The sequence below is a fragment of the Aliidiomarina maris genome (assembly GCF_003987335.1).
In the GTDB taxonomy this organism is placed as follows: Bacteria; Pseudomonadota; Gammaproteobacteria; order Enterobacterales; family Alteromonadaceae; genus Aliidiomarina; species Aliidiomarina maris.
This window is the reverse complement of record NZ_PIPK01000016.1, coordinates 1-57,156: the sequence shown is the minus strand read 5'-3', so window position 1 is coordinate 57,156 and position 57,156 is coordinate 1. Positions and strand designations below refer to the sequence as shown.

Annotated in this window: 56 protein-coding genes and 1 pseudogene (1 of these 57 only partly in view); 37 read left to right on the top strand and 20 right to left on the bottom strand. The window is 50.6% G+C overall.

Going from position 1 to position 57,156, the window contains the following annotated elements; translation table 11 throughout:
- On the top strand, positions 1–901 hold the 3' portion of the coding sequence (locus CWE07_RS13020; RefSeq protein WP_126819015.1) for a methyltransferase. It extends 362 nt beyond the left edge of the window; the window shows 901 of its 1,263 coding nt (coding positions 363–1,263); its start codon lies beyond the left edge, outside the window; it ends in the stop codon at positions 899–901.
- 49 nt (positions 902–950) lie between these two features.
- Here CWE07_RS13020 and CWE07_RS13015 read toward each other — a convergent pair whose 3' ends face one another.
- Genes CWE07_RS13015 through lolB form a run of 3 tightly spaced genes read right to left on the bottom strand, consistent with a single transcriptional unit; the run spans position 951 to position 3,510 of the window.
- Positions 951–1,898 carry a ribose-phosphate pyrophosphokinase gene (locus tag CWE07_RS13015; RefSeq protein WP_111570339.1) on the bottom strand — a complete coding sequence of 316 codons (948 nt, stop codon included), beginning with the start codon at positions 1,896–1,898 and terminating at the stop codon, positions 951–953.
- A 39-nt stretch (positions 1,899–1,937) separates the two neighbouring features.
- Positions 1,938–2,786 (bottom strand): 4-(cytidine 5'-diphospho)-2-C-methyl-D-erythritol kinase, encoded by an 849-nt coding sequence (gene ispE, locus CWE07_RS13010; RefSeq protein WP_111570338.1) that lies wholly within the window; start codon positions 2,784–2,786, stop codon positions 1,938–1,940.
- A gap of 49 nt (positions 2,787–2,835) precedes the next feature.
- Positions 2,836–3,510: a lipoprotein insertase outer membrane protein LolB gene (lolB, locus tag CWE07_RS13005; protein ID WP_111570337.1), complete on the bottom strand. Its 675-nt coding sequence runs from the start codon at positions 3,508–3,510 to the stop codon at positions 2,836–2,838.
- Positions 3,511–3,640: 130 nt separating this feature from the next.
- Here lolB and hemA point away from each other — a divergent pair, with 130 nt between their 5' ends.
- The 8 genes from hemA to CWE07_RS12965 all read left to right on the top strand — a co-directional run bounded on the left by hemA (position 3,641) and on the right by CWE07_RS12965 (position 12,832).
- On the top strand, positions 3,641–4,888 hold the full coding sequence (gene hemA / locus CWE07_RS13000) for a glutamyl-tRNA reductase (protein ID WP_111570336.1): 1,248 nt from the start codon (positions 3,641–3,643) through the stop codon (positions 4,886–4,888).
- Between the two features lie 11 nt (positions 4,889–4,899).
- Positions 4,900–5,985, top strand: a complete 1,086-nt coding sequence (gene prfA / locus CWE07_RS12995; RefSeq protein WP_111570335.1) for a peptide chain release factor 1 — start codon at positions 4,900–4,902, stop codon at positions 5,983–5,985.
- 10 nt (positions 5,986–5,995) lie between these two features.
- Positions 5,996–6,847, top strand: coding sequence for a peptide chain release factor N(5)-glutamine methyltransferase (gene prmC, locus CWE07_RS12990; protein WP_111570334.1), 852 nt, complete (start codon positions 5,996–5,998; stop codon positions 6,845–6,847).
- Positions 6,848–6,898: 51 nt separating this feature from the next.
- Complete coding sequence (locus tag CWE07_RS12985; RefSeq protein WP_111570333.1) at positions 6,899–8,389, top strand: response regulator; 1,491 nt, start codon at positions 6,899–6,901, stop codon at positions 8,387–8,389.
- A gap of 25 nt (positions 8,390–8,414) precedes the next feature.
- The gene (locus CWE07_RS12980; protein ID WP_111570332.1) at positions 8,415–8,801 is read left to right on the top strand and encodes a SirB2 family protein; all 387 of its coding nucleotides are present in this window, start codon (positions 8,415–8,417) and stop codon (positions 8,799–8,801) included.
- A gap of 28 nt (positions 8,802–8,829) precedes the next feature.
- Complete coding sequence (gene kdsA / locus CWE07_RS12975; protein WP_111570331.1) at positions 8,830–9,696, top strand: 3-deoxy-8-phosphooctulonate synthase; 867 nt, start codon at positions 8,830–8,832, stop codon at positions 9,694–9,696.
- Positions 9,697–9,809: 113 nt separating this feature from the next.
- Positions 9,810–10,478, top strand: coding sequence for a TetR family transcriptional repressor PsrA (gene psrA, locus CWE07_RS12970; protein WP_111570330.1), 669 nt, complete (start codon positions 9,810–9,812; stop codon positions 10,476–10,478).
- Positions 10,479–10,522: 44 nt separating this feature from the next.
- A complete protein-coding gene (locus CWE07_RS12965; RefSeq protein WP_111570329.1) occupies positions 10,523–12,832 on the top strand; it encodes an acyl-CoA dehydrogenase in 2,310 nt (769 codons plus the stop codon).
- 84 nt (positions 12,833–12,916) lie between these two features.
- On the opposite strand, the gene CWE07_RS12960 is transcribed toward CWE07_RS12965, so the two are convergent.
- Entirely contained in the window at positions 12,917–14,299 is a 1,383-nt protein-coding gene (locus CWE07_RS12960; RefSeq protein ID WP_111570328.1) for a S41 family peptidase, read from the bottom strand.
- A 107-nt stretch (positions 14,300–14,406) separates the two neighbouring features.
- Here CWE07_RS12960 and nagZ point away from each other — a divergent pair, with 107 nt between their 5' ends.
- A complete protein-coding gene (gene nagZ / locus CWE07_RS12955; RefSeq protein ID WP_111570327.1) occupies positions 14,407–15,426 on the top strand; it encodes a beta-N-acetylhexosaminidase in 1,020 nt (339 codons plus the stop codon).
- On the opposite strand, the gene queC is transcribed toward nagZ, so the two are convergent.
- On the bottom strand, positions 15,392–16,075 hold the full coding sequence (gene queC / locus CWE07_RS12950) for a 7-cyano-7-deazaguanine synthase QueC (RefSeq protein WP_111570326.1): 684 nt from the start codon (positions 16,073–16,075) through the stop codon (positions 15,392–15,394). The genes nagZ and queC overlap by 35 nt on opposite strands.
- 65 nt (positions 16,076–16,140) lie before the next feature.
- On the opposite strand from queC, the gene queE reads away from it, so the two are divergent.
- From queE to CWE07_RS12890, 12 genes are all read left to right on the top strand, one after another.
- Positions 16,141–16,809: a 7-carboxy-7-deazaguanine synthase QueE gene (queE, locus tag CWE07_RS12945; protein WP_111570325.1), complete on the top strand. Its 669-nt coding sequence runs from the start codon at positions 16,141–16,143 to the stop codon at positions 16,807–16,809.
- Positions 16,810–16,946: 137 nt separating this feature from the next.
- Positions 16,947–17,207 carry a Flp family type IVb pilin gene (locus tag CWE07_RS12940; RefSeq protein ID WP_111570324.1) on the top strand — a complete coding sequence of 87 codons (261 nt, stop codon included), beginning with the start codon at positions 16,947–16,949 and terminating at the stop codon, positions 17,205–17,207.
- Positions 17,182–18,411, top strand: a complete 1,230-nt coding sequence (locus CWE07_RS12935; RefSeq protein WP_111570323.1) for a hypothetical protein — start codon at positions 17,182–17,184, stop codon at positions 18,409–18,411. Before CWE07_RS12940 ends, CWE07_RS12935 begins: the two co-directional genes overlap by 26 nt.
- Entirely contained in the window at positions 18,408–19,049 is a 642-nt protein-coding gene (locus CWE07_RS12930) for a hypothetical protein (RefSeq protein ID WP_111570322.1), read from the top strand. Before CWE07_RS12935 ends, CWE07_RS12930 begins: the two co-directional genes overlap by 4 nt.
- A gap of 31 nt (positions 19,050–19,080) precedes the next feature.
- Positions 19,081–19,776, top strand: coding sequence for a hypothetical protein (locus tag CWE07_RS12925; protein WP_111570321.1), 696 nt, complete (start codon positions 19,081–19,083; stop codon positions 19,774–19,776).
- Positions 19,773–20,576, top strand: a complete 804-nt coding sequence (gene cpaB, locus CWE07_RS12920; RefSeq protein WP_157983276.1) for a Flp pilus assembly protein CpaB — start codon at positions 19,773–19,775, stop codon at positions 20,574–20,576. Before CWE07_RS12925 ends, cpaB begins: the two co-directional genes overlap by 4 nt.
- The gene (locus tag CWE07_RS12915) at positions 20,573–21,736 is read left to right on the top strand and encodes a pilus assembly protein N-terminal domain-containing protein (protein WP_181452300.1); all 1,164 of its coding nucleotides are present in this window, start codon (positions 20,573–20,575) and stop codon (positions 21,734–21,736) included. Before cpaB ends, CWE07_RS12915 begins: the two co-directional genes overlap by 4 nt.
- Before the next feature lie 25 nt (positions 21,737–21,761).
- Positions 21,762–23,045: a TadA family conjugal transfer-associated ATPase gene (locus CWE07_RS12910; RefSeq protein WP_111570318.1), complete on the top strand. Its 1,284-nt coding sequence runs from the start codon at positions 21,762–21,764 to the stop codon at positions 23,043–23,045.
- Complete coding sequence (locus CWE07_RS12905) at positions 23,042–23,893, top strand: type II secretion system F family protein (RefSeq protein WP_111570317.1); 852 nt, start codon at positions 23,042–23,044, stop codon at positions 23,891–23,893. Before CWE07_RS12910 ends, CWE07_RS12905 begins: the two co-directional genes overlap by 4 nt.
- Complete coding sequence (locus tag CWE07_RS12900) at positions 23,890–24,681, top strand: type II secretion system F family protein (RefSeq protein ID WP_111570316.1); 792 nt, start codon at positions 23,890–23,892, stop codon at positions 24,679–24,681. The genes CWE07_RS12905 and CWE07_RS12900 overlap by 4 nt, the downstream gene beginning before the upstream one ends.
- Positions 24,678–25,115 (top strand): DUF192 domain-containing protein, encoded by a 438-nt coding sequence (locus CWE07_RS12895; protein WP_157983275.1) that lies wholly within the window; start codon positions 24,678–24,680, stop codon positions 25,113–25,115. The genes CWE07_RS12900 and CWE07_RS12895 overlap by 4 nt, the downstream gene beginning before the upstream one ends.
- Positions 25,116–25,142: 27 nt before the next feature.
- Positions 25,143–25,622: a tetratricopeptide repeat protein gene (locus CWE07_RS12890; protein ID WP_157983274.1), complete on the top strand. Its 480-nt coding sequence runs from the start codon at positions 25,143–25,145 to the stop codon at positions 25,620–25,622.
- A 2-nt stretch (positions 25,623–25,624) separates the two neighbouring features.
- Here the strand turns inward: CWE07_RS12890 and smpB are convergent, their stop codons facing one another.
- Positions 25,625–26,101: an SsrA-binding protein SmpB gene (gene smpB / locus CWE07_RS12885; RefSeq protein WP_111570313.1), complete on the bottom strand. Its 477-nt coding sequence runs from the start codon at positions 26,099–26,101 to the stop codon at positions 25,625–25,627.
- Positions 26,102–26,322: 221 nt separating this feature from the next.
- Between smpB and CWE07_RS12880 the strand changes: the two genes are divergently transcribed.
- The 3 genes from CWE07_RS12880 to sixA are packed head-to-tail and all read left to right on the top strand — an operon-like array spanning position 26,323 to position 27,622.
- Positions 26,323–26,754: a type II toxin-antitoxin system RatA family toxin gene (locus CWE07_RS12880; protein ID WP_111570312.1), complete on the top strand. Its 432-nt coding sequence runs from the start codon at positions 26,323–26,325 to the stop codon at positions 26,752–26,754.
- Positions 26,754–27,095 carry an RnfH family protein gene (locus CWE07_RS12875; RefSeq protein ID WP_111570311.1) on the top strand — a complete coding sequence of 114 codons (342 nt, stop codon included), beginning with the start codon at positions 26,754–26,756 and terminating at the stop codon, positions 27,093–27,095. Before CWE07_RS12880 ends, CWE07_RS12875 begins: the two co-directional genes overlap by 1 nt.
- Positions 27,096–27,106: 11 nt before the next feature.
- Complete coding sequence (sixA, locus tag CWE07_RS12870; RefSeq protein ID WP_111570310.1) at positions 27,107–27,622, top strand: phosphohistidine phosphatase SixA; 516 nt, start codon at positions 27,107–27,109, stop codon at positions 27,620–27,622.
- A 4-nt stretch (positions 27,623–27,626) separates the two neighbouring features.
- On the opposite strand, the gene smrB is transcribed toward sixA, so the two are convergent.
- Positions 27,627–28,220: an endonuclease SmrB gene (gene smrB, locus CWE07_RS12865; protein ID WP_111570309.1), complete on the bottom strand. Its 594-nt coding sequence runs from the start codon at positions 28,218–28,220 to the stop codon at positions 27,627–27,629.
- Positions 28,221–28,336: 116 nt separating this feature from the next.
- On the opposite strand from smrB, the gene prmB reads away from it, so the two are divergent.
- Genes prmB through CWE07_RS12835 form a run of 6 tightly spaced genes read left to right on the top strand, consistent with a single transcriptional unit; the run spans position 28,337 to position 36,184 of the window.
- A complete protein-coding gene (gene prmB, locus CWE07_RS12860; protein ID WP_111570308.1) occupies positions 28,337–29,263 on the top strand; it encodes a 50S ribosomal protein L3 N(5)-glutamine methyltransferase in 927 nt (308 codons plus the stop codon).
- Positions 29,263–30,345, top strand: a complete 1,083-nt coding sequence (gene aroC, locus CWE07_RS12855; protein ID WP_111570307.1) for a chorismate synthase — start codon at positions 29,263–29,265, stop codon at positions 30,343–30,345. The genes prmB and aroC overlap by 1 nt, the downstream gene beginning before the upstream one ends.
- A gap of 6 nt (positions 30,346–30,351) precedes the next feature.
- Complete coding sequence (locus tag CWE07_RS12850) at positions 30,352–31,557, top strand: MFS transporter (RefSeq protein WP_111570306.1); 1,206 nt, start codon at positions 30,352–30,354, stop codon at positions 31,555–31,557.
- 52 nt (positions 31,558–31,609) lie between these two features.
- Entirely contained in the window at positions 31,610–34,459 is a 2,850-nt protein-coding gene (locus CWE07_RS12845; protein WP_241974145.1) for a S9 family peptidase, read from the top strand.
- A gap of 23 nt (positions 34,460–34,482) precedes the next feature.
- Positions 34,483–35,055, top strand: a complete 573-nt coding sequence (locus tag CWE07_RS12840) for an elongation factor P hydroxylase (protein ID WP_241974144.1) — start codon at positions 34,483–34,485, stop codon at positions 35,053–35,055.
- The gene (locus tag CWE07_RS12835) at positions 35,048–36,184 is read left to right on the top strand and encodes an ATP-NAD kinase family protein (RefSeq protein ID WP_111570305.1); all 1,137 of its coding nucleotides are present in this window, start codon (positions 35,048–35,050) and stop codon (positions 36,182–36,184) included. Before CWE07_RS12840 ends, CWE07_RS12835 begins: the two co-directional genes overlap by 8 nt.
- A 26-nt stretch (positions 36,185–36,210) precedes the next feature.
- Here CWE07_RS12835 and CWE07_RS12830 read toward each other — a convergent pair whose 3' ends face one another.
- Positions 36,211–36,531: a 2Fe-2S iron-sulfur cluster-binding protein gene (locus CWE07_RS12830; protein ID WP_111570304.1), complete on the bottom strand. Its 321-nt coding sequence runs from the start codon at positions 36,529–36,531 to the stop codon at positions 36,211–36,213.
- 97 nt (positions 36,532–36,628) lie between these two features.
- Between CWE07_RS12830 and gpt the strand changes: the two genes are divergently transcribed.
- Together gpt and CWE07_RS12820 are read left to right on the top strand one after the other, a co-directional pair.
- Positions 36,629–37,114: a xanthine phosphoribosyltransferase gene (gpt, locus tag CWE07_RS12825; RefSeq protein WP_111570303.1), complete on the top strand. Its 486-nt coding sequence runs from the start codon at positions 36,629–36,631 to the stop codon at positions 37,112–37,114.
- 4 nt (positions 37,115–37,118) lie between these two features.
- The gene (locus CWE07_RS12820; protein WP_157983273.1) at positions 37,119–37,571 is read left to right on the top strand and encodes a thioredoxin family protein; all 453 of its coding nucleotides are present in this window, start codon (positions 37,119–37,121) and stop codon (positions 37,569–37,571) included.
- Positions 37,572–37,618: 47 nt separating this feature from the next.
- Here the strand turns inward: CWE07_RS12820 and CWE07_RS12815 are convergent, their stop codons facing one another.
- Together CWE07_RS12815 and tsaA are read right to left on the bottom strand one after the other, a co-directional pair.
- Entirely contained in the window at positions 37,619–39,331 is a 1,713-nt protein-coding gene (locus tag CWE07_RS12815) for a proline--tRNA ligase (protein ID WP_126819014.1), read from the bottom strand.
- A 77-nt stretch (positions 39,332–39,408) separates the two neighbouring features.
- A complete protein-coding gene (tsaA, locus tag CWE07_RS12810; RefSeq protein WP_241974143.1) occupies positions 39,409–40,116 on the bottom strand; it encodes a tRNA (N6-threonylcarbamoyladenosine(37)-N6)-methyltransferase TrmO in 708 nt (235 codons plus the stop codon).
- A gap of 260 nt (positions 40,117–40,376) precedes the next feature.
- Between tsaA and CWE07_RS12805 the strand changes: the two genes are divergently transcribed.
- Positions 40,377–41,036, top strand: a complete 660-nt coding sequence (locus CWE07_RS12805) for a hypothetical protein (protein WP_111570299.1) — start codon at positions 40,377–40,379, stop codon at positions 41,034–41,036.
- 51 nt (positions 41,037–41,087) lie between these two features.
- Here the strand turns inward: CWE07_RS12805 and CWE07_RS12800 are convergent, their stop codons facing one another.
- The 10 genes from CWE07_RS12800 to CWE07_RS12755 all read right to left on the bottom strand — a co-directional run bounded on the left by CWE07_RS12800 (position 41,088) and on the right by CWE07_RS12755 (position 55,024).
- On the bottom strand, positions 41,088–41,498 hold the full coding sequence (locus CWE07_RS12800) for an H-NS family histone-like protein (RefSeq protein ID WP_111570298.1): 411 nt from the start codon (positions 41,496–41,498) through the stop codon (positions 41,088–41,090).
- Between the two features lie 338 nt (positions 41,499–41,836).
- Complete coding sequence (locus CWE07_RS12795; protein WP_111570297.1) at positions 41,837–43,486, bottom strand: electron transfer flavoprotein-ubiquinone oxidoreductase; 1,650 nt, start codon at positions 43,484–43,486, stop codon at positions 41,837–41,839.
- Positions 43,487–43,513: 27 nt separating this feature from the next.
- On the bottom strand, positions 43,514–45,718 hold the full coding sequence (locus CWE07_RS12790; protein ID WP_111570296.1) for a putative bifunctional diguanylate cyclase/phosphodiesterase: 2,205 nt from the start codon (positions 45,716–45,718) through the stop codon (positions 43,514–43,516).
- A 212-nt stretch (positions 45,719–45,930) separates the two neighbouring features.
- Positions 45,931–47,895, bottom strand: coding sequence for an acetoacetate--CoA ligase (locus tag CWE07_RS12785; RefSeq protein ID WP_111570348.1), 1,965 nt, complete (start codon positions 47,893–47,895; stop codon positions 45,931–45,933).
- A gap of 62 nt (positions 47,896–47,957) precedes the next feature.
- Complete coding sequence (locus CWE07_RS12780; protein ID WP_111570347.1) at positions 47,958–48,860, bottom strand: hydroxymethylglutaryl-CoA lyase; 903 nt, start codon at positions 48,858–48,860, stop codon at positions 47,958–47,960.
- A gap of 66 nt (positions 48,861–48,926) precedes the next feature.
- A complete protein-coding gene (locus tag CWE07_RS12775; protein ID WP_111570295.1) occupies positions 48,927–50,948 on the bottom strand; it encodes an acetyl/propionyl/methylcrotonyl-CoA carboxylase subunit alpha in 2,022 nt (673 codons plus the stop codon).
- A 26-nt stretch (positions 50,949–50,974) separates the two neighbouring features.
- Complete coding sequence (locus CWE07_RS12770) at positions 50,975–51,769, bottom strand: enoyl-CoA hydratase-related protein (RefSeq protein WP_111570294.1); 795 nt, start codon at positions 51,767–51,769, stop codon at positions 50,975–50,977.
- 10 nt (positions 51,770–51,779) lie between these two features.
- The gene (locus tag CWE07_RS12765; RefSeq protein ID WP_111570293.1) at positions 51,780–53,387 is read right to left on the bottom strand and encodes a carboxyl transferase domain-containing protein; all 1,608 of its coding nucleotides are present in this window, start codon (positions 53,385–53,387) and stop codon (positions 51,780–51,782) included.
- Between the two features lie 11 nt (positions 53,388–53,398).
- Complete coding sequence (locus CWE07_RS12760; protein WP_111570292.1) at positions 53,399–54,568, bottom strand: isovaleryl-CoA dehydrogenase; 1,170 nt, start codon at positions 54,566–54,568, stop codon at positions 53,399–53,401.
- 27 nt (positions 54,569–54,595) lie between these two features.
- Complete coding sequence (locus CWE07_RS12755) at positions 54,596–55,024, bottom strand: MerR family transcriptional regulator (protein WP_111570291.1); 429 nt, start codon at positions 55,022–55,024, stop codon at positions 54,596–54,598.
- A gap of 219 nt (positions 55,025–55,243) precedes the next feature.
- On the opposite strand from CWE07_RS12755, the gene CWE07_RS12750 reads away from it, so the two are divergent.
- The 3 genes and pseudogenes from CWE07_RS12750 to CWE07_RS12740 form a co-directional block, all read left to right on the top strand.
- Positions 55,244–56,425 carry an acetyl-CoA C-acyltransferase gene (locus CWE07_RS12750; protein WP_111570290.1) on the top strand — a complete coding sequence of 394 codons (1,182 nt, stop codon included), beginning with the start codon at positions 55,244–55,246 and terminating at the stop codon, positions 56,423–56,425.
- A complete protein-coding gene (locus tag CWE07_RS12745) occupies positions 56,377–56,838 on the top strand; it encodes an ATP-binding protein (RefSeq protein WP_198679925.1) in 462 nt (153 codons plus the stop codon). Before CWE07_RS12750 ends, CWE07_RS12745 begins: the two co-directional genes overlap by 49 nt.
- 25 nt (positions 56,839–56,863) lie before the next feature.
- Positions 56,864–57,156 (top strand): annotated as a pseudogene (locus CWE07_RS12740) (transposase); the annotation flags it as partial.

Genomic DNA, 57,156 nt, shown 5'->3' with positions numbered 1-57,156 from the left:
TGAGCAGATACGTCACTTTATCGCCGCGTTGCCGACGCCAGCTCGCTCAAGTTTGGAGTGGTGCGCAGGGAAGGGGCATTTGGGTCGCTTGCTTGCATTTCATAACGCCCAGCAGAACGTGGTCACATCGGTGGTGAGCGCGGAGTTGCAGGCTGAACTGTGCACAGCGGGAATGGCATTGGCTAAGCGCCACGACGTCAATCAGCGCTTCGTGCAACAAGATGTATTGGCTGACGACGCACATAGGTTACTACAAGGCGTGCAACAGGGTTTAGCGCTGCATGCGTGCGGTGGTTTACACCAGCGTTTGATCACTCTGGCGGCACAACAAGGTACAGCTGAATTACATATTGCGCCATGCTGTTATCATTTACATAATGCGGCGTGCTATCAACCGATGTCCGCTATGGTGCGAGCTGAAAGCTTGATGCAACTGACCCGAGCTGATTTGAAACTGGCGGTGCAAGGTCAAGTTACTGGCGGTCAACGGGTTGGGCGATTGCGGCGCCAAGAGGTTACATGGCGCTTAGCCTGGCAGCTTTGGCACGAACAGAGTAATCAAACGACTGAGTATCAGCCACTACCTGCGCTGCCAAAGCAGTTGCTTAGCGCCGATTTTAGCGCGTTTTGTGTTTGGGCTGAGCAACTCAAGCCAACCCCGCGCTTGAGCGATAGCCCGACGGCTCAAGTTGAAATGCTTGAACAAGCTGAGCAATTGTACCTAGAGATCAAGCGTGCTGATTTGCTACGCCATGCGTATCGGCGGATGCTTGAACTCTGGTTAGTGCTAGACCGCGCGCTTTATTTGACCGAGCAGGGATATGAAGCGCACATCTCAAGCTTTTGTCACTATCAACTCACCCCGCGCAATATATTGATTAGTGCTCATTTAAAAACGTAAAAGCCAGGCGAGCCTGGCTTTATATCAGTGCGTAAAGGAATACGACTGACTAGTACTCAAACATCGCTGAAATGGACTCTTCGTTACTGACGCGGCGTAATGCTTCAGACAACATGCCGCTCAAGGTTAACTGAGTCACAATGCCGGTTTCGAGCATGCGCGGGTCCAGTGGAATTGAGTCGGTAACCACAACTTCATCAATATCACAGTTACTTAGGTTTTCCACCGCGTTACCCGAAAATACAGGGTGCGTGGCGTACGCGAACACACGTTTTGCGCCATGTTTCTTCAGTGCTTCTGCGGCTTTACACAAGGTGCCACCGGTATCAATCATGTCGTCGACCATGATGCAATCACGCCCAGCGACATCACCAATAATATGCATAACCTGAGACTCATTGGCTTTTGGACGGCGCTTGTCGATAATGGCTAAGTCGGCATCGTTCATCAGCTTCGCCATTGCACGTGCCCGCACCACACCACCAATATCTGGCGATACCATTACCGGGTTGTCGAATTGCTGTTGTTTCATATGCTCAAGCAATACAGGGCTGCCAAATACATTATCTACAGGCACATCGAAGAAACCTTGAATTTGCTCTGCGTGCAAGTCTACGGTCAACACTCTGTCGACACCGACACTGGATAAGAAGTCAGCGACTACTTTAGCCGTAATCGGTACACGCGCTGAGCGCACACGGCGGTCTTGACGCGCATAACCAAAGTACGGCATGACAGCGGTGATACGGCCTGCAGACGCGCGGCGCAGGGCATCGACCATGACTATCAATTCCATGAGGTTATCGTTAGTGGGGTTACAAGTAGATTGGATAATGAAAACGTCGGCACCGCGAACATTTTCGTTGATTTGGACACTTATTTCGCCGTCGCTGAAGCGGCCTACATCCGCCTCCCCTAATTTAATATAGAGTCTGTCGGCGATTTTTCGGGCTAGCTCTGGTGTGGCATTACCAGCAAAAAGCTTCATGTCAGGCACGCATTACCTCGACCAAATTGTAGTGGGTTAATATGACTTTCACAGTCCTTGCCACGCAGGAGAGGTGTTCAACCCTTGCGCGACAAATCCGCTGAATGCACTTGGCATTGCAGCTAGAGCTTTTTGTGCAGCCGCTTGACTGTCAAAACAGCCAAACACACAAGCCCCAGTTCCTGTCATTCGGGTCGGCGCGTATTCTACCAACCAGTCGATTGCTTTGGCAACCGGCGGATACAAAGAAGCCACTAGTGACTGGCAGTCATTACGGTGAGATGCCCATTCGCTGAGTTCGGTGGTAATCGGTGCGCTGTTGCGTGGCAAATCCGGATGCTGAAATACACTCGCGGTGCTGACGTGAACTTGTGGATGCACCACGAGATACCACGCAGGCGCTGGCTCGACGGCCACAAGCTGCTCACCGACACCACGGGCGAATGCGGCTTGACCGAAAATAAATACCGGTACATCGGCCCCCAGTTGGATCCCAAGGTCGGCAAGTTGGCGACGGTCTAAACCAAGGCCCCATAACTGGTTTAGGCCAATTAACGTGCTTGCTGCATTCGATGAACCACCACCGAGACCGCCGCCCATGGGAATTCGCTTGTGTAAACTTATTTGCGCACCTTGTTGTGCATCTTTGCGCAGAGGCATTAGCAGCATGGCTGCGCGATACACCAAATTATCTTCGTGGCTGACATCTTGCAACGGGGTTAATAGATCAATGCGCCCATCCGTCGTAGCGCTAATGTGTAAGTCGTCACATAAATCGATAAATTGGAACAGGGTTTCGAGTTCGTGGTAACCATCATTGCGTTGTGCGGTGATATGCAAAAATAAATTAAGTTTTGCGGGGCAGTGGATAGTGATGTCTTGTGGTAATGCATGCATAGTTAAAGTCTCGATGGCATAGCGTGGTTCAGGTATCTAAGTTCCAAGATTACAGAATGCTCCAGCGGCTAATGCTTAAGCGGATATCATAGTCATCTGAGCGAAGTTGAAGTTCGTGTGGCAGTTGCACAACCGCATCTTGGCTGTGTGTCTGAGCGTCAGTCTCGACGCTACTGTAGCGGCCTAAGGTCACTTGCCAGGTTTGCGCAGGGCGCTGGGACCATGCGGCAAAGGGGTGTTCAATATCAACCTCATAGCTCGCGAGGGTGCCATCGGCGTAATAATTTGGATTAATAATCGTAGTTTCAGGGATACGCCCGAGTAAGGCGGCGTGAATTAAGTCAATCGGTAAAAATACATTGAGGTGGGTCATCAGCAGTGATTCAATATCTCGTGCGCGGTAAGTTTGCCCTTGATTATCAGTCAGGCTGGCACCTTCCGAGGTTTCTTCAATTCTGGCTAATGTGCCGCGCAATGGATGTGAGATGCGCAAGGCGCGTTCATTGTCACTGTGGTACCAGCGTAAACTTGCCGCTTGGCGGTCGTTGGCTTGACGGTCAACAAACGCCATCCGGGATTGAAATTCCCAGGCATCAACGCGTTGTAAGCTTTGCTGGTGTGAGGCGATAGCGTCAGCATCCACCTCTTGCTCTGGTGCGCTCAGTGGTGTGCCAGCGCAGGCTGTCAGCAATACGAGAATTAGGGAAACAATAATCTGACGCATGAGGTTCCTTACCTAAAGTCGGGCAATAAGTTGAGCATGAAAGCTAGCTTGCTTTCAATAGTTGGGGGTTTGCAATACAATACAGCCCTTAAATTTTTTAATGAAAAAGAGTGTCAGTGATCCTTCATCTATGACCATTTTAGCACTGGGTGTGAATCATAAAACAGCTTCTGTCGAAGTTCGTGAGAAAGTTGCTTTCGCAGCTGACAAACTAGAACTGGCGCTGCAGTCGTTAACGCAACTTGGACATGTGTCCGAGAGCGTGATTGTGTCTACCTGTAATCGCACCGAATTATATTGCCACCTGGAACAAGCTGACCTTGAGCCTGTCGTGCAATGGCTCGCAGATTTTCATCAAGTGCCCGCAGCAGAGTTGCAACAATATTTGTATCAATTGGCAGATACCGAAGCGGTCGACCATTTAATGGCGGTCGCATCTGGTTTGGATTCACTGGTGTTGGGTGAACCGCAAATACTTGGCCAAGTGAAACAAGCGTATCAGCAAGCAAAAGAAGCTGGTACGGTAGGCACCATTTTCGAGCGTTTGTTCCAATCCACGTTTGCTATTGCTAAAGACGTAAGAACGCACACTGAAGTTGGCCAGAACGCAGTATCGGTGGCATTTGCCGCAGTCAATTTGGCCAAGCATATTTTTTCCAGTCTTAAAGATGCCACCGTACTACTGGTGGGGGCCGGGGAAACTGCAGAATTGGCTGCGCGGCACTTAAGCGAGCAAGGGGTCAAGCGGATGCTGATCGCCAACCGTACGCGCGCGCGCGGGGAAGCGCTGGCACAATTAGTCGGTGGTGAAGCACACTCATTAAGTGACTTGCAGTATTTATTGCCGCAAGCAGATATCGTGATTTCATCCACCGCTAGTCCATTGCCTATTATCGGTAAAGGCTTGGTTGAGAGTGCGGTAAAAAAGCGTCGCCACCAACCGATGTTGCTGATTGACCTTGCTGTACCAAGAGATGTCGAAGAACAGGTGGGTGACTTAGACGACGTATTTTTGTATACCGTTGACGATCTACAATCGATTGTCAGCGCGAACCGAAAGCAGCGTGAGAACGAAGCCGAAGCTGCGCGAGCGATGATTGCATCCCAAGCAGAGGCATTTAATGCCTGGATGCGTAGTTTGAATAGTGTGGATTTGCTCAAGCGTTACCGTGAAACGCATCAACAGCTGGCTGAGCAAGCGCTACAGCGAGCATTACAAGGCCTAAACTCAGGCAAAGATCCGCAAGACCTATTGATTGAACTCACGAACCGCTTAAGCAATACCTTGATGCACACACCGACAAGGGCGATTCAGGAAGCGGGTCGGCGTGGCGATCTGACGGCGCTTGCCGCTTATCAAAAACTTATTAAAGAATAGCAGGAAGGGGCATGAAAGAATCCATCGTTCGTAAGCTCGAGGGGCTCGTAGAGCGTTACGAAGAAGTTCAGGTATTACTTGGCGACGCCAGCATTATTGCCGATCAAGATAAGTTCCGTGGGCTGTCGCGTGAGTACTCACAGCTTGAAGAAACTGTGCAATGTTTCCAGCGCTATCAGCGCGCCGTAGATGATGAAGCTGCAGCAGAAGCGATGCGTCAGGACGATGATCCTGAGATGCGTGAAATGGCAGAAGAAGAGTTGAGCGAGGCAAAAGCCCAACGTGAGGCCTTGTCGCGCGAACTTGAAATTCTATTATTGCCTAAAGATCCTAACGACGATAACCCGTGCTACTTAGAGATTCGCGCTGGTGCCGGTGGTGATGAAGCAGCAATTTTTGCCGGCGATTTGTACCGTATGTATAGCCGTTATGCCGAGCAGCATGGCTGGCGCATCAGTGTAGTCAGCGCGAACGAAGGCGAACATGGTGGCTTTAAGGAAATTATTGCGCATATGGTCGGGGACGGCGCGTACGGCCGCATGAAGTTTGAATCGGGTGGGCACCGGGTTCAGCGGGTGCCTGAAACTGAGTCACAGGGGCGTGTGCATACCTCGGCCTGCACCGTGGCAGTGTTGCCGGAAATTCCTGAGGCCGATGCAATTGAAATCAACCCTGCGGATCTGCGCATTGATACCTATCGGGCGTCAGGGGCAGGTGGTCAGCACGTCAACCGGACTGATTCCGCGGTGCGTATTACCCACATTCCAAGTGGCGTGGTGGTCGAGTGTCAAGACGAGCGCTCGCAACATAAGAACAAAGCCAAGGCGATGTCAGTATTGCAATCACGGCTGCAAGCGGCAGAAGATGAAAAACGTCGCCAACAGGAGCAATCAACCCGCCGTAGCTTAGTGGCAAGTGGCGACCGCTCAGAGCGCATCCGTACCTACAACTATCCACAAGGCCGGGTGAGCGATCACCGCATTAACTTAACTTTGTATCGCTTGGATGAGGTGCTGCAAGGCGGTCTTGATTTAATTCTTGAACCGATTGTGCAAGAGTACCAGGCAGACCAATTAGCTGCCTTGGCGGAAGGTTAAGTTGAGCCGAATGACCAGTCATTACACGATTAGTCGAGCCGTGGCGTTTGGTAAAAGCCAAGCGGCCTTGTGCGGCAGTGACACTGCGCTGTTAGATGCACAGTTGTTATTACAACACACACTGCAGTGCGACCGTCAGTACCTGTATATGTATTCAGATAAGCCATTAACGGCTGACGAGTGGCATGGTTATCGTGGTTTAATAGAGCGCCGTCGGGAAGGACATCCGATTGCCCATATTCTTGGGCAACGGGATTTCTGGAGTCTGACGTTGGCGGTTGATGACAGCACATTGATCCCCCGGCCGGACACAGAAATAGTGATTGAACAAGTGCTACAATTGGCGTTACCAGCCCAAGCGAGAGTGCTTGAACTTGGTTGTGGTACGGGCGCGATTAGTCTCGCATTAGCAACCGAGCAACCAGATTGGCAATTTACTGCGGTTGACGTAGCACCGAACGCGGTCGCCTTGGCGCGCCGCAATGTCCAGCAGCATGCTATGAATGCGCGTATTGAAGTCATCCAGAGCGATTGGTTTGCTGCCGTGGAAGGCCAGCAATTTGATCTGATAGTCTCCAATCCGCCCTACATCGACGAAGCAGATAGCCATTTACAGCAAGGTGATGTGCGCTTTGAACCGCGCAGTGCGCTAGTTGCCGCTGATCATGGCATGGCAGACCTTAGGTATATTATTCGACAGGGTGCAAAATACCTGAACCCAAAGGGTTGGTTGATACTTGAACATGGCTTCGAACAGGCAGCTAAAGTTGCTGACATTTTTACCGAAAAAGGTTATCAAAAGGTTAATACCGCGAAGGATTATGCTAACTTGGACAGGGTTACCTTTGCGCAGCGTGGCTAGCGTCGCGTTACACTTGCCGCTGTAAGTTTAAGGAGAGTTTGATAACTACTTATGAGTAATCAATTTTTATTTGCGGATGAGCCGACCAAGCAACAAGAGTTGCCACAAGAATGTTGGAAAATTCTTATTGTCGACGACGAGCCTGAAGTGCATGCGGTTACTAAGTTAGCGCTTAGTGACTTCAGTTTTCTTGGTCGAGGCCTTGAATTTCATAGTGCCTATTCAGGTGAAGAAGCGCGTGAATTAGCCACCCAGCACCCTGATGCGGCGATTGTGTTACTCGATGTGGTGATGGAGACCGACGACGCCGGGCTGCATGTTGCCAAATTCATTCGGGAAGATATCGGCAACCGCTTTACCCGAATTATCTTACGCACTGGCCAGCCAGGCCAAGCGCCAGAACGCACGGTTATTGTCAATTACGATATCAACGATTACAAATCGAAAACTGAACTCACGGCGCAAAAATTATTTACTGCAGTGATGTCGAGCTTGCGTTCGTACCGTGACATTATTTCAATTGATCATAGCCGTCATGGCTTAGAGAAAGTGATTGCTTCGTCCACCAACTTATTTGCGCTGCAATCGATGGAGCACTTTGTTGATGGTTTAGTGCAGCAGCTGAGCTGGGTGATTGGTGGTGCGCGGCAAACCTTGTATGCGGCGGCTGGGCGTTCTGCAAACCCTGCCCATATGATTATTCGCGCTGCCTATGGTGAAGATGCCGACCAACTGATGAATCAACAGATTAAAGCGTCGTTGCCCAAACATGTATTGCCGGAAGTTGATAAGGTTGTGCGTTCTCACGGTATTTTCTACGGCGAAGACTTTGTGCTGGCGTATTGCCCGAGCCAATGCCGACCGCAAGGCGCACTGCTGTGCATGATAGGTTTAACCCGCGATTTAACCGACAGCGAAAAAGATTTGCTGCAGTTATTCGCCGACAACGTACAACTAGCCCACGATAATGTCACATGTCTGCAGGATACAGACGAGTTGATGGCCGACATGGTAAGCCGCCTGATGGTGCTGGAGCAAGAACATGTCGCGAAGTCATTACGTCAGCAAACACCGTTTGTGCAAGTAACGCACGCGTTGGCAACACAGCTACAACTGAGCCCTGCGCGGGTGCAGCAGACCGCTACCGCAGCGACTATGTATGAGCGTGCTGAGCAGTTATTCGCAGTGATGGACCAGCAACCAGCGAGCAAAGTGTCGCCTTGCCAGGAGCGCCTTAAGCGCGCGGTGCGACCGTTACATATGGCGGATTCTGACGCTGCCCAAATTGCGTATCGGGCTTTAAATGAGCGCCTGGAACGCTTTGATGGTTTGGGGCTCCCTGAGGGCAAACAAGGTCAAAGTATTGCCATTGAGAGTCAAGTGCTCGGCATGGCGATGCATTTTTCTAAATTGGCCGGTCATGATTTAAGCGACGAGGGTATAGTTCAGCGTTTGCAAGAAGAGCGCGAGCGGCATTTCTCAGCGGCGTTGGTGGATGCTGTGAGTGCGAATATCAGCGCACTACGCAGCTTAATTAAATAACTTTATAACAATCAAGGAAGTATCTATGTACACAGCGTTTAAGCACTTTCATATGACCATGGCAATTTTGAGCCTGGTGTTGCTGGTTATCCGGTTCCTGTTGGCGGTGCGTCGCCCAGATGCTCTCAATCAAAAGTTTCTAAAAATTGTGCCGCACGTCATTGATACTTTGTTAGTGGTCAGTATCATCACCATACTTATGCATGTGGATATAAGCGTCTACCCAAGCGGGTTTATTGGTGAAAAGGCGCTATTTTTTATTGTGTATATTGTCTTCTCCGTACTGACCATTTTGTCTTTACGTGGGCGAGTGACGGCGAAGCTCAAGTTTCCTGCTTTCGTGCTCGCGATTGTGAGCTGGTTATGGCTGGTGCATGTCGCATTTTCTAAGGCGCCGATGTTGCTCGGTTAATTCGCCATCAGGTTTACATAGGTAGTATATGAACCAACAAATTATTCAAATTACAAGCGGTCGCCATCAGGTCGAGATTGCTAACCACCTTCCGTTTGTTCTGTTCGGCGGTATGAACGTTCTCGAGTCGCGCGATATGGCGATGCAAGTCGCAGAGCAGTATGTGGAAGTGACCTCGAAGCTTGGTATTCCTTACGTGTTTAAAGCATCGTTTGATAAAGCCAATCGCTCGTCGATTCACTCGTATCGAGGACCTGGCATGGAGGCGGGCTTAGACATCTTAGCCGAAATTAAGTCGACGTTTCAGGTACCAATTATTACCGATGTGCACGAGCCACACCAAGCGGCACCAGTCGCTGAGGTCGCGGATATTATCCAGTTACCAGCCTTTTTAGCGCGGCAGACAGATTTAGTCGTGGCGATGGCCAAAACTGGGGCCATCATTAATGTCAAAAAGCCTCAGTTTTTAGCGCCTCACGAAATGCGCCATATCTTAACCAAGTTCAAAGAAGCCGGTAACGAACAAGTGATTTTATGCGAGCGCGGGTCGTCATTTGGCTACAATAACTTAGTGGTCGACATGCTGGGTATGGATGACATGAAAGCGTTCGCCCCTGTCATGTTTGATGCCACCCATGCGTTGCAGCGCCCGGGTGGGCGTGCGGATTCAGCAGACGGTCGTCGCGCGCAGGCAGCAGAGCTTGCACGTAGCGGTCTAGCCTTAGGCTTAGCGGGCTTATTTATTGAAGCGCACCCAGATCCGAACCAAGCCAAATGTGATGGTCCTTGCGCATTGCCGTTAGCGAAGCTCAGTCAATACCTTGAGCAAATGAAAGCAGTGGACGATTTAATCAAAAGCTTCGCACCACTTGATACCTCGGCTAATCCTGCATAGCTGCGTGTAAACACAGAGGGTAAAGCACTTTCGCGGCTTGTACTAAGTCTACCTTTGGTTTAAATTAAACACCTGTTTTAATTTGGCGATGGGTTATCCAAAAAGGCTTAAGCATGGCGAAAGTGCTAAAAACCAAAGACAAAATATTGAACGCCGCTGAGCGTTTGTTTGCTGAGCAAGGCTTCGAGCACACCTCGTTACGCCAAATCACCAGTATCGCCGACGTCAATTTAGCGTCGGTGAATTATCATTTCGGTTCCAAAAAAGCATTGATTCAAGCGGTCATGGAACGCTACCACGCAGCATTTATGCCGGCTTTAGACGCTGGCTTAGTGGCGTTACAAGCGCAAGGTTTTAATACCACCGAAGACGTGCTGAATTGTTTTGTTGAGCCCTTACTCAATTTAGACCGTTTAAATCCCAACGGCACCTCTATTTACTTGAGTTTGCTTGGCCATGCATATAGTGAAATTCAGGGCCACTTACGGCGCTTCACCATGCATCACTTTGGTCATGTTATTCAACGCGTTTTGGCGTGTATTCAACAGGCAAATCCGCAATTAAGTGCAGCAACTATTTTCTGGCGTCTACACTTTACTTTGGGCGCTACAGTGTTTGTGCAAGTTTCGGGGCAGGCACTCAGTGAGATTGCTGAGGCAGATTTTGATGAGCGTGCGGATGCCAAAGACATTATTAGTAAGTTGATTCCATTCTTAGCAGCGGGAATTGCAGCGCCGGTGAATGGCAACCCAGATTTAAGTTCAACGCTAGCACAGGGATAAGCTAGTACAACCATTTTTGCGACTGAAGGGCAAAGGAGTAAGTTATGTACGTGTTATTAATTATTATCGCGGCAATAGCGGTTATTTTAGGGGTGCCAGATATTCGGCGCAGTCTAATTTCACGCCCTGCATTTGGCTTTTTTAAACGCGTGTTACCGCCGCTGTCAGCCACTGAGCGCGATGCGATGGAAGCGGGTGACGTCTGGTGGGACGCCGAGCTATTCTCTGGCAAACCAGATTGGTATCGTTTACTACGCACGCCGAAGCCCCAGTTCAGTGAACGTGAACAGGCGTTTATTGATAATCAGCTGGAAACCTTGCTGGCGATGATCGACGATTTCGACATCACTATGCACCAGCGCGATTTGCCTGAATCGGTTTGGCAATACTTACGCCAGGAAGGCTTTTTCTCGATGATCATTGGCCAGCAATATGGTGGTTTAGAATTCTCTCCGGCTGCCAATTCGCATATTGTTGCGCGTATTGCGACTCGCTCATTAAGCGTCGCTGTCAGTGTGATGGTGCCTAACTCACTCGGTCCAGGTGAACTGTTAAGTCACTATGGTACCGAGCAACAAAAGCAGTACTGGCTGCCTAAACTCGCGAATGGCGAGGCTTTGCCTTGTTTCGCGCTCACGGGCCCAGAAGCAGGTTCTGACGCAGGCAGTATCCCTGACCATGGCGTAGTCTGCCATGGAGAGTTCAAGGGAGAACAAGTACTTGGCATTCGCTTGAACTGGAACAAACGATACATCACCTTGGCGCCAGTAGCTGACGTGTTAGGGCTTGCGTTCAAGCTCAATGACCCAGAGCAGTTACTCGGCAAAGGTGAAGATATAGGTATCACTTGTGCGCTGATCCCAACCAGCCATCCAGGTGTGGAAACCGGCGATCGCCATTTCCCTCTGGGGCAGGCCTTTATGAACGGTACCACCTACGGTAAAGATGTCTTTATTCCAATCGATTGGATTATCGGTGGGCAGGAATACGCCGGTAAAGGCTGGCGCATGCTGGTTGAATGCTTGTCAGCTGGACGCGGTATTTCGTTGCCAGCACTAGCGACCGCATCAGGCCATGTCGCCGAGCGCATGACTGGGGCTTACGCCTACGTGCGCCAACAATTCGGTTTACCGATCGGTAAATTTGAAGGTGTGCAAGAAGCGATGGGGCGTATTGGTGGCCTGAACTACAGTGTCGAGTCCATGCGCCGATTGACGGTTGCAGCATTGAACCAAGGCCAGAGCCCATCAGTGATTACGGCAATGACCAAATACCATATGACCGAGATGGGGCGCACCATTGGTAATGATGCCCTCGACGTACACGCCGGTAAAGGTATTCAGATGGGGCCGCGCAATTACTTAGCATCTAACTATATGGGTGTGCCTATCTCAATTACGGTGGAAGGCGCCAACATTCTGACCCGTAACCTAATGATTTTTGGTCAAGGCGCGACGCGTTGCCACCCGTATGTGATGAAGGAGATGATAGCGGCGTCGAACCCTGATGAAGAAGCTGGCTTGCGTGAATTTGACAGCTTACTTATCAAACATATTGGCTTTGCAGCCGGTAATACGTTGGCATCGCTGTGGCATGGTTTAACTGGTGCGCGCTTTGCCAATACCCCAGTCAGTGGTGTCACTGCTGGTTACTATCAGCAATTATCGCGCATGAGTCGCGGCTTGGCGCTATGCGCAGACGTGTCAATGCTGACCCTAGGTGGCGATTTGAAGCGCAAAGAAATGATTTCGGCCCGCTTAGGTGATGCGCTGAGTCATTTGTACATGGCCTCGGCTGTGTTAAAGCGCTATGAAGACGATGGTCGCCACGAAAGTGATTTACCTTTTGTACACTATGCGATGCAGCATCATTTGCACCAGTTGGGTGTGGCATTCGATGGTTTCTACCAAAACTTCCCACAACGCATTATCGCTGGGTTATTACGCTTTGTTAGCTTCCCGTTTGGTATACGTTATAAGGCACCGCTGGATATGCACAAGCAAGCCATTGCGGAATCGATGATGCAGCCGGGTGCAACCCGTGAACGTCATACGTTCTTATGTTATTGGCAAGCAGATGCCGATGATATGATTGGTCATATGGAACTTGCATTTACTCAAATGCATGCGCTACAGGATGTCTATAAAGTGCTGCGTAAGGCACAAAAGCAAGGCGTGATTGGCGCTGACTTAAACGGCGAAGGGTTAGCTCAAGCGGCACTACAAGCTGAGCTAATTGATGCAGAACAAGCCCAAGCATTAAGCGCCTGTGAAACCTTACGTATGCGCGCTATTGGAGTGGACAGTTTTGCTTTTGATGAAGTCAAACAGGGGCAATTCAAGCCACTTGATTAAGCGCGCGCTTATCTGACATATCGGTGTCCCAATAAAAAGCTCATGCATTGCATGAGCTTTTTAGTTTCTGCCACTACGCGACCATTAATGTTGTGACTGCCACTTGTCTAATAGCGGGTTTCGCAAGGGTTGGCCTTGATTGTCACGCAATAATTGTTGTGCGTTTTGACCATCCGTTGCTACGGTGCCTTGTAATGCATCGAGGCGAGCTAGAGCTTGGGCTTGGTCACTGCACTGACCTTGATTCAGGTAGTATAGTGCCTCGCCTAATAGGGGGTCATTTGGATCGGCCCAGTCTGTACGTGCCGTATCGCTGGCACGACAGGTCGGCTCCAAACCGTCAAAATAATCACCAAACCCCTCTGCGTTTAAGGTCTGGAAGTTAATCGCAAACACAATTTTGTCGCAAATCTGAGCCGGCTGTTGGCCGACCGGCTTGCCGCAGGTCGGGGTGCCGACCGTCACAACCTCGACAAACGGTGCTAACGAGTTGATCACCAGTTCGCTGGATGAGCAACTTGATGCGGTGGTGAGTACCACCACACGGTCTAAATTAAGCCGCTCGATGCCGCGTCCTAGGTCAAAAGGTATCGAGGCATCGTCAAAGTTATCATTGAAGCGATAGGTGACGAAGGTTTCGTTTTGCACTGCATGCCAGCTGGCTTGTGACGCAATTTGATTGGCCACTCGAATTAAGCCACCACCATTGTACCTGAGGTCGATAATCAATTCATCGACGCCGCTGAGTTGGTCGAATGCACGGTTGACGTCTTGTTCGGAGCGGTTGATAAAGCTATCGAAGACAAAGTAGCCGACTTCACGATCGTCCTGCTCGAAGCGCTCGACCGCCATCACCGTATTGGTTTCCACTTCTTCTTTAAGCATGACCGCGTCATCGAGCTGACCATCCGGGCGGCGCCACTCCATGGCCACTTCGACCCCTTCTTGGTTGGGGCCAAAAATATCATCCCAGGTAACTTGATTGCGTTGTAAGCGGTCGTACCATTCACTCATGCTGACGCCATTGATGGCTGTAATTTCGCTGCCCCGGGTAAGGCCAGCGCGGCCAGCGGGTGATTGTTCGTACACATATAGCACGCGAATAACGCCTGCACCGATGTCGTCACGGCGACCAAAGCCGAGCCCAAAGAACGTGGCGTTGACATAGATATCTTCGTATTCCTGCTCAGTTAAAATAAAACTGAAGCGATCACGTGGGGGAACCACGGCTTGTAATAAGCGAAATACATCAGGGTAAGCATTCGGGTCAATGTTTTGTGGTAACTCGTCATTCCATAAGTAGTTATTGCGAAGCTCGCTGATCAATTGGCGGTTCTGATCATTCGTACTACATTGACCAGGGTTTGGGCCGGGACCGCCAATGCTGCCATTACCGCTGTCACTACCGCCGCCGCAGGCAACAAGGGTAGACGCTAATGCGACCGCGATGAGATTGCGTGAAAACATACTGTTACCTCACTACATTTTTTTTACATCATACTCAAGTCAATCGCCACTGCCAAGCGACAAAACTTCTGGCATACTGCGGGCTTAAATGTTTTTAAGGACCTTAAATGAGCGCAATCATGCTAGACGTCGCAGGCCTAAGCTTGGACGCGGAAGACAAAAACTTACTCGACCACCCCAGTGTGGGTGGCGTCATCCTGTTTAGCCGTAATTACCATGACCCTGAACAGCTGCAACACCTGTGTGCGAGTATTCGCCAGGCCGCACGTCAGCCAGTGGTGATTGCAATTGACCATGAAGGGGGCCGAGTTCAGCGTTGCCGTGAACAGTTTTCTGCCATTCCTGCGATGGCAGATTTCGCTCGTTATGCGCAGAACGATCAGCAAGCAAGCACTTGGGCTGAAGAGATGGGCTGGTTGATGGCGGCAGAAGTTATCGCCAACGGGATGGATTTTAGTTTTGCACCCGTGCTCGACGTCAATGGCATTAGCAGTGTGATAGGCGACCGCGCCTTTTCCAGTGAGCCAGCGGTGATTGAACATTTAGCGGCGGCTTTTATTCAGGGCATGCACAGTGCGGGCATGGCTGCGACCGGTAAGCATTTTCCAGGGCATGGCTCGGTGCATGCTGATTCCCACTTTGAAATCCCTGTTGATGAGCGTTCTCTGGATACGATTGACGCGCTCGATCTACTGCCTTTCAAAGCACTCGCCAGCAGCTTGCAAGGTATGATGCCAGCACATGTGATTTACCCTCAAGTGTGTCCACATCCGGCTGGTTTCTCACGCCATTGGATTGAGACAGTATTGCGTCAGCAACTCGGTTTTGAAGGGGTTATTTTCAGTGACGATTTAGCCATGCAAGGTGCGACGGTCGTAGGCGATATGATAACGCGGGCGGAAATGGCATTGGATGCGGGCTGCGACATGGTGTTGGTGTGCAATGACAGGGCAGGCGCGGTTGAGGTGATTGATAAGGTTAAAATTGGCCCGCCGCAACGTGACTATTTATCAATGATGCGCGCTCAGCCAAAGCATCGATTAGATTGGCAAGCGCGCACCCAAGACAGTCGCTGGGCCAAAGCCCAGCAAACTATTGCGCAGATTCGTACGCTAGCGGGTCGCTAACAGCATGGCTGGCGAAGGCTGCAAGGCGTTCGCGACAGGCACTACAACGGCCGCAGGCTTTGTCGCGGCCGTTATAGCAAGTCCAGGTTTGGCTGTAATCAAGGCCCATGCGTAAGCCATCGCCCAGAATATCGGCTTTGCTCTGCTGCAAGTAGGGGCTATGTACTTCAATTGGCTCGTAATTAGCAATTTGACTCACAGCATTCATGGCGTCAACAAACTCAGGGCGGCAGTCAGGGTAAATATCGTGGTCCCCCGAATGTGCGCCGTAATAGACTTTGCTGGCTTTAATCGACACCGCGTAACCAATTGCCAGCGACAGCAATATCATGTTGCGGTTAGGCACCACGGTTGACGTCATATTTGTGTTGGCATAATCACCCTCGGGTACTTCAATATCGTCGGTTAGGGACGAGCCAGCTAGTAATGTGTTAATCGCTCGAATATCGACAATTTTATGGGCAATGCCTAGTTGCTCGCATACCTGGCGAGCTGACTCCAGCTCACGGTGATGGCGCTGGCCGTAGTGAAAAGATACGGCATGCACGTCGTAACCATCTTCCAGTGCCCGATGCAGGACAGTGAATGAGTCCATGCCACCAGAATATATCACTACGACTTTATTATTTTCTGTAGAATTTTGCGCCATGCTGCCCCACTCAGGTAAAATAGATGATTGTCCGCATTCTACCTAAACTGGTGACGTAAATCAGCATGCTTGCTATTAATGAAATTTTTGAAACAATTCAAGGTGAAGGTGTATTCACTGGAGTCCCAGCCATTTTTGTGCGTTTACAAGGGTGCCCGGTGGGCTGCCCCTGGTGTGATACCCAACAAACTTGGGCGTTGAATGATGATGATCAAATTGACCCGGCGCAGATGATTTTAAAAACCGGTGATACGCCGGCTTGGTCGTCAATGACCGCGCAGCAAGTGTTGCAGTTATTCAGTCAACAGCAGTACACGGCGAAACACGTTGTGATAACCGGTGGTGAGCCCTGCATGTTTGACTTACGCGAATTCACCACTTTATTGCATCAACAGGGTTACCGCACTCAAATAGAAACCAGCGGCACATTTGAGGTGCGTTGTGACCCAGCGACTTGGGTCACTGTTTCTCCGAAGCTCGACATGCCTGGCGGCTACGAGGTGCGTGCCGATGCCATGGCGCGTGCCAATGAGATCAAGCATCCCATCGCCATGCAAAAGCACGTTGATGCTCTAGACGCGCTGCTCAGCCGATGTCCTGTTCAGGAAGGCACCACGATTTGTCTACAGCCTATCAGCCAGCGCCCAAGGGCGACACAATTGGCGATTGATATTTGCCGTCAGCGTAATTGGCGCTTGTCGGTACAACTACATAAGTACCTGGCCATCGCCTAATACTTAAAGCCATCCCTCGCGCGCAAACTTTTTGTCAGCGGTTTGCGCGATTGCCCAGCACCATGCTCTCGCCGCTTTTACTACCACACGCTATACCTTAATAACCTCAATTGGGAGGCAGGCTAAGGAGTAGCGAGATGAAAACAAAACAGCTAGGTCAAGGCATGACCGAGTACATTATTGTACTTGCACTGGTGGCTATTGCTGCCATTGGTGTGTACTCATTTCTGGGTAAATCAGTGCGCAATCAAGTGGCTGGGGTGGCACAAGAGATTAGTGGCCGTTCAGCCAGTGCTGAGCTCAACGCAGCCCGCGCAGCGGCGCAACAAGCAAGCTCGGTGGCGAATCAAGATTACCAGCTAGGTAACTACGATGAAGCCACGCAACAAGGCAATTAAATGCCAGCAAGGGCAGGCGCTGGTGCTGATGCTTGCTGTGATAGTGGTCGCTTGGGTTGGTTTAACCTGGGTGGTGCAACTCAGTGAGCGTAGCCAGCGCCAAACCCATATTCAGCAAGTGGCGGATTACGCAACCCAAGCCTTTGCCGTGGTCGCCGCCCGCGATTTAAATTTTAAAGCCGTGACCAACCGTGCGATGTTGGTTAACTCAGTCGCCATTGCGCAATTAGTTGGGCTGCATGCTTACCTCGAGATGTTGAGCCGAACCTCACAAAATGCTGCGTTAGTCACCAGTTGGGTGCCTTATGCCAATGCCGCGATGGCGCAAGTAGCTCGGGCCTTGCACACGGTACAACGTAGCTATACAACCGCTGCTAGTGGCCTTATTCAGCTTCACCAACTGACTATACAACTGCTCAGTCATGCGCAAACTCTATTCCATGCTGCGGCCTCGGTCACTGCTTTACGCACCAGTCAGCACGTTGTCACTACGGCAGATAATAGCCTTGAATTGGTGTTATTTAATCACGCTACATTACCCCAGTTTGCGTATGTTTGGCTTGGTTACCAGCATCGCCAAAGTGATATCAGCGATTTCATCACCTTGGCTCAGCGAAGTCGTGACCCATTTAGCCAAGCCCGCAGCTACCGTTGGTTTTCGGTGAGCCCTGGGCTCGTCAATGCGCGCCTGGAAAAGTGGGGCGGCAGCGAAATTAGTCATCAGTTTACTCGTCATATTCACTGGCAAGCCATTGATATTGCGACTTTACGTGTGCGCCTTGGCCCTTTTCGCAGTTTTACCGTGCCACTAGGGTGGGGCGGTGCCAGCGCAGGGCTTCGCCCCCCATTCGTGACTACCCCTGCACGTGACGCATTTGGGGGCGCATACCACGCCCGTCGCAGCTTAAGCCGCCAAAGTGCAGCCCAGGCGACTGTTCTTACTAACTCCATGCCAGCGCCATTGTATTACAGCGTCGATAGTGACCGCCGACTCCCTCAGATTACTCTGGCGGTGCGCGAAAAGGATAGCGAATATAAAGCCTATGCAGTGAGTCGCGCTGGACTGCATTTTCATCGTCCTAATCTGCTGTGGCCGCGTCGGGATGCTTGGTATGAGCGTGCGAATTTGTATAACGCGGTGTGGCGAGCACAACCGGAATCAATTTCTATTGCGGAACAATGGATATTGGAGCAACAGCTATGAAGCACTGTTGTCAGGGCCAGGCAAGTGCTGAATTTGCGCTCGCATTGCCAATTTTTACCAGCTTGGTGATTTGGGGCTATATCTACGTGCAAGGGGCGCTGCAAGAACGTGTACATGGCCAGCAAATGGCGCAATTGGCCCTTGCCCATAGCGATGAGCGACATAGCTATGAATTAGCGTTGTTAGATGACGCCGACTGGAATTTGCGTTTGCAGCTGTGGGTCAACATGAGTAAGTGGAGTGTGCTCTATCCACGTGTTGATTACCCCACTGCATTTGCGTTAGCACCGCTTGAATTGTTGAGCCGCTACGAGCGCGGGCTGGATATGGGGCAAGTGAATCTTTGGGATTTTGAAATGGCCGAATTCGGACACTTTGAATGGCTGCGCTATCAAAGTTTGCGTGACGACTGGAGCCCGCGACGGCAACAGCAACTCGAAGCGCGGCCTCAGCGCTTAAGCGCCAGTAATTTACTTGATAACGGCGTCGTACGGCAGATTCAAAACTTAATCGGGGCGACACCCGTTGGGCGTGAACTGCGTTCAAATTCATTGATATTCGGCCATGTTGACACCGATGTGGTGCCGTTTGCTGCTATCTGCAGCGATCCGTCGCGCACGCGCAACTGTCAGCCGTAATCACAGTTAAGCAGACAAGGACGTCAAAATTATGCATAAAAGTACGCTGCAGTGGGTAAGCGGGCTGCTAAGTAAGCAGTTTTTGTTGGCAGGCGTTAGTTGCTGTTTGCTGGGTTTTTCTGGCTCGGCGAGCGCTGCACAAGCTGACTTGCCGAGTATACCGAGTGATTGGCGGTTGCAGCCTTTAGCGGCACCGACCATCAGCGTCGGATTACTCATTGAAGCGTACACCATTCACGAGAGTCCAAAGCAGATAGCACGGTGGCGTGACAAGCATATGCCAGATTGTCAGCGTATAGACATAACAGATACCACTGATAGCAGCTACGTTGACGTCCATGATCGTCATTGCATAGGGCCTGACATCATTGTCAGTTTACTGCAGCGTAACCCTTATTTTATCTGGTCAATTGCGCGACCTAATCGGGGGCTACCAGCCCATCCGTTGATTACACAGATGCTGATGCATGGTTCGACCTTGCTAACGGCGCATAGTAATCAGTTTGAGCAAGTGCTTAGTGTGGCTACTGCGCGCTCATTGTGGGCGTTGCAGCATGATGCTCAACAGTATTTTAGCGCTCAGGGTGCCGAGTTAATTGAGACCCAGCGCGACCCCAATGGGTTTGTGCAAACATGGCAGTTGGGGCCTGTGCGCACACATATTGTGGCGGCACGAACAGACACTGGCCTGACTATCTTAACAGCGACAGAAGGAACTGCGCTATGACACTTAAACTTCATTGGTATCCATGGGTACCCCTGTGTATTGGGGCGCTGTGCGCAGTGGCTGCGATTATCACGATGCGCGTTTATATTGCCCATGCGTTGCAGCAAGACCTTCCGGTTGTGGAGCCGATACATCGCCAGTGGGTGGTCGTTGCGAATCAGGATTTAGCCGCCGGTAATACATTGCAAGCCGAGGCATTAAGCGCCAGAGAGGTGCCAGCGCTCGGCCTTGCGCCAGATACCTTTGCGCCACATATAGCATCGCAATTGTTTTCCCAGCGATTAGCGCATCCGGTGCAACGTGGTCAACCTATCCAGCAATTGCATCTGCAATATGCGTCACCTGCAAGCTTGGCCGCAGCTCTGGCAGATGGAACGCGCGCATTCACGATTCAAGTCAATGAGCAAGATAGTCACGCGCATATGATTCAGCCTGGTGACAAAGTAGATATAGTGGCAACAGAATTTGAGCGTAGCTTTGTGCTCGCCAGCGCGGTGGAAGTGATAGCAACTGGCCCGCTTGGCGGTCGCAGTGATGGTGAGATTAATAATCCCACTGCTTGGCATGGCAACCAGTATCGCACATTGACCTTTGCTATTGATAAACGCCTTGTACCTCAACTCGAAAGGATGCAGCAGCAACATATATTGAGTTTTTGGCTGCGCCCCAGTGTCGATACTGAACCACTGTATCTGCACACAGAGGTTCAGGTTGAATGGATAATTGGCGGGCAGCTCAATTCGGAACATGCGAGCCATCAGCTCATCCAGCATCCGACTCAGCAGGCGGCATGGTTATGAAGTGGCTTGAACTTCAGTTACCCGGTCGTGCTCTCACCGTGTTAGTCAGCCTATTGATGCTGGTCTGGATAGGGGCTGCGAGTGCGCAAGATGAATCAACTAGCGTTGAACACATTTATTTAGACATCGGTGCCTTGCACGTATTGCCAGTTGCTGGCGTGGTGACCCGCGTGGCAGTCGGTCTCGCTGAGATTGTCGAAGTGCGCCAAATTGAGCCGAGTGCGATACTTTTGGTCGGGCGCCAGTTAGGAAGTAGTGATGTGCAAGTCTGGACTGGCAGCCGTTATACGCATTTTCGCGTGCATGTGGGACCACTTGTTGAACCGGACATAGCGGTGGCGGTGATTGAGCTTGAAGTACAGGTGCTTGAGCTAAAAAGCCGTCAATTACAAAGCTTGGGTGTGCGCTGGCAGCAGATTATCAACGGGCCAAATGTCGGTATTGTGAGTGACTGGGTCGGCGGCGACCAGTTCCGTGTTGTGTCTGAGTTTGCGACAACCCCTGACTTCGATACTCTTGGTTTAGCGGCGGGGCAGCATGTGTATGCCGGATTAGCCGCATCGTTTCGTTCGCAATTGCAAGCACTGACGGAGCAGGGGCAAGCGCGCATGTTGGCAAGCCCAGTATTGCGAACAGAAAGTGGTCAGTATGCAGAGTTCTTAGCCGGCGGCGAAGTACCGCTGCCACAGGTCAATGCCCAAGGCGCGATGGATGTAAGCTTTCGCCAATACGGTATTGGCTTGCAAATTCGACCGCAACAATTAGATGACGGCGCCATTCGAACTCATGTTATTACTGAAGTTAGTAATTTAGACCCGGCTGTAAGCGTGCAGGGAATTCCAGGGTTGTTAACCCGGCGCACCGAATCCGTTGTGGCGGTGCAAGCCAACGAGACCTTTGTAATATCGGGTTTGCGCAGTGAAGACAATGCGTTGAGTCAAGAGCATGTCCACGGTTTGGCTAAGTTACCCGTGGTTGGTGCATTGTTTCGCTATCGACAGCAACAACAGCAAGAGACAGAGTTGGTTATTTTTATCACCCCCAGACGGGTTGAGGATCTGTCTTCACGCCGCCAGGCGCGCTTCTCCAGGGTGCAAAGCATTCGCCAACAGCTATTGCAAACTCCATGTCGCGGTATGCGCGATGCACGCACTCAATGACAGACTTAGACGGAAAGAGGCAACCATGGATTGGTATCAACAGCTTCAGCAATACATACGTTCACGCATTGATTTGCGCCAAACTCAGCTTGAGCGCTTAGATGAAACTGCGATGGCGACTTTAATTGCGAGCGTGCTCGCAAGCCCTGAGGCACAGGCTTTGATCCCTGATGCCGCGGTGGGTGCGCATCACCTTAGTAGCAACCTATCCGACACTAGCTTACAGCAACGTGTTATCGATGATTTACTTGGCTTCGGTGTGCTGGCCGCATTGTTACGCGACCCCGACGTAGCAGAAATTATGGTTAACGGACCACAGCAAATTTACGTTGAGCGACACGGTCGTCTGCAACTGAGCCCGTTACAGTTTCAAGATGAGAGTGCTGTGCGCCAAGTGGTGGAACGAATGGTGGCGGTGGTTGGTCGCCGCATAGATACCGCCAGTCCTATGGTCGACACCCGGCTCGCGTGTGGCGCTCGGGTTAATATCGTGATTCCGCCACTGGCTATCCACGGCAGCTATATCACGGTACGTAAGTTTTCCCAGCATATGCGCAGTGTGCAAGCCCTATGTGAGCAAGGCAGTTGTTCACCGCAGTTGGCAGAGTTTTTAGAGCTTGCCGTCGCAGCGAAACAAAATCTGATTGTGTGTGGGGGGACGGGAACGGGTAAAACGACATTACTGAATATTTTGGCAAACTGGATTGCGCCAACCGAGCGCGTGATCACCATCGAAGATTCTGCAGAATTACGTTTAGCGCATGCGCATTTAGTCAGCCTGGAGGCGCGTCCAGCGAATCAAGAAGGGGAAGGCGCGGTGAGCATTCGCCAGTTGGTGATTAACGCGTTGCGGATGCGCCCTGACCGTATTGTTGTCGGTGAGTGTCGCGGCGGTGAAAGTCTGGATATGCTGCAAGCGATGAATACCGGGCACGCAGGTTCAATGACCACCTTGCATGCTAACACGCCGCGAGACGGCCTGCGGCGCTTGGAAGTGATGGTGATGATGGCGGGTATGGAGTTACCACTGCTGGCTATTCGCCAACAAATTAGTAGTGCGATTGACATCATTGTGCAACTAAAGCGACTGCCTAACGGCGCGCGTATCATAAGCCAAGTCACTGAAGTACAAGGCATCGAAGGTGACACTATGATGTTGGCAGATATTTATAATCTAAGACATGGCAGCCACCTTGCATCGGAGTCTGAGCAGGATGCACAACCAACTGGCGATATCCCGATGTTTTTACACCAGCAGCCCGAGGCCATTCGGCAGCGCGCGTTAGCATTGCTGGCGATTGCCGTATGACTGCGTTCATCGGCTATGTATTGATAGCAGGGGCTGCGGCTATCTTCGGTTTTATCCTGATGCGACGTGCAGTGTCTGACGTCCAGCGCCTTCGCAGCCGCATCGCTACCAGCACCCACCAAGCTCTGAATGAGCTATTTTGGTTTATTCCCTTGGCACAGTTCGCACGTCTGATGGTGTTGCCGTGTTTAGGCATGTGCTTATTGTGGTGGTGGCTATTACCAACGCCAATGCTAGCGATAGTTGCGCCACTGAGCTTCGGGCTGCCATTATTTGGCTTAAAGTGGCTGCGCGCGCGGCGTCAGCGCCTACTGTTACAACAACTTCCTGATATGCTGACGTTACTGAGTGCTGGGTTGAAAAGTGGGGTGACGTTAGTCGCAAGCTTCAACATGCTGAGCCGAGAAGTGAGTAGTCCAATGCGCGAGGAGTTGCTTGTTGTGCTGCGGGCAGTCCGGCTCGGGCAAACTATCACTGAAGCCCTACAAGCATGGCAGGTGCGACAACCTTCCAGTGACCTTCATCAGGTTGTGCTGGCGATTACCCTGGCCCAGCAAAGTGGGGGACAACAAGGGCATATACTGCAACGGTTAGCCACCACCATGCGGCGCAAGCAACAGCTCCAACTTAAGGTGCTAGCTTTGACGGCTCAAGGCCGAATGCAAGGTAAAGTTATGGTCGCCTTACCGTTACTATTGCTAGCTGCTTTATATATGATTGAGCGCCCCGTGATTCTTGCTCTCGCATATCATCCGCTAGGTTGGGGCGCATGCACGCTGTTGTTTGGCTTACTTGGCAGTGGCTATTGGTTAGTGCGTCAACAAGTTAAGTTACCGGTGGCGTTATGACGTGGCTTGAATATGCTATAGCTGCAGCATGGGTAACGAGCGTAGCCTGTTTGCCATGGCGATGGTTATTAAACGCCTACGCGCGTTTAAACCAGACGCTGCAAAGTGCTAGCAGCAAGTATGCACACCTGTTGTTACGCTATGTGCCGCCCACATTGCTTGGGGCATGGGCGCAAGCTCCGCGGCCGCGCGCACGCTTGGCTGGATGTGTGCTAACACTGCTTGGCATACTCTGGGCTTTGGTGTTGACGGCGTGGCTATGGTGGTTGATAAGTGTTGTGTTAATCGCGTTATTGTTATTGCCGATTAATCGTCGCATACGTCAGTATCAGCGTGACTTAGTCGCCATTCAAAGTGCGCTGCCAGGGCAGCTCGATATGCTGGCGATGTTGCTCAGCGCCGGGCAACCGCTGTTATCGAGTATAGAGCAGTGTGCTCAAGGTCCCGCCGTGCATCCGCTTCAGCTTGAGCTAGCGCGATTGGTAAGTCGCGTGCGTGCAGGGATACCTCTGCAGCAGGCGCTCACTCAACTTGCCGAAACCTATCGTTGTCGGGAGTTACGTTTATTTGTTCACGCAGTGCAGCACACGCGTGAGAGTGGCTCTGGCTTAGCCGTTATTTTACAGCAGCAGGCGGAGCAGCGGCGTGAGGAAATATTTTTGGCAGTCGAGCGCAAAGCCATGGAAGCGCCGGTAAAAATGATGTTCCCATTATTATGCTTTATTTTCCCCGCTACGATTTTAGTCTTGGTAGTCACCCTTGCAGCAAAAGTGATGTGGGGCTTATGAACCGCCAGTCTGCGAACGACCTTATGCTATGGCAAGGTCGAGTGATTATTGCCGATACCCCGTGGCAACGCCTGCGTGGGTGGTATGGACGTGCTGACTCGACAAACTCTCCCGCCATCAGCGCGGTATTGCTGACCGCGTGTCGCGCCGTACATAGTATCGCGTTGCAGCGTCAACTGCACTTATGTTGGTTAGACGCCAGTGGGCGTTGCATTCACCTGACACCCAGCTTGAAGCCCTGGCGCCTGGCAGCCTGTGCAGCTGCGACTCAGGTTTTAGAAATAGATGTGCGGGCATTGTCAGCGCGGTTGCTACCTCAGATATTTGGAAGCCAGCTACGCATATGCCATGATCACGCAGGTTATGTGTATGCAAGTCTAAACATTGGTACCCATGACATCCCCAAACAAACTGAAACTTTTAAATATCCATGATCCATGCACGATGACAAGGAAGTGATTATGCAAACGAATAGATTAACCAATTGGGCAACATGTCGTAACCGCGCTGCGGTTGCCACTTTGGGTGTACTGGTAGGGCTTATGCTAGGAGGGTGTCAAAGTAGTCCCAAGCAGCGGCTAGAGTTAGACCCGTCACGCTCTGTTGCTGCAGCTCGAGTGGCCTATGAGCGCGCAGACTTACTCAGCGCAGAGGCCTTATTGCAAAGGCATTTACAGGTTCACCCTCAAGACGGTGATAGCTGGTTTTTGCTGGGGAATATTTACTTACGCACGGCACAATATGCCGCGGCGCAGCATGCCTATTCCCAAGCCAGTAGGCTGAACCCGGAACAAGCAGATATATGGCACAATTTAAGTTTAGTATACCTGCGTCAGGCGACTCAGGTATTGCTGGAAGGCCAATTGCATCATGATGATACCTATCAGCCTCTATTAGGTTGGCTGCTGCACATGCAAGGGGTCAGTGATTACCAACCCTGACATTAGCGTGCTTTATGCTTGAGCATGCGTTCTTTTTCGCGGGCCCAGTCGCGGTCTTTGATAGAGTCTCGCTTATCGTGAGACTTCTTACCTTTGGCTAGGTAAAATTCAAGTTTGACCCAACATTTTTTCCAGTAAAGTGCTGTTGCGACTAAGGTATAACCTTCGCGCTCAGTTTTACCAATTAAAGTAGCTAACTCTCTCTTTTTCAAGAGTAATTTACGCGTGCGCTCAGGATCACACACGACATGTGACGATGCCGAGTTCAGCGGTTGAATTTGGCTCCCAAGCAGATAGGCTTCGCCATCTTTGATGATGACGTAACTGTCTGAAAGGTTTACCTTTCCGTCGCGTATACTTTTGATTTCCCAACCTTGCAACGCAAGGCCAGCCTCGTATTTCTCTTCAAGAAAATACTCATGCCGCGCTTTTTTATTCAGCGCAATCGTATTGGATGTCGGTTTTTTCTTTTTGCTCATGGGCGTATTATACCTATCCTTAGCACGCAGGGAAGTAGCGCAGGATAGCAAATTTAAACGTTAAGGGTGTAGGCGCTAACCAATAAAACCGCTAAAATGCGCTCTTATTTTTTTGCCAACGCCCAAATTGATGTTTTTTTCGGCATGTAGCGAGCAAAGATTGAGCAGCTCGCCGGCCCATGAGGGCGGCTTGGCACACTTAAGGTGAAAGGAAAGCGACTATGCCTCAAATTGAGCGGACCATTTTGGTACCGTACAGTTGTCAGCAAATGTTCGATTTGGTGAATGACATCGAAGCCTACCCGCAATTTGTTCCAGGGTGCTCGGGGGCGCGTGTGCTTGATCAGCAGGGTGCACGAATTGACGCTGAGCTGCACATTAGCAAAGCAGGCATCAAGCAGAGCTTTGCGACCAGGAACACCTTGCATGAAGCGCACCGAGTCGACCTTGAGCTATTAAGCGGCCCCTTTAAATCTCTGCAAGGCGCATGGCACTTTGAAGCCCTCGATGGCGACGCCTGTAAAGTGACCTTGCGGTTGAATTTCGAGTTCTCCAGTAAAATGTTACAATTCGCGTTTGGCAAGGTATTTAATGAGGTCAATCGTCGGATGGTGGATGCTTTTGCACAACGTGCGCGTGTGGTGTACGGCTAATGAATGAGCAATTACTAACCCTTGAAGTCGTGTATGCATTACCGGATCGGCAAAAAATTCAAGTGGTTCAGGTAACGCCAGGCACTAGCGTAGAAGATGCCATCATCCAATCAGGGATTATGCAATTTTTCGATGACATCGATTTAAGTAAAAATTCCGTAGGTATATGGAACAAAACCTGCAAATTAACTGACCAACCGCGCAATGGAGATAGAATTGAAATCTATCGACCATTGGTAGCTGACCCCAAGGAAATTCGTCGTCGACGAGCGGAGAAAGCGAAGTTGGAAGGTCGCGCAGATAAAGTCACCGGGGGCCGCCCCGATGACAAGCGCAAGTGAGGTTGTGGTAGATGAAGTTATTTATTATGCGTCACGGTGAAGCTGCGCCATTGCAAGCTTCTGCGTTGTTAGGTGGTGCACAGTATGCGTCCGACGAAGTACGTGAATTAACTTCGTATGGGCGTGAAGAAGTTGCGGCCTCTGCCAAGTGGTTAAAGCAACATTACCCGAAACTCGATCTTGCGATATCAAGCCCATTGGTGCGCGCAGAACAAACGTTGGACATTGTCGCTGAGCATATGCCAATCGAAGTGCGCGAGGTATCTGATGAGGTTACGCCATCATCAGACCCAGAAGCATTTGCTTGCGCACTGCTTGCACGCTTACAAATTGAGCCTGCGGACACTGTGCTTGTGGTTTCTCACATGCCGTTCGTGTGTTACTTAGTGAGCTTTTTGGATAGCAAAGTACAGGCGCCATTGTTCCCAACAGCCGGTGTCGCGGTGCTTGATATTGAGCCGCTGGCGATGGCTGGCGATCTGCAATCCATGACCGCTCCACCAGAGCCTGAGCACGAGCACGCTTAATTATTTATTCAGGCTGTTGCCAATCAAGCATCGCGCTGCGAAGCAATACCAGTAGCGCGCCTTGGCCGCCCCATTCCAAAGGTGCTTGATGAAATGCCAGCACGTCGGGGTGTTGCATCAGCCACCCCGGCACACGCTGGCGTAATACGCCGGTGCCAACCCCGTGAATGACATTCATGCAATACCCTTGGTTGTGCATGCAATCCTGAATTGCAGCGGCAAGATCACGCTGTGCTTCGACTTGAGTCAAACCATGTAAATCGACGACCAGATCCGGGCTAAAATCGCCACGTCGCAATTGCTTGGTCAGGTATGGGTTGACCCCCTCAGCGCTATATTTCATCACCCCCTCGGGCAATGCTGGTTCAAACTGCGACGAAAAGGGATGCGTGGCTTGATCTCTGCGCACTTGCGAGGCGGCTGCCCGAGCTCGGCGTTGCTGGTGAACTTGATGTTGCGCAGGCTTAGCATGCGGCGCTGGAGTTTGCCGGACCACTCGGTCATTTGCAGTTATCCGCTTAGCGCCTGCAACAGCTTGGCGAAACAAGGCGCGCGCCTCGCGCTCAAGTTTTTCTCGGTCTGAAGGCTCGTCAGACATGAATATCCTTACTTTTTCGGGTAATCTAGCGTGTTATTATAGTAAGCCTTTCGCAGGCGTTGAGCAAAGCTAACCGCCCGCGGTCTTCAGATAAGGAATAGCTACTCGTGGAATCAATGAATTTTAATGAACTGGCAGCAGAGCTGCACACGATTCGGGACTGGCAGCGTTACGCGGTGACTGAAATGAATCAAGCAGAGATTTATTTTGGTCATGGTGCGGCCGATGCATGGCAAGAAGCCAACTTACTGCTCGCTGCTGTGACTGCTTTAGATTTCCATGAGTTAGCAGAGGTGAGCGAGTGTCGTTTGACTAGCTTTGAGAAGCAGCGCTTCTGGCAATTACTGCAAAAGAGAATCGATCAGCGTGTACCTGCGTCTTACTTAACTCAACAAGCGTGGTTTGCAGGCTTACCCTTCTATGTCGATGAACGAGTGTTGGTGCCGCGTTCGCCCATTGCTGAACTGATTGAGCAGTATTTCGAGCCTTGGCTGGCGCACTCACCACAACGCATTCTTGATTTATGTACCGGGTCTGGCTGTATTGCGATTGCTTGTGCGTATGCGTTTCCAGACAGCGAAGTTGATGCCCTCGACATTAGCCCTGAAGCTTTGGCTGTGTGTGAACGAAATATTGAGCAACATGGGCTGGCGCATCAAGTGACACCGATTGCCTCGGACGGGTTTGATGCAATTCCCGGTCAAGTGTATGACCTGATTGTGACCAATCCACCGTACGTCGATGCGGAAGATATGGCTGATTTGCCCGCCGAGTACCAGCATGAGCCAGAGCTTGGCTTAGCTTGTGGGCCGGACGGCTTAGACTTGGTGCGGCGGATTCTGCGCCAAGCGCCTGAGCATTTAACGGCGGATGGCGTATTGATTTGCGAAGTCGGTAATAGTCAGGTCCATATGCAGGCATTGTGGCCGAACGTACCTTTTACCTGGTTAGAATTTAACCGTGGTGGGGCGGGGGTCTTCCTTTTGACGCGCGCGCAGTTGGTTGAATACGCAAGTGCGTTTCAAGCACAAGGAGCTGAATAATGCCCGGTAACAGCATTGGCCAGATGTTTCGTGTCACCACCTTTGGTGAAAGCCACGGGGTGGCAATCGGCGGCGTGATAGACGGCTGCCCACCGGGTATTGAGTTGAATGAAGCTATCATTCAACGCCAATTAGATCGCCGTAAGCCTGGCAGTAATCGGTATACCACTGCGCGTCGTGAGGCCGACGCGGTGCGTATCTTATCTGGCGTATTTGAAGGCAAAACCACGGGCACCCCAATCGGGATTGTGATTGAAAACACCGATCAGCGCAGTCGTGACTACAGCAATATTATGCACACCTATCGGCCGGGGCATGCCGATATTACCTACGACGCTAAATATGGCTTTCGTGACTATCGCGGCGGTGGGCGCTCATCCGCAAGGGAAACCGCGGTGCGTGTTGCGGCTGGCGCCATTGCAATGCAGGTGCTAAGTCAGCAAGGAATTGAAATCCGTGCGGCAATGACTCAAATGGGGTCAATTCAAGCGCAGCAATACGACTGGCAGGCAGTGAACGACAATCCTTTCTTTTTTCCTGATACGCAGCAACTTGATGCATTGGATGCACTCATTCGCGAACTTAAGAAAGCGGGCGATTCCGTGGGCGCGAAGATTCAGGTGGAAGCCCATGGCGTACCGGCGGGCTGGGGTGAACCCGTATTTGACCGCCTTGACGCGGATTTAGCCCATAGTCTGATGAGTATCAATGCAGTCAAAGCGGTTGCGATTGGCGACGGCTTTGATGTTGTGAGTCAGCGCGGCAGTGAGCATCGGGACGAAATTACCCCGCAGGGCTTTGTCAGCAACCATGCCGGAGGCGTTCTCGGTGGCATTAGCACCAGCCAACCGATTGTTGCTCACATTGCATTAAAGCCAACGTCGAGTATTAGTGTGCCAGGGCGTAGTATCACGGCGCAAGGCGAAGCCTGTGAAGTGGTCACTAAAGGGCGGCATGACCCTTGTGTTGGCATTCGTGCGGTACCAATTGCTGAAGCTATGATGGCTATCACGCTGCTTGATCACTACTTGCGTCAGCGTGGCCAGAATGCAGAGGTTAGCCAACCTTGGCAATTTAGTTAGTCGCCAATGTTATTTTATCCGTTAACGGGCGCCGCGAATCGGCAAGCCAAGCAGCTGACGTTCGCCTACTTTGGTTACTTCTCCGTGCTTGCGGTGATAGTGCCATACCTTGCGGTATACCTTGACGCTATCGGATTTAATTCGCGCCAAATCGGTGAGCTCATCGCAATCATTACTGCTTGCCGTGTATTTGGCCCCCCTTTGTGGGCGACCCTGGCTGATAAAACAGGGCGTTGTCTTCCATTTATTCGTTTAGGTGCAGTTGCTGCAGGTTTACTGTTTGTCGCGCTCACATGGTCGAATGAATACTGGTGGGTCGCTTTAACGTTAGGCTTGTTAAGCTTATTTTGGTCAGCCATTTTGCCGCAACTGGAAGTGCTGTCGTTGTCCACCTTAGGTCAACAGGCGCAGTTGTACTCACGTATACGTGTGGGCGGCAGCCTGGGCTTCATTGCCATTTCGCTGGTGATTGGTGAACTATTGGCAGCCACAGGTGCTCAGCGTCTACCGATTTATGGCGCATTACTGGTGACCTTATTGTTGGTTACCACTTTGGGTTTATTTGAGCCGGCTAAGCGTGCAGTGCACACGACCAACCCGGCGCACCTCGGTTCGATTTGGCAGCGTATTGTTCAGCGCCGTTTTCTCACTTTCTTAATCTCAACCACCTTACTCCAGGCCAGCTTTGCGCCTTTTTATGCGTTTTTTGCCTTGTATCTGCAGTATTTAGGTTACGCCCCATATGCGGTAGGCTTGCTGATTGCCCTTGGCGTTGTTGTTGAAGTTGGGATGTTTCTTGTCGCTGGTAAATACGTCGCGCGCTATGGCGTGCGTAATATTCTGCTGCTGTGTATGCTGGCGACGGCTGTGCGTTGGAGCCTAATGGGCCAGTTTGCCGACATATTTTGGTGGTTGCTGCTAGCGCAGGGGTTGCACGCTTTTAGTTTTGCGTTGCACCATAGCGCGGCTATTCAGTTTATACATCAACATTTTCCAAGCGCCGAGCAAAGTCGTGGCCAAGCGCTGTATGTTGGCTTTGGGTTCGGCGCAGGCGGTGCCCTTGGCGCTTACTTGGCAGGCATGGTTTGGCAACAGCATGCGGGCGCTTCGCTTGGTTTTATGGGGGCGGCCGGTTTAGCCCTTATTGCTGCATTTGTGTGTGCGTGGATGGGGCAAGATAAGCCACAGCCAAACAACATCGCCAGCGCATAATTTTGTAATCGCTCCTGTGAATTCAGGCCCTATGATAATTAAAGAAGAGGCAATGATGAGCAATAACTTTCAGCAAACAGCGTGGCAACGCCCCAGTGCGAAGCGAGCGCTGACTTCCCTGGCACTGAGTTGTGCGTTGTTACTCCCCGCTACATGGTCAGCCAGTGCGCTCGCTAGCGACGTCGAGGCAGTGCAAGGTGAACCGCGGCCACTCGCGCTCACTGACGTCATGCAATTTCGGGAAATCCATCAACAAGTCTGGAGCGATGACAAGCGTTGGTTGGCGTTTAGTGCGACACCAGATTTTGGTGACGCCGAGGGCTTTATAGTGGATACCCAAGCGGGTACCCGTTGGACCTTGGCGGATGCTGAACGTCCAAGCATTAGTCGTAACGGCGATTATGTCGCGTTTATGCGTAAAGCTAGCGTGTTAGTGCGCGAGCAAGCCAAGCACCCTGATGCTACAGATGCGCAAAAAGATGCGGCCAAGCAGCAAGATCTGGTACTAGTGCATACCGCGACGGGGGCGCAAACTGAGTTCGCACAAGTGGATAGTTTCGCCTTTACGGGTGACGGTTTAAGTTTGGTTATATTGCATCAATCTAACGATGATGCAGCAGATGAAAACGCTAAAAAAGGCGCTAAGAGCCTGTTAGTGCACCGTTTGGATGACTCGAGCCAGCGTCGAATTGAGGGGGCTACAAGCTTCAAAGTGGCTGAGCAAGGGCCAAGAATTATCATTGAAACTGAGCTCGAACAAAGCGCTGAGGAACCCCAGCAACAACGCTTACAAGTTTATAATAGTGCCAACCATTCGGCGTTAACTTTGCTGACGAGCGAAAAAGCTTACGCAGCGGTCAACTACAGTTTTAATCATCAAGGTGATGGCCTGGCGTTGCTGGCTAAGCGACCAGAGTCTGACGCCCTTGAGCTGGCGCTTTGGCAGTATGGCGCGCGTGAACTCAATTGGGTAGACACCACCCGTGAAGGCTTCGACTTGAGCCAGCATCAGTTGGCGTGGGCGCAGGACGATAACCAATTGTTTATTGGTTATCGCCCCAGCAGTGCAAGCGCACCAAGCAGCGATAGCATGCCGCAGGCGTTGAGCGATTTGTATAACCTTGAGCGCTTACAGGCGGACCGGCGTTTGCAAGTGTGGCATGGCAATGACGAGCGTATTATTACCCATCAGCGCGAATCGCATAGTGCTCAGCAGCGCGCCAGCGCACCGTCCGTATTGTGGCTTGATAGCGGCAAGCTGGTGCATTTAGGCGACGATATCGAAGATAACCTGCGCGTTAGTGCCCACACCGAGGCGCAGCTGATGACGTCGGCGCGGGCTCATTTGCGTGAAATATCCTGGAATGGCTTTTATCACGACATTGACCATGTCAATTTAACCAGCGGTGAACGTCAACGTGTGGTATCACGCGTGCGCACCAATGAGCGTGGTCATTTATCACCGAATGCCCGTTATGTGGCGTATGTCGCGGACGAGCAATACCGGATATTCGATGCGCAACAAGGGGAATCCACCCAGTTGGCCGCGGATGTTGAAGTCAGTTGGGTAGACGAACAAAACGACCGCCCAATGGAAGCCAGTAGTTATGGTGTGGCCGGTTGGCTTGCAGACAGTAGTGGTTTTCTGGCTTACGATCGCTTTGACATTTGGTTGCTCACCATAGACGGCGATGCCCGCCGTTTAACCCAAGGTCGCGAGCACAACAAACAGTTTCGAGTGCAGCATTTAGATGCTGATAGCCAAGACATTGCCACTGACGCCACCTTGTTATTGAACAGCTACAGCGAACGTGAAAAGTATCATGGATTTTGGGCGCTGAGCCTTGCGGACGGCACGACCACAACCTTGATAGAAGGGCCGAAGCGCTATCAATTCGTCGCTTACGCGGACGACGCGCAACGTTTGTTATTCACCGAAGAGGACTTCCGTCAGTTTCCTGACATTTGGTCGGTTGAATTAAATTTAGGCGCTATTGATGAATTTGCTGCGGATACCGCACAGCAACTGACGGACGTTAACCCGCAAATTAGTGAATTTAAATGGGGTGACGCCGAATTGGTTGAGTGGCAAACCGATGACGGTGACTCGTTACAAGGCGTGGTGATCAAACCTGATAACTATGACGCTGAGCGCCGTTATCCAGTGATGGTGTATTACTACGAGCAGTTTTCCCAGCGTTTGTACCATTTTAACCAAATGCGTGTGAATCATCGGCCTAACTTCCCGTTTTATGTCGGTCAGGAGTACGTGGTGTTTTTACCTGATATCCGCTTCCGTGCTGGTGCGCCCGGCCCAAGTGCCACTGAGTCGTTGTTACCGGGGGTGCAAAAGCTGATTGACCTTGGCATTGCTGACCCTGATGCCATTGGTCTACATGGCCATAGTTGGTCAGGTTATCAATCTGCGTTTGTAGTCACTGAAACCGATGTGTTTGCGGCGGTGGTGAGCGGTGCGCCGGTATCCAATATGACCAGCGCATATACGGGTATTCGCTGGCAGACTGGTTTAGCGCGCCAATTTCAGTATGAAACGGGTCAAAGCCGGATTGGACCAAGTATGTATGAAGATTTAGACCCTTACATTAAAAATTCGCCGGTATTTTTTGCGGATAAAATTAACACGCCCATGTTGATTCAATTCGGTGATGCTGACGGTGCAGTACCATGGGAGCAGGGGATTGAATACTATTTGGCACTTCGCCGCTTAGATAAAGACGTGGTGATGTTGCACTACGAGGGCGAACCACACCACTTGCAGCAGTACGCCAACAAAGTGGATTACAGCATTAAAATGCTCGAGTTTTTTGATCATTTCCTGAAAGGTGAACCAGCACCCGATTGGTGGACGCAAGGCTTGCCGTATCAGGTGTATGAGAATTAACAACATGGGTGTTCAAGAACGCAGTGAGTAAACTGACCCACAACGCGCAGGATGCGATTGAGCTATTCAATCGCACCTTCGCGCAAACCTACAATACCCGGCTCGTGCTAGGGGCTGATGAGCCGCTTTATAAGCCAGCGTCGAATCGCGTGCCTTACCACCAAGTTATATTTGCCCATGGCTTTTTTCGTTCAGCCCTGCATGAAGCGGCCCATTGGTGTGTGGCTGGGCCTGTGCGTCGGCATATCGTTGACTATGCTTACTGGTATAAACCAGACGGCAGAGGTGCCAGTGAACAGCGCCAGTTCGAACGCGTTGAATGCAAGCCACAAGCGCTGGAATGGCTATTTTGCTTGAGTGCTGGGCACAGCTTTGAGGTGAGTTGCGATAACTTAGGCTGTGACGACCCGAATGCCATTGATGTCGATGGGTTTCGCCGCCAAGTTGAACGGCAGTTAACCGCATACTTTAAGCATGGCGTACCAAAACGGGCGCAATTATTTGCTCAAGCACTACAGCAGTTTTATGCCCAGCCGGACCCAGCCAGTGTCTGGCAACTACAAGCGGCGTTCGTTAAGGAGGTTGAAGATGTTTAAAATTGGCCTGGTTATAAACCCTTATGCAGGGTTAGGTGGCAGCGTAGGATTGAAAGGTAGCGATGGTCAGGCGACTCGTGAACTCGCCCTCAGCCAAGGTGCGCAACCCCAAGCTATGGCTAGGGCGCAATTGGCATTAAGCGCTTTACAATCCTACCAAGCGGATATTGAGTGGCTAACGGCCGCCGGGGCGATGGGGGAGGACACCTTAACCGAGCTTGGGATGAATTACCGTGTGGTGTATACGCCAAATAATGCAAGCCCAAGCGCGTCAAGTGAGGCGCAAGATACGTGCGCGGCTATCAGTGCAATGCTTTCCGAGGGCATTAATTTATTGGTATTTGCCGGTGGTGATGGAACTGCGCGGGACGTGTTTAGTGTAGTTGCGGACACCTTACCCGTGGTTGGTATACCCGCTGGGGTAAAAATTCATTCAGGCGTGTATGCAGTATCGCCGCGCGCAGCAGGCAAAGTCCTTGCATTGCTCGTGAGTGGTGAATTGACCACGCTACGACATGCGGATGTGATGGATATTGACGAGCAGGCATTTCGCCAGGGTACGGTGCGTGCTAAGCGCTATGGCGAAATGCAGGTGCCGCAAGAGCTTGAATATATGCAAGCGGTGAAAATGGGCGGTAAAGAATCGGACGAATTAGTGCTTACCGATATTGCTGACGACATCATTGAGAACATGGATGACGACGTGCTCTATATTATGGGGTCTGGTTCAACCGTGGCTGCGGTGATGGAGAGTCTTGGCTTGCCAAACACGTTACTCGGTGTTGATGTGGTGCTGAATCAAGAGCTGATTGCCGCAGATGTTAGCGCAGGTGAATTGGAAGCTTTGCTAGCCGAGCACCCACAAGCGAAGATGGTGATAACCGTGATTGGTGGTCAAGGCCATATTTTCGGGCGGGGTAACCAGCAGCTTAGCCCCAAAGTCATTCGTCATGTTGGTCGCGAGGGTATTTGTGTGGTCGCGACCAAAGCGAAACTGAAAGCACTAGCGGGTCGCCCGTTGCGGGTGGATACCGGTGACGATGAATTGGACCAGGCATTGAGTGGGTTTTTGCCGGTGACTACAGGCTATCATGATCAGACGTTGGTGGCAGTGCAGGCAGTGTCGTAATGACACTGCCAACTTAGTTACCGCATTTAGAATTGAGATACAGGTAAGCGCAAAATAATACCGTCTAACTCAGCGGTCATTTCTAACTGGCAGCTGAGACGGCTATTGTCTTGTGGATCATTGGCCATATCCAGCATGCTTTCTTCCATGTCACCGACGGGTGGCAATTTTGCTAACCATTCAGGGTCAACGTAGACGTGGCAGGTGGCACATGAACATACCCCGCCACATTCACCAATAATGCCATCGATCATATTTTCGGTGGCTGCTTCCATAAAGTTCTGGCCGACTTCAACATCAACCTCGTATTGGGCTCCATTGGCTTCAATGTAAATCGCTTTTGGCATAAGGGGCTCTCGTGTCCTAATGGCTTAAAAGTGATATAGTTTAACCTATTCAGAGCGTATCAATAAATTTTTACTGTTATTTAAGTGTGGGATCAGCATGAGCGTAGAAGGCAAAAAAGAATTTTTTGTATCTTGGGAAGAATTACACCGAGCGACCCGTGAATTGGCGCGCCGCCAATTACCCGCCGAACAGTGGCGTGGTATTGTCGCGGTCAGCCGTGGTGGTTTAGTACCTGCGGCGATTATTGCACGCGAACTGAATATTCGGGTGGTGGATAGTATTTGCGTCAGTTCCTATGACCACCAATCACAACGCGACAGCGCGATTATCTTAAAAGATGTCAGCGCTTGTGAAGACGGCGAAGGCTTTTTAGTCATTGACGACCTGGTTGATACTGGCAATACCCTACGTTTATTGCGTCAACGCCTACCTAAGGCTAAGTTTATTACCGTGTATGGTAAACCAGCAGGGCTAGAACTGGTGGACGATTACGAAGCCAAATTAGAGCAGACCACGTGGATTCATTTTCCGTGGGACATGCATTTGCATTATGTCGACCCGCTCGCTGGACAACAGGGGTAGCAGCATGAAGTGGTTTAAAGTTGTAACTGGGGTGTTGGTGGTCGGCGTTGCCGCCATCGGACTATGGTTAATCATCTTTGGCCCACCCATTGACGACAGCGCCTTGAATCGCCATATGCAGGCGTTTGATGAGCAAGCATTTGCCGCGGCGCAAGCGGATAATCAACTGATATTGCTTAATTTTCATCAAAGCTTTTGTCCAGCTTGTCAGCGCCAAAAGCGGGTGCTAGCACGCTACTACATTGATTTCCCTGATTCACATGTACGCGTGTTTGAAATAGACTATCGGGCGAGCCCAGAGCTGGCACGACGTTTCGGCGCAGCAAACGCGACTACTTTGGTAATGTTCCGCGGTGAACAGCGCATTTGGTATAATCATGGTCAGACGGAAACACCGGCCATTTACAGCGCTTTACGCGAAGCCGAGTACCACACGAGGCTGTTTGAATTGGATTAAAAAAGGGAGCGAATGCTCCCTTTTTGCTATGCAATGAGTGCGTTAATTTACGCTTTTAAATGGGCTACAACATCCGCAATGGATACGGTGGTTTTCTCACCGCTGCGACGGTTTTTCAGCTCCACACAGCCTTCATCAAGATTACGCTCACCAACCACAACCACATGCGGAATGCCAATTAACTCGATGTCGGCAAACATCACCCCAGGGCGTTCTTTACGGTCATCAAATAACACGTCAAAGCCAGCACCTTGTAATTCGGCATATAATTGCTCTGCGACTTCTTGGACACGAGCCGATTTATGCATATTCATTGGCAAAATACAGACCTGGAACGGCGCCATTGAATTTGGCCATTTAATGCCATACTCATCGTGGTTTTGCTCAATGGCGGCAGCCACAATGCGTGATACACCGATGCCATAACAGCCCATAATTAAGTTTTGATGCTTACCACTTTCGTTGAGCACGCCGACTTTCATCATGTCGCTATACTTAGTGCCGAGCTGGAAGATATGGCCGACTTCGATACCGCGTTTAATGTCTAAACGACCTTGGCCACATGGGCTTAAATCGCCAGCTTTGACGTTGCGTAAGTCCGCGACTTCAGGCATTGCCAAATCACGACCCCAGTTAATGTTAAACCAGTGGAAGCCGTCTTCATTGGCACCGGCTGCAAAGTCGCTGGTGACGGCAACTTCGCGGTCAATAATCATATCAATAGGCAAGTTCACTGGGCCTAATGAGCCCGGCCCTGCGCCGATGACAGCACGAATTTCAGCTTCACTGGCAAAGGTAAGAGGCGATGCCACTTTAGCCAGTTTATTGGCCTTAATTTCGTTTAGTTCATGGTCGCCACGCACTAACAAGGCAACAAAGCCTTCACGTTCACCGGCTTCGTTTGCGGCATGCACAATCAAGGTTTTTACAGTTTTTTCAGCCGCCACACCAAACTGTTCAACTAAGGTTTTAATCGTCTTTGCATCTGGAGTAGCGACTTTGGTCATTTCAGCGGTCGCTGGGTCGGCTTCTGCTTTACTTGCAATAGCTTCCGCAAGCTCGACATTCGCGGCGTAATCAGAGCTATCTGAAAACGCAATGGCGTCTTCACCGGAATCAGCTAATACATGGAATTCATGGGACGCATTGCCACCAATCGAGCCGGTATCAGCGATGACTGGGCGGAATTCTAAGCCTAAGCGATTAAATATATTCTGATAGGCCGCATACATGCGCTGATAAGTGTCTTGCAGACACTGCTCGGAGGTATGGAATGAGTACGCATCTTTCATGATAAATTCACGCGAGCGCATGACCCCAAAACGTGGGCGAATCTCATCACGGAATTTAGTTTGTATTTGATATAAGTTCAGCGGCAGTTGCTTGTAGCTACTGACTTCTTTGCGCACCAGTTCTGAAATTACTTCTTCATGGGTCGGACCAAGTACGAAATCACGTTGGTGACGATCTTGCAGGCGCAGAAGTTCAGGGCCGTAGTCTTGCCAGCGACCTGATTCTTGCCATAAGTCAGCGGGCTGCACCATCGGCATCAAAATTTCAATGGCGCCGGCACGCTCCATTTCTTCACGTGCCACCTGCTCAACCTTGCGCAGCACACGAAGTCCTGTGGGCGTCCAGTTATATAAGCCTGATGCGAGTTTACGCACCATGCCGGCACGCATCATCAGTTGGTGGCTGATGATTTCTGCATCAGACGGAGTTTCTTTCAAAGTCGCCAATAAATAGTTGCTGCTGCGCATGAGTAGTTTTGCTCTCCTGGCAAATAATAGGGATTCATATCTGCGGGTGTTGCCGGCATCGGCTCTGGATTTTTATTCTAACAGTGCTCGACAGCAGTGACTATAGCTGTGTTGTCCTCGACCTGCCATTGCACGTTCAAGCCAGCAAGCCTTACCCCGTAAACACGCGCACTGCTGCTGCATTGTTGAACCGCTGGGCGTGGATCTTGAGCGAGTACCTGGGTGATGAGGGTTTGTAACTCAGCCGCATTGGTCATGCTAACTAACTGTGCTTCCGCGTTGGCACTGAAACGCACTGGCATCATTGTAGGCGCTTGTGCTGCGTACCCGCTTTGCGCATCGACAATCGCATCTGAATACGCAATATACGGCTTAATATCGACGATCGGGGTGCCGTCGAGCAGGTCCAGGCCACTGACCTCAAGGAACCACTGGGTGCCGGTCGCACTACGTTCACTATGAATACCGTGCAATCTGACCACCGACAAACCTATTGGGTTGGGTCTAAATGTTGAGCGACTGGCAAACACCCCAATTTTTGCATTGCCGCCTAAACGGGGCGGCCTGACTTTGGGTTTCCAGCCCTGGGCAGCGGTTTGGTGGAAGATAAACTGTAGCCAAATGTGGGAGAAGGCTTCCAGCCCCGCCAGACAATCAGGGTTATTAAACGCACCTTGCATCTTAATCTGGCCGCGAGCAGCAGGTACCAAGCCGGGTTGGCGAGGGATAGCGAATTTTTCGCCATAAGGTGATGTCACTATCGCAATGGTTTGTAATTCCAACACACTCAACCTGTTATCAATACGTTCAAGCGATTGTATACCAGAATTTAAGTCATGGTTAAATCCGCGATTGAATAGTGAAAATCCGTACATATTGGGTATTTCAATAGCTTATCTCCGTTCACACATGGCTAAAGCATTGATTTTAAATGAGTAAAAAGTTGGCTCGGCATTTGCTGGTACTAATACGTCAATATGATTCGAAGCACCCTCAAGGTTAAAAAACTAACGAGCGGGTTTCACAACCATTTAAGGAATTAACTATGTCAGCGACGTATAGCCAGCCAACATCTCTTTACCGCGCTGTTCAGGGCTTAGGGTTTACCTTTTTGATCAGCGCAAGTGGATTAGCCATGGCCACAGAGTCCGCCACAGTGCAGCATCAAATTGAGGTAGCAGGACAAACCCATTTGGTGATTGATAACGGCGTGGGTAGCATTGAATTGCGTTATAGTGACAGCCCCTATGTCGAAGTCGAAGTCGCCCTTGAAGGCAAACGCTCAGGTTGGTTGCGTCGCAAAGTCGACGTCAGTGAGATGGACATTCGCCAGCGTATTAGCAATGACACTATTCGCCTAAGCTTTAACGAGGATAACGTCAATGCACGCTTTATTGTATATGCACCAAGTTTTGCGCAAACCCAGATGAATTTGGGCGTAGGGCAAGTTAGTAGCCGTTATTTTGAAGGCGATCTTAGTATTTCTGTTGGGGTCGGCGAGGCGCAAGTGACGCTTGACCCGAAGCAGCTTGGCAGCGTGTCAGCGAGTGTTGGGGTGGGTGGTATTGATACCCCAGGTGTGAATGGTTTTACCGTGGAACGTCGTGTGGTGTCTGCAACCTTGGGTGGGCAAGGCGAAGGGGACTATCGCTTAAGTATTGATGTGGGCGTAGGTGATATTAATATTGCAGCACGTAGTGAATAAAAAAAGCGCCCAGTGAATCACTGGGCGCTTAATCTTGTATTCTGGACTGAGTTACTTAATTAAAAAGTCTTTTAACGCTTTACCTTTATCCAGCGCTTGCTGAATGACTTTAGGGGTGCGTCCTTGACCAGTCCAAGTCTTACGCTCACCGTCCAAGGTGTATGCATATTTGGCTGGCTTCGGGGCGCGCTTACTTTGGCTTGGCGCTTTGCTGACTTGGCTACTGAGCTCAGGGGCTAAATCTTCAAGCTGAACACCAGCTTCAGCCATTTGCTTGCGAATCGCTTCAACGCGAGCAAGCTTTTCAGCCTCTACTTTTCGCAATTCAGCTTCTTCTTCTTCGCGGGCTTGGATAATTCGGCTTAACTTAACTTTGACTTCCTCTAATTCCGTGAGGCTAAGATCTTTAGTGTTGGCACGAAGACGGCGTTCGTGTGTAAGGATACTAAGAAAGTCTGACATATATGAACCTTATTATTTAACTTGAAATGACGGATGTATCATAGCTGATAGCCTAAGAAGGACGACTAACAACATAAATTAGTACTTTTTTAATACTGCTTTACCTTTGCATTTAAAATATCGCTACCAAGTTCTAAGAACGAAAAGCTAGTAACTATGCTGGGCAATTTTGTTGGAAAATACAATTGCAGATAAAAGCGATTAAAGCTGAATTCCTTTAGACAAATAATTCTCGTCTATTAATTACGTAATGTAAACCAAATAAGAATAACTTGTACAATTAAAAAAAGCCCCTAGAGGGGCTTTTTAAAGTTTCTTTACGTTAAATACGCAATCGCTTACATATTTGGGTAATTGGGACCGCCAGTTCCCTCAGGTGTGACCCAACGGATGTTCTGGCTTGGGTCTTTAATGTCACAGGTTTTGCAGTGAATGCAGTTCTGGGCATTAATTTGAAATTTATCTGCACCCGAATCATCTTTTACAATTTCATACACGCCGGCAGGGCAGTAGCGCTGGGCGGGCTCTGCCCACTTCGGTAAGTTGACCTGAATAGGAATACTCGGGTCTTTTAATTGTAAATGGCAGGGTTGGTCTTCTTCGTGGTTAGTATTAGATAAATACACCGACGAATTACGGTCAAAACTTAATTGATTGTCTGGCTTAGGGTAGTCAATTGGGCTTGCTTGCTCGATAGTCTGCATACCCTTATGGTCGGCACGCCAGTCTTTAATGGTAAACGGCAACTTACCTTTGAACCAGTTTTGGTCCACGGTGTTATAAGCGCCGCCAACCCAGGTTCCCCACTTGTGAATGGCAGGGCCGAAGTTACGCGAGCGATATAATTCGTCGTATACCCAAGAAGCTTCAAAGGCTTGGGTGAAGCTATCGAGCTCGCTGTGAGCTTGCCCTGCTTGAAGTGCGGCAAAAATACTTTCAGCTGCAAGCATGCCGCTTTTCATCGCAGTATGATTGCCTTTAATTTTCGCAAAGTTCAGCGTTCCCGCATTACAACCCACTAATAAGCCACCTGGCATAGTCATTTTTGGCAGTGAATGGTAGCCACCCTTGGTGATAGCACGTGCACCGTAGCTCACGCGCTTACCCCCTTTGAGGTGACGCGCGATATCGGGATGGTGCTTATAGCGTTGAAACTCTAAGAATGGGTTCACATAGGGGTTGGTATAATTCAAATCGACAATTAAGCCAACGAATACCTGGTTATTCTCAGCATGATATAAATATCCACCACCTGTCGCATTCTCTGCAAGCGGCCAGCCTGTCGTATGCACCACTAAGCCACTTTGGTGTTGCTCAGCCGGTATATCCCAAATTTCTTTGAATCCAATGGCGTAATGTTGCGGTGTTTTGCCGTCATTCAACTGATACTTTTGAATCAGAGATTTACCTAAATGGCCTCGAGCACCCTCTGCAAATACCGTATATTTAGCGCGCAATTCCATGCCAGGCATATAACTGTCTTTGTGCTCCCCAGTGGCAGAAACGCCCATGTCACCCGTAATCACGCCCAACACTTTGTCGTCTTCAGAATACAACACGTCGGCAGCAGCAAAGCCTGGAAATATTTCCACGCCTAAGGCTTCCGCGCGCTCAGCCAGCCAGCGGCAAAGGTTGCCCATGCTGGTAATATAATTGCCTTCATTGTGAAATGGCTTAGGCACCATAAAATCTGCTAAACGCGTACTTTTCTGCGCATCTTTGAGTAGCATGATATGGTCGTCTGTGACCGGCGTATGCAATGGTGCACCTTCCGCTTTCCAATCGGGGAAGAGTTCATTTAGGGCACGAGGTTCAAATACCGCACCTGATAAAATATGTGCGCCGACTTCTGAGCCTTTTTCCACCACACAGATTTGCAGTTCTTGCTGCTTGTCTGCGGCCAGTTGCGCCAAGCGGATTGCGCTACTTAATCCAGCAGGACCTGCACCCACTATCAGTACATCAAACTCCATGCTTTCGCGTTCCATGGGATACTCCTCTAATCTTTTAAGCCGTTACATGATTTGTATCGGCACTTGGCCCTGATACTCGTCAAGTAAGCGGGTAAATTCATCTGCGGGAATAGGGCGGCTAAACAAAAAGCCTTGGCCTATGATGCAGTCACGGTCGAGTAAAAACTCAACTTGGTCTTCAGTTTCCACGCCTTCGGCGACTAAACCGATATCTAAACTTTTAGCTAAGTTAATAATAGTCTGTGTGAGCGTGGCGTCATCTTTATCGTGGGGTAGATCTTGCACGAAAGAGCGGTCAATTTTAAGTGCAGTGACTGGAAAATGTTTCAAATACGAGAGTGATGAATATCCAATTCCAAAATCATCAATCGCCAATGAAATACCGCGTTCACGCACCGCATGCATAAAGTTGGTGTGCGACTGAATGTTGTCGATAAAAACCTGCTCGGTTAACTCAAGCTCTAAATGACTTGCCGGAATACCAGTTTCATTCACAATTGCCATAATTTGTGCAACTAAATCTGGTGACTGCAGCTGTTTCCCTGACAAGTTGACCGCCATATTAAGGTCTTTAAATCCTAACGAATGCCACACGGCTAGCTGTTTACACGCTGACCTTAGTACGAATTCAGAAATCGGAATGATCAACCCGGTGTCTTCTGCGATGGGAATAAACTTATCTGGGCCTATAATACTGCCGTCGTCATCTATCCAGCGCACCAAGGCTTCGGCGCCAATAATTCTACGGCTGTGCATATCTACTTTGGGTTGATAAAACACGGTGAGCTTATGGTGTTCCACGGCATGGCGCAGGCGCTTCATTAACTCCATGCGCTGATTGAGTTCATGGTGCAGAATTTCACTATACATATGGTAGCTGTTGCGCCCTGACTCTTTCGCTCGGTAGAGCGCCGTATCAGCATTGCGAATCAAGCTTTCAGGGGTATCTACGCCGGGTTTGCTCAATGCCACACCAATGCTGGCAGAAATAAAGATTTCGTAGTCATCGACATAAAAGTGCGTGTCGAGGGTGGTTAGCACCTTCTCGGCGAAATCAATTAAACTTTGTTGGTTGGGCAAATTAGCCAGCGCCAACACATACTCATCACCGCCCATGCGGGCCAAGCATGAATTGGCAGGTGCTAGCCGATGCAACCTAGTCGCCACGCGTTTAAGCAGTTGATCTCCGACCGAATGACCAAGGGCGTCATTCACTTCTTTAAAATTATCTAAGTCAATAAATAGCGCGCCGACATGCAATTGTTGCTGGTCGGCTTGCTGGAAAAACTCATCCAACTGCTCCATCAGTGCATTGCGGTTAGCTAAATCAGTCAGCCAATCATGCTCTGCCAAATAAGCCATGCGTTTCTCAACGCGCTCGCGCTCTTCAATTTCGACATATAAATCGATATTAGTGTCCGCAAGCTCTTGGGCCCGTACACGGCTGATACCGAGAATATACAGTACAAAAGTAAGCAGGGCAGTGGTAACGAAACCGGCTAAGATCACCAACAGCGGCAACCAGCTACGCATGTCGTTCAAGCGCTCGCGGTTTGGCCAAAGTGCCATTTGCCATGTCTCACCAAATAGGTTGAATTCCGATATACCGCCCCAACGCGACAGCAAGTCTTCACTATCTGCCACTTCGAAGAAGCTTCGACCTGTGCTTACTTGGGCCAAACGAAAGTTTGAACGACTATCGATAAACTGGTTGACCGTACTGCTCAGTAACGCGCGGGTATCTAAGACACCAATAAAATATTGGGTTTGGTCATTTTGCGCGAGGGGTACTACCATGCTGACTTCAATTTGTTCGGCGTTTAAAAATTGTGAAGGCACCAGAGCTCGTTGGCCGGTTTGCAATGGTGCCAGATATTGCTGTGGAATGTTTTCTCGGTTCAGGGTTTGGCGTTCGCTGTGGTAGCTAGCTAACCAGTTGAAATCTTGGTCAAGCCAAATCAACGCCCTGAAGTGGGGGTATGAATTGAGCACTATGGGCGCTTCTTGCTGCCAATGCTCGGCGTCGGCTTGACTGCGCACATGATGCCGCGCTATCCAGGTTAGGCCAAACATATGGTTTTGAAGCTGTCGATTGATGTGCAGCTGCAGGTCTTGCAGCTCACTAGACAATTGCTGGCGAATTTGGCGTCCATCCTGGATATAGATAACACCCGCAATCACCAAGGTCAGAAGAATACCTGAAATGGCGGTAAGAATGGCTAAGCGAAAGTGAGAAAATCGTTGCATTTCGACTTTATTATCGTTGTTTTACGTCTTCCTACGATAATCGCTTATGCTCGGGCAATAAGCAACACGTAAAGCGTAAATTGATAACCTTTTGCGTACATTGTAGACAGTTACCTCAGATCAGATGATATAAAGCTGTAAACCTATCGTTTTACATGCGCTTAATAAATGACTACCTGTCAACCTTTACAGGTAGTCACCATACAAAGCGCTTATTGTAACTGTGATAAATTCTTGAAGTACTCCAGGGCCTCGGGATTGGCTAATGCGTCGGTATTTTTCACAACTTCGTTATGAATTACCTGTCGAACTGCTATTTCGGTAATTTTTCCGCTAATAGTTCTTGGAATATCTGCAACTTGAATAATCACAGCAGGTACATGTCGCGGTGTCGCATTGGCTCGAATGGTGGTCTTGATCTCAGTCACTAAATGCTCATCGAGGTGCAATTGTGGACGTAATTTCACAAACAACACCACCCGCTCATCGCCTTGGTATTGTTGACCGACCGCTATGCTTTCTAACACCGCATCAACTTTCTCTACCTGGCGATAAATCTCTGCGGTACCGATGCGCACGCCACCTGGGTTGAGCACTGCATCAGAGCGACCATAAATAATCACCCCGTCCTGAGGGGTTAACTCAGCGTAATCGCCGTGCGCCCAAATCCCATCAAAGCGCTCAAAATAGGCACTGCGATATTTAGCGCCTGTGGGGTCGTTCCAAAATCCAATTGGCATGCTTGGGAAGGGTTGCTCACATACTAACTCGCCTTTGGTGGCACGGACCGGTGTGCCATCGTCGGCGAAAATATTCACCGCCAGACCTAAACCACGACACTGTAGTTGCCCGCGGTAGACCGGCAACAACGGATTACCCAACGCAAAACAGGAAATAATGTCGGTACCACCAGATATAGACGCCAGGCAGACATCGTCTTTCACCTGTTCGTATACATAATCGAAGCTTTCGGGTGGTAATACAGAACCAGTCGTAAGGATTGTTTTTAAACTGCTTAATTGATGGCTTTGACGCGGTACCACGGCTGCTTTTTCCAGCGCACCTAAATACTTTGCACTGGTGCCAAAGATTGAGATTTTCTCGGCATCAATTAAATCCAGCATTCGCTCGGGCGTTGGGTAAAATGGTGAACCGTCGAACAGGGTTAATTGCGCACCAAGCGCAAGGCCGGACACCATCCAGTTCCACATCATCCAGCCACAGGTCGTGAAATAAAATAGGTTATCCTGGCGCTGTAAGTCGGTATGTAAGCCCAGCTCTTTCAAATGCTGAAGTAGCGTACCGCCGATACCATGGACGATACACTTTGGCACCCCCGTGGTACCTGAACTAAACATAATATACAGCGGGTCATTAAACCCGCGCGGGGTAAATTCTATGCCGGTTGCTTGGGTATCGACGAACTCGTCCCATGCGCAGCTGGCGTTAAAATTCGTAAGATTGTCCAGACCGTCGACAAAGGGGGCAACAACGATATGCTGTAACGATTCAATCTGGGTGGCGATGGCATTCACTTTGTCACTGAGATCAATGGTTTTGCCATTATAGTAGTAACCGTTGACCGTGATCATCACTTTCGGCTCAATTTGACCGAAGCGATCAACCACCCCTTGCACGCCAAAATCGGGTGAACAAGATGACCAAACTGCGCCAATACTTGCCGTGGCTAACATCGCGATAATCGTCTGACTGCAATTGGGCATTAGACCGGCAACGCGGTCGCCTGGCACCACGCCTTGAGCGCGCAGTGCGCTCGCCATATGTGCCGTGGCTTGATACAGCTGGGCGTAGGTCATTACACTGCGCTCACCCAGTTCGTTAACACTCACCAACGCAGTACGCTCATCACGAAAGCGTAATAAGTTTTCCGCAAAGTTGAGTTGCGCGTCAGGAAACCACTGCGCACCAGGCATCTGGGTTTTATCTTTTAGAATATGACTGCCACGGTGCTGGCTGACCACCCCGAAGAAGTCCCAAATTGATGCCCAAAATGCCGGACTCTCGTCAATTGACCACTGGTATAACTGGGCATATGAAGTGAGGTTGAGGCCTTGTTGTTGCAGGCTTTCCATATAATGCTGCATCAGCGACTGCTGCATACGCGCTGCGGACGGTTGCCACATAGGTTGTAAAGCATTCAAGCCAGTATCAGACATAGTAATCTCTGCGGTTAAAATATAAATGGCGGGTAAACCAGTGCCCAATGTGCGTTGGGGCTTTAGCTTTGAGCGAGCAAAGCTTGGCTTACCTGAGAACGCACCGGGGCGTTAAGGGCTTGGCAAATACGCTGCCCAGCCTGAGCTAAGGTATTTAAATCGATGCCAGTGTCGATACCCATGCCATGTAACATGTACACTAAATCTTCACTGGCTAGGTTACCGCTCGCGCCTTTGGCATACGGACAGCCACCTAAGCCAGCTACTGCGCTATCAACGGTACTAACGCCTAACGGCAAGCAACTGGCGATATTGGCTAAGGCTTGGCCATAGGTATTGTGAAAGTGCAACGCTAAGGCCTGCATTGGCACGTGCTCGGCGACAGCACTGAGCATACGCTGGGCCTGTAATGGTGTGCCGACACCAATGGTGTCGCCAAGAGACACTTCATAACACCCCATATCATACAAAGTCTTCGCAACACGCACGACCTCACTGACGGGTACGTCACCTTGATAGGGGCAGCCCAACACGCACGAAACATAGCCACGCACCCGAATACCAGCCGCTTTGGCGGCAGCAATGACCGGCTCAAAGCGCGCTAGCGACTCGCTAATGGAGCAATTAATATTTTTTTGGCTAAAGGCTTCAGACGCTGCACCAAATATAGCGACTTCATCGGCCCGAGCTTGCATGGCTAACTCAAACCCTTTCAGGTTAGGCGTTAAGGCGGCATAGGTAACCCCATTACGACGCTGAATTTGGCGCAGCACGTCGCTGCTATCGGCCATTTGCGGCACCCATTTGGGGCTAACGAAGCTACCAGCTTCAATGTAACTCAAACCCGCTTGGCTTAAGTCGTTAATGAGCCGCACTTTATCATCGAGCGACACCTTGGCTTCATTTTGCAAGCCATCCCGTGGTCCCACTTCCACCACTTTGACGTGGCTTGGAATGTTGGCCATGGTTGTGAGCGCTGCTTGAGTTAACTGGGTCATAGGTACCTCATCATATTATTGCGCGTGGCGCGCTTATGCATCATCTTCGACTTGCAAGGCAACCAATTGAGCGCCGTCACTGACTAGCTCGCCAGCTTGGAAGAATACTTGCTCAACCACACCCGCGCTTGGGGCTTTAATGGTGTATTCCATTTTCATCGCTTCCATGACCACCAGCGCTTGGTCTTTCTCAACGCGGTCTCCGACCTCGACATTCACGGCCACGATGGTGCCGTTCATAGGGGCGGTTAGGGTGCCTGCATCTTCTTCCATGCCAAAGGCCGCTTGGGTATCGATAGCTTGGTAATCGACCCGTCCTTGACCGCTAAACAGCGTATAATGTTGTGCGCATAAGGCGACATTGAGCTCAAAACGGTGGCCCTGATGGGTAATCGTTAATGTGTCATCTTCAAGTTGAGCGCGAATTTGCACCGCCTCAAGCGTTTCGCTGCTTTGGCTTGTATCGGTCTCTACGTGCGTACGCACACTAAATAATTGGGAATCGCTGGCCGCTTGGCTCACATCAAGTTGCAGCTTTTGCTCACCGAACTGCAGTTCAAACTGGATGCTGGCTGCTTGGTTTAAGCGCCAACCTTGGGCCTGAGCCCATGGGCCTGTCGCCAAGTTGTTCTGTTGCGCGGCGAGTGCGAGTGCTGCACCTATACACGCGTGATTCAAAGCAGCTGGCATCGGATTATTGACGTGCAATAAGCTATCACCATGTTGTTCAATAAACTGTGTGCTTAAGTTCGCGCGGACAAAATCTTTATGGGTGGCTAAGCGATGTAAGTAATCCAGGTTTGTGGTCGGCCCGACAATTCGGTATTCGCGCAAAGCACGTTGCAAACGCAATAACGCGCGGTCGCGATTTTCATCCCACACAATCAGTTTTGCAATCATCGGGTCGTAGTAAGGGCTGACATCATCGCCTTGACGGACGCCTGAATCAATCCGGATATGTTGGTCTTGGTCAGGTGTGCGTAAATAGGCAATATGACCTGTGCTTGGAAGAAAATCTTGTTGCGGGTCTTCGGCGTAAATACGTGCTTCAAATGCATGACCGGTCAAAGTAACTTGGTCTTGGCTTAAGGGCAGCACGCCGCCACTGGCCACGATCAACTGCCATTCGACTAAATCCTGACCCGTGATCATCTCAGTGACCGGGTGCTCGACCTGCAACCGCGTGTTCATTTCCATGAAGAAAAAGTCGTTATTGGCATCCAGCAAAAACTCAACCGTACCGGCACCGCGATAATCAATCGCTTGGGCTGCGCGTACCGCTGCTTCACCCATGGCCTGACGGGTATCTTCGCTCAGCGCTGGGGCAGGGGCTTCTTCTAGCACCTTTTGGTGGCGACGCTGCACCGAGCAGTCGCGCTCTGCCAGGTAAACTGCGTTACCATGCTCGTCGCAAAATACTTGAATCTCAACATGACGCGGTTTGACGATAAACTTTTCCACCAGCATTTTATCGTTGCCAAATGACGCTGTGGCTTCGCGTTTAGCAGACGCCAATGCTTGGCTAAATTCGGCCGCTTTGTGCACCGCGCGCATGCCTTTACCGCCGCCGCCATAGGCTGCTTTGAGCAATACCGGATAGCCAATTTGCTCGGCTTCGGCTTGTAATGTTTTTTCGTTTTGATCATTGCCATGATAGCCGGGCACCAAGGGCACGCCCGCTTCTTGCATAATTGATTTGGCGGCACTTTTTGAGCCCATGGCTGCAATCGCGCTAGCTGGTGGACCGATAAACACAATGCCTGCGTCTTGGCAGGCGTCAGCGAATTGCTCGTTCTCAGATAAAAAACCATAGCCCGGATGAATGGCTTGAGCGCCACTTTGCTTGGCCGCGTGGATGATTTTTTCAATCACCAGGTACGACTGTTGGCTTGCAGAGCCACCTATATAAAAGGCTTCATCCGCCATTTGCACGTGCTGCGAATGTTGGTCAGCGTCGGAGTAGACCGCCACACATTGAATGCCCATGCGCTGGGCTGTGCGGATCACGCGACAGGCAATTTCACCACGGTTCGCAATTAGAATTTTATTAAACATAGCTTAAAACCTTTATTATCACGCTGTTATGAGCGCTGCCAAGCTGGCGAACGTTTGCTTAAAAATGCCTGCAGACCTTCCTGGCCTTCAGCGGAAACGCGAATATCAGCAATTCGCTCAACGGTATGTGCGACTAAGGCATCGTCAATAGGGCGCTGGGCGATATCATGTAGCAAGGCTTTGGCGGCACCCACCGCAGCAGGTCCATTGGCGAGCAGTGCGTCCAATAACGGCTTGACCGCTTGGTCTAATGGCTGCTCGGTGACTTCACTGACTAAACCATGTTGTAGCGCTTCGGCGGCAAAGAAACGCTCGCCAGTCAGCACATAACGGCGTGCAGCGCGACTGCCCATATTACGCAAAACATAGGGGCTAATAACGGCTGGAATCAGGCCAATTTTAACTTCACTTAAGCAGAAACTGGTATTTGGGTTGGCCAACACCATATCGCAGCAGGCAGCTAAACCCACCGCGCCGCCAAATGCTGCGCCTTGCACTAAGGCAATGGTTGGCACTGGCAGGCGGTCGAGCTGCGCCATAAGCTGCCCCAGTTCGCCTGCATCTTCCACATTTTCGCTGCGGTTTTTCGCTGCCATGGAGCGCATCCAGTTAAGGTCGGCACCGGCACTGAAGTTTTTACCATGCGAGCGCAATACTAAGGCCCGCACCGCTGAATTGCTGCGCACGCTGGCTAAATGCTCAAGCAACTGAGCTATCATAGCGTCGTCGAAGGCGTTATGTTTGTCCGGCTTGTTCAGCGTAAGCCACGCGACCTGACGCGAGTCGATATGAAATTCGACTGGCTTATTCGATGCTTGCATAACGACTCCTTTACATCCGGAACACGCCAAAGCGTGTCTCTTCAATCGGGGCATTCAGCGCAGCTGCAATACTTAAACCCAACACAGTGCGAGTTTGGGCCGGATCGATAATACCGTCGTCCCATAACCGCCCTGAGGCATAATAAGGATGACCTTGGGCATCATATTGCGCCACGATCGGCTTCTTGAATTCAGCCTCTTCTTCTGCGCTCCAGTTTTCCCCTTTGCGCGCTTTACCGTCGCGTGTCACCGTTGCCATAACCCCAGCCGCTTGCTCACCGCCCATCACTGAAATGCGCGCGTTCGGCCACATAAACATCATGGTCGGGTCGTAGGCACGCCCGCACATTCCATAGTTACCAGCGCCATAGCTGCCACCAATAAGCACCGTGAATTTTGGTACTTTGGCACAGCTCACGGCCATCACCATTTTAGCGCCATGCTTGGCAATGCCTTCGGCTTCATACTTTTTACCCACCATAAAGCCGGTAATATTTTGTAAGAACACCAGAGGGATTTTACGCTGCGCGCATAGCTCAATGAAGTGCGCGCCTTTTTGCGCCGACTCAGAAAATAGAATGCCGTTATTGGCGACAATGCCGACTGGAAAACCGTGAATGCGGGCAAAACCGGTCACCAAAGTGTTGCCATAGTTCTGTTTAAATTCATCAAAATCAGAATCATCAACCACGCGCGCTATCACCTCACGCACATCGTAGGGTTTGCGTAAATCAGTGCCGACGATGCCGTAAATTTCTTCGCTTGGGTAGCGCGGGGCGCGTACTTCTTGAACCTCTATTTGTGCCCCTTGTGGACGGTTCAGACGGGCAACGGAGCGACGGGCAATATCTAATGCATGGGCGTCGCTGACCGCAAAATGGTCAGCAACCCCTGAAATGCGGGTGTGAACATCCGCACCGCCAAGCTCTTCAGCACTTACTTCCTCGCCCGTGGCTGCTTTGACTAATGGCGGACCGGCTAAGAAAATCGTCCCTTGTTCTTTGACGATGATACTCTCATCCGCCATGGCAGGCACATAAGCGCCCCCCGCAGTACATAAGCCCATGACCACCGCAATTTGGGGGATGCCTTTGGCGGACATATTGGCTTGATTAAAAAATATGCGGCCGAAATGATCGCGGTCGGGGAATACTTCATCTTGACGGGGTAGGTTAGCGCCACCTGAGTCGACTAAATAAATGCATGGTAAGTGGCAACGCTCCGCGATTTCTTGCGCGCGGAGGTGCTTTTTCACGGTTAACGGATAATACGTGCCGCCTTTCACCGTGGCGTCATTGGCGACAATCATACATTGCACGCCCTCGACGTTACCGATGCCAGCGACTACCCCTGCACAGGGGACGTAGTCTTCATACACCTCCCACGCGGCGAACTGGCCAATTTCCAGAAACGCGGAGCCAGGGTCGATTAAACGTTCAATACGCTCGCGCGCCAGCATTTTACCGCGTGCTTGGTGACGTTGTTGCAAGGCTTCACCGCCGCCAAGTTTAAGCTGAGCCACTTTGGTATGGAGGTCATCCACAAGCGCCTGCATGGACGCTTGATTTGCTACAAACGTCTCGTCGCGAGGGTTGATTTTACTGGTTAACACAGCCACGCAAATGCTCCTTATTTCGACTCAGTGAATAGTTCTCGGCCAATCAGCATACGTCGAATTTCTGACGTACCTGCACCAATTTCATATAACTTGGCGTCGCGTAGTAAGCGGCCCGTAGGGTATTCGTTGATATAGCCGTTACCACCTAGTAACTGGATCGCATCGAGTGCCATTTTGGTCGCGGTTTCAGCCGCATATAAAATAACTCCAGCAGCGTCCTTACGCGTGGTTTCACCGCGGTCACACGCCTTGGCCACAGTGTACACGTAGGCGCGTGCGGCATTCATGGTGGTGTACATATCCGCCACCTTACCTTGCACTAACTGAAACTCGCCAATGGCTTTACCAAACTGGCTACGTTCATGTACGTATGGCACCACCACATCTAGGCATGCCTGCATGATGCCTAATGGACCTGCCGCTAACACCACACGCTCGTAGTCAAGGCCTGACATTAAAACTTCAACGCCACGGTTCAATTCACCGAGAATATTTTCTTTTGGCACCCGGACATCCTGGAATACCAATTCACAGGTATTGGAGCCACGCATGCCAAGTTTGTCCAGCTTCTGAGCTTGGCTGAAACCAGGCATATCGCGCTCGACAATAAATGCAGTAATCCCGCGTGAGCCCGCGTTTGGGTCAGTTTTGGCGTAAATCACATAAGTGCTGGCTTCAGGTCCGTTGGTAATCCACATTTTATTGCCGTTTAGCACATAGTGGTCACCGTCTTCTTTGGCGCGTAACTTCATGCTCACTACGTCAGACCCGGCATTTGGCTCACTCATGGCTAATGCGCCGACATGTTCACCGCTGATAAGCTTAGGCAAATACTTGCGTTTTTGCGCTTCGGTGCCGTTGCGGCGAATTTGGTTCACACACAAGTTGGAGTGGGCACCGTAACTTAAGCCCACGGATGCCGATGCGCGGCTAATTTCTTCCACTGCGACGACATGCTCAAGGTAACCCATACCTGAACCACCAAATTCTTCCTCTACGGTAATGCCGAGCAAGCCCATGTCGCCCAGCTTGCGCCATAAGTCTTCAGGAAACAGATTGGCTTCGTCGATAGCGCCGGCGCGCGGTGCGATTTCTTCGCGGGCGAAGGCATTGACGTGCTCGCGTAACATGTCTGCGGTTTCACCGAGGTCAAAATTAAGGGTTGTGAATTGAGAGATCATAATGGGTTCCTTTGTACTTCTGTAGGCTCAAGCCACGTGGTCTGAGTCAGTTTTGGAAAGTTGGCCTTGCAGCTCTGCGCGACAGCGCTGTTCCACGGTCTTAAGCTCATGCAAAAGTACCCCGATATCTTCCATCTGTTGCTGCAAAGTATGTTTTTTTTCTTCAATCAACTCGAGCATAGTTACCAGTTGATTACGACTACTGCGGTCGCGGTCATATAATTCAAATAAGCGGCGAGTTTCCGCAAGGGTGAAACCTAAGCGCTTACCACGCAAAATCAGCTTTAAGCGCACTTTATCGCGGCCATTATAAATACGCGTCTGCCCTTGGCGTTCTGGCGCAATTAACCCTTGGTCTTCATAGAAGCGAATACTGCGGGTAGTAATATCAAATTCTTTCGCCAGTTCACCGATACTAAAGGTGCGTGGGGTGGCAGATGATTTCGTTGCTGTCATGACACTCGCTACTATCAAAGCAAATAAGTTTTACGCTTGCATTACAAGCATGGAGAGCGATAAGCTTAAGGCAAGTTGACGTTAACGTAAAGTGCAGTCGCGTTCGGTAGTCTGATTTTGTCGCTCAATTGGCGCATTCCTGTGTGGAATAACTTTGTGGAATAACTTTGTGAGACCACGATGTAAGATCACCACGTGACTGCTTATGGAGATTTATTTATGCAGCAAGACGATATTGTAATTGTATCCGCAGCCCGCACCCCGATGGGTGGCTTTCAAGGCGATTTAGCTCCGGTGTCAGCGCCAGAGCTCGGTGCCCAAGCTATTAAAGCCGCCGTTGCGCGCGCAGGCATTGATGCTAGTGCGGTGAATGAAGTGCTGATGGGCTGTGTCTTGCCTGCAGCGCTTGGTCAAGCGCCTGCGCGTCAAGCGGCACTTGGCGCAGGTTTGCCATTGTCAGCAGGCGCTACCACCTTGAATAAAGTGTGTGGCTCAGGTCTCAAAACCGTGATGTTTGGTCATGATTTACTGCAGGCGGGCAGTGCTGATGTGATTGTCGCTGGCGGTATGGAAAGCATGTCGAATGCACCGTATGTGCTGCCTCAAGCACGTCAAGGCTATCGTATGGGGCATGCGCAAATGCTGGATCATATGATGTTTGACGGTTTAGAGGACGCATATGATAAAAAAGCCATGGGCTGTTTTGCCCAAGTGACTGCCGACGACTATGGTTTTAGCCGCGAAGCTATGGACGCATTCGCGATTCGCTCCCTTGAGCGGGCTCAGCAAGCTATCGCCAAAGGCGCGTTTGAGCAGGAAATTGAGCCGGTCACGTTCACTACGCGTAAAGGCGATGTCACTGTGAGTATAGATGAACAGCCTGGTAAAGCACGCATCGACAAAATTCCTCAGCTGCGCCCTGCGTTTGCGAAAGATGGCACGGTCACTGCGGCGAACTCAAGCTCAATTTCAGACGGTGCTGCCGCGGTCGTTTTGATGCGTGCCAGCGATGCGAAGGCCCAGGGCTTAAAGCCAATGGCAAAAATCGTCAGTCACGCGACGTTCGCCCGTAAGCCATCTGAGTTTACCATTGCGCCAGTTGGCGCCATGCAAATGGCACTCGATAAAGCAGCTTGGTCTAAAGACGACGTTGACCTGTGGGAAATTAACGAAGCATTTGCCATGGTGACCATGTTAGCGATTAAAGAAATGCAACTCGACGCTGACAAGGTTAACGTGCACGGTGGCGCTTGTGCCCTAGGCCATCCAATTGGTGCCAGTGGCACGCGAATTTTAGTCACTTTATTACATGCTTTAGCGCAGCATGGTAAGAAACGCGGCCTCGCTTCATTATGTATTGGTGGTGGCGAAGCCGTCGCTTTGGCGGTCGAGCTGGTTTAACCGGCCTGGATAAGCTGAATTTCAACCCTTCGATTGATGGGCCTAACGCGGGTCGAATGGCGAACGTCACGCGAGATAGTTCACGGCTCATCGAGATGTTCCGTAGTCTTTACCCTGAGCGCATTTTCAACCTTACCCACTCGGCACACGAGAAAGACCAAGTGCCTATTGAGGCTCACGACTTTTCTGAAATATTAGGCATCGTGCTCGATAACGCTGGCAAATGGTCGAATAGGTGCATTAATTGCGATATTGCCGTCTCCACTACCACACTCACGCTCACCACTGATGATGACGGTTTCGGCGTTGCAGAAGAAGATCTTTCGCGCTTGGGAGAGCGTGGCACACGATTGGATGAACGCCGTCCCGGCTACGTGATCTGTACCAGTACTTTTGGACACCGAGCTAAGTGAGTAAAATCACTTAACGAGGTGAATCATGAAAGCAAATAAAACACGCAAAGTCCACACACAAGAATTTAAAGCAGAAGCCCTGAAATTAGCCGAAAGAATAGGCGTTGCAGCGGCGGCTAGAGAACTGAAAGTCTACGAATCCCAGCTGTACAGTTGGCGGACTGCGGCGCAAAAAAAATCTAGCACGAGCACCAGAGAAGCAGAGCAAGCCGCTGAAATTGCTCGATTAAAACGTCAATTAGCTGAACAGGCAGAGGACCTGGCCATATTAAAAAAGGCGGCTACCTACTTCGCGAAGAACCAAAAATAGCCAGATTT

Bases quoted from the DNA above. Each gene is read 5' to 3' on its own strand.
- ispE (WP_111570338.1), bottom strand. From the start codon at position 2,786: ATGCATGCATTACCACAAGACATCACTATCCACTGCCCCGCAAAACTT.
- lolB (WP_111570337.1), bottom strand. From the start codon at position 3,510: ATGCGTCAGATTATTGTTTCCCTAATTCTCGTATTGCTGACAGCCTGC.
- hemA (WP_111570336.1), top strand. From the start codon at position 3,641: ATGACCATTTTAGCACTGGGTGTGAATCATAAAACAGCTTCTGTCGAA.
- prfA (WP_111570335.1), top strand. From the start codon at position 4,900: ATGAAAGAATCCATCGTTCGTAAGCTCGAGGGGCTCGTAGAGCGTTAC.
- prmC (WP_111570334.1), top strand. From the start codon at position 5,996: ATGACCAGTCATTACACGATTAGTCGAGCCGTGGCGTTTGGTAAAAGC.
- CWE07_RS12985 (WP_111570333.1), top strand. From the start codon at position 6,899: ATGAGTAATCAATTTTTATTTGCGGATGAGCCGACCAAGCAACAAGAG.
- CWE07_RS12980 (WP_111570332.1), top strand. From the start codon at position 8,415: ATGTACACAGCGTTTAAGCACTTTCATATGACCATGGCAATTTTGAGC.
- kdsA (WP_111570331.1), top strand. From the start codon at position 8,830: ATGAACCAACAAATTATTCAAATTACAAGCGGTCGCCATCAGGTCGAG.
- psrA (WP_111570330.1), top strand. From the start codon at position 9,810: ATGGCGAAAGTGCTAAAAACCAAAGACAAAATATTGAACGCCGCTGAG.
- CWE07_RS12965 (WP_111570329.1), top strand. From the start codon at position 10,523: ATGTACGTGTTATTAATTATTATCGCGGCAATAGCGGTTATTTTAGGG.
- CWE07_RS12960 (WP_111570328.1), bottom strand. From the start codon at position 14,299: ATGTTTTCACGCAATCTCATCGCGGTCGCATTAGCGTCTACCCTTGTT.
- nagZ (WP_111570327.1), top strand. From the start codon at position 14,407: ATGAGCGCAATCATGCTAGACGTCGCAGGCCTAAGCTTGGACGCGGAA.
- queC (WP_111570326.1), bottom strand. From the start codon at position 16,075: ATGGCGCAAAATTCTACAGAAAATAATAAAGTCGTAGTGATATATTCT.
- queE (WP_111570325.1), top strand. From the start codon at position 16,141: ATGCTTGCTATTAATGAAATTTTTGAAACAATTCAAGGTGAAGGTGTA.
- CWE07_RS12940 (WP_111570324.1), top strand. From the start codon at position 16,947: ATGAAAACAAAACAGCTAGGTCAAGGCATGACCGAGTACATTATTGTA.
- CWE07_RS12935 (WP_111570323.1), top strand. From the start codon at position 17,182: ATGAAGCCACGCAACAAGGCAATTAAATGCCAGCAAGGGCAGGCGCTG.
- CWE07_RS12930 (WP_111570322.1), top strand. From the start codon at position 18,408: ATGAAGCACTGTTGTCAGGGCCAGGCAAGTGCTGAATTTGCGCTCGCA.
- CWE07_RS12925 (WP_111570321.1), top strand. From the start codon at position 19,081: ATGCATAAAAGTACGCTGCAGTGGGTAAGCGGGCTGCTAAGTAAGCAG.
- cpaB (WP_157983276.1), top strand. From the start codon at position 19,773: ATGACACTTAAACTTCATTGGTATCCATGGGTACCCCTGTGTATTGGG.
- CWE07_RS12915 (WP_181452300.1), top strand. From the start codon at position 20,573: ATGAAGTGGCTTGAACTTCAGTTACCCGGTCGTGCTCTCACCGTGTTA.
- CWE07_RS12910 (WP_111570318.1), top strand. From the start codon at position 21,762: ATGGATTGGTATCAACAGCTTCAGCAATACATACGTTCACGCATTGAT.
- CWE07_RS12905 (WP_111570317.1), top strand. From the start codon at position 23,042: ATGACTGCGTTCATCGGCTATGTATTGATAGCAGGGGCTGCGGCTATC.
- CWE07_RS12900 (WP_111570316.1), top strand. From the start codon at position 23,890: ATGACGTGGCTTGAATATGCTATAGCTGCAGCATGGGTAACGAGCGTA.
- CWE07_RS12895 (WP_157983275.1), top strand. From the start codon at position 24,678: ATGAACCGCCAGTCTGCGAACGACCTTATGCTATGGCAAGGTCGAGTG.
- CWE07_RS12890 (WP_157983274.1), top strand. From the start codon at position 25,143: ATGCAAACGAATAGATTAACCAATTGGGCAACATGTCGTAACCGCGCT.
- smpB (WP_111570313.1), bottom strand. From the start codon at position 26,101: ATGAGCAAAAAGAAAAAACCGACATCCAATACGATTGCGCTGAATAAA.
- CWE07_RS12880 (WP_111570312.1), top strand. From the start codon at position 26,323: ATGCCTCAAATTGAGCGGACCATTTTGGTACCGTACAGTTGTCAGCAA.
- CWE07_RS12875 (WP_111570311.1), top strand. From the start codon at position 26,754: ATGAATGAGCAATTACTAACCCTTGAAGTCGTGTATGCATTACCGGAT.
- sixA (WP_111570310.1), top strand. From the start codon at position 27,107: ATGAAGTTATTTATTATGCGTCACGGTGAAGCTGCGCCATTGCAAGCT.
- smrB (WP_111570309.1), bottom strand. From the start codon at position 28,220: ATGTCTGACGAGCCTTCAGACCGAGAAAAACTTGAGCGCGAGGCGCGC.
- prmB (WP_111570308.1), top strand. From the start codon at position 28,337: ATGAATTTTAATGAACTGGCAGCAGAGCTGCACACGATTCGGGACTGG.
- aroC (WP_111570307.1), top strand. From the start codon at position 29,263: ATGCCCGGTAACAGCATTGGCCAGATGTTTCGTGTCACCACCTTTGGT.
- CWE07_RS12850 (WP_111570306.1), top strand. From the start codon at position 30,352: ATGTTATTTTATCCGTTAACGGGCGCCGCGAATCGGCAAGCCAAGCAG.
- CWE07_RS12845 (WP_241974145.1), top strand. From the start codon at position 31,610: ATGATGAGCAATAACTTTCAGCAAACAGCGTGGCAACGCCCCAGTGCG.
- CWE07_RS12835 (WP_111570305.1), top strand. From the start codon at position 35,048: ATGTTTAAAATTGGCCTGGTTATAAACCCTTATGCAGGGTTAGGTGGC.
- CWE07_RS12830 (WP_111570304.1), bottom strand. From the start codon at position 36,531: ATGCCAAAAGCGATTTACATTGAAGCCAATGGAGCCCAATACGAGGTT.
- gpt (WP_111570303.1), top strand. From the start codon at position 36,629: ATGAGCGTAGAAGGCAAAAAAGAATTTTTTGTATCTTGGGAAGAATTA.
- CWE07_RS12820 (WP_157983273.1), top strand. From the start codon at position 37,119: ATGAAGTGGTTTAAAGTTGTAACTGGGGTGTTGGTGGTCGGCGTTGCC.
- CWE07_RS12815 (WP_126819014.1), bottom strand. From the start codon at position 39,331: ATGCGCAGCAGCAACTATTTATTGGCGACTTTGAAAGAAACTCCGTCT.
- CWE07_RS12805 (WP_111570299.1), top strand. From the start codon at position 40,377: ATGTCAGCGACGTATAGCCAGCCAACATCTCTTTACCGCGCTGTTCAG.
- CWE07_RS12800 (WP_111570298.1), bottom strand. From the start codon at position 41,498: ATGTCAGACTTTCTTAGTATCCTTACACACGAACGCCGTCTTCGTGCC.
- CWE07_RS12795 (WP_111570297.1), bottom strand. From the start codon at position 43,486: ATGGAACGCGAAAGCATGGAGTTTGATGTACTGATAGTGGGTGCAGGT.
- CWE07_RS12790 (WP_111570296.1), bottom strand. From the start codon at position 45,718: ATGCAACGATTTTCTCACTTTCGCTTAGCCATTCTTACCGCCATTTCA.
- CWE07_RS12785 (WP_111570348.1), bottom strand. From the start codon at position 47,895: ATGTCTGATACTGGCTTGAATGCTTTACAACCTATGTGGCAACCGTCC.
- CWE07_RS12780 (WP_111570347.1), bottom strand. From the start codon at position 48,860: ATGGCCAACATTCCAAGCCACGTCAAAGTGGTGGAAGTGGGACCACGG.
- CWE07_RS12775 (WP_111570295.1), bottom strand. From the start codon at position 50,948: ATGTTTAATAAAATTCTAATTGCGAACCGTGGTGAAATTGCCTGTCGC.
- CWE07_RS12770 (WP_111570294.1), bottom strand. From the start codon at position 51,769: ATGCAAGCATCGAATAAGCCAGTCGAATTTCATATCGACTCGCGTCAG.
- CWE07_RS12760 (WP_111570292.1), bottom strand. From the start codon at position 54,568: ATGATCTCTCAATTCACAACCCTTAATTTTGACCTCGGTGAAACCGCA.
- CWE07_RS12755 (WP_111570291.1), bottom strand. From the start codon at position 55,024: ATGACAGCAACGAAATCATCTGCCACCCCACGCACCTTTAGTATCGGT.
- CWE07_RS12750 (WP_111570290.1), top strand. From the start codon at position 55,244: ATGCAGCAAGACGATATTGTAATTGTATCCGCAGCCCGCACCCCGATG.
- CWE07_RS12745 (WP_198679925.1), top strand. From the start codon at position 56,377: ATGTATTGGTGGTGGCGAAGCCGTCGCTTTGGCGGTCGAGCTGGTTTA.